This is a genomic window from Bacillota bacterium (genome assembly GCA_040755295.1).
Lineage (GTDB): Bacteria > Bacillota > Desulfotomaculia > Desulfotomaculales > Ammonificaceae > SURF-55.
Genome location: JBFMBK010000012.1, coordinates 1 through 57671, shown reverse-complemented (window position 1 = coordinate 57671; position 57671 = coordinate 1). Strand labels below are relative to the sequence as shown.

Genomic DNA, 57671 nt, shown 5'->3' with positions numbered 1-57671 from the left:
GACCAGTGGTCCTGCGCCTCCGCAACACGATTCTGCCTTTCAAGAAAATTGCCGTATTCGAGACAACAGCGCCCGAATAAGAGCCTGCGACCGATCTTCTCGGTCTGTTCCAATGCCTTCTTAAAATATGCTTCCGCCTTGCGATTCCTACCGACCAGAGTACAATACCGGGCCGTAACCATCAGCGCGTCGCCGTAATGGTTCACCCACGGCCTTGTCTTCTTGCGGGCGCAGGCGCATGCATGTTTTATCCGCCTTATTTCAACTTTCCTTTCCCTGGATCCCAGGGTTTCGTCGCTTACACCCTGAATGTAACTCCCGATGTACGCCTGGGCCAAATACGGGTAAAGACATGACGTATAGTCTTTTAAGAAGGCGTATCTATCGTTTAGTATCTTCGCCCGCTCCAAATATCGTACGGCCTCGGCCCACTTTCCTCTTCTTATTTGGATAAACCCAAGGTATATGTTTGTGCTGCAGTGAATAAACCATATCTTCCTATGCAAACTCAACCGCAGGCTTCTGCCGCCCCATTCTTCCGCGCTGTGCAGCTCACCCTTTTCGGCGTGCAATATCGCCAGTTCCCCGCCGCAGGAACAGAGTCCGTAATCGTTGTTTGTTCGGCGGCTTATCTCCGCATATTCGGCGAAATACTCGTTGGCGAGAGCCAGGTCGCCTTTATAACGATGGGCTATCCCTAGACCCATCAGTGACATACCCAACTCCCACATATCCCCCAGCCTTTCGTGTTTTTCTTTCGCCTGCCGGAATACGGTGATGCTTCTTTCATACTCGCCTTTCCACGAATAACAGTACCCTAACTGCTGGAGGCTTTGCGCCAACCCCAATTCGTCCTGGAGGTCCCTCATCATGGCTATCGCTTCGTTATGATGGTTTATGGCCCGGTCGAACATGGGGATCGCCATGCACATGCTGGCATAGCCGCCGATACACATACCCAGCTCTTTAGACTTACCGATCCTCTTCTCCGCTATATTCAGCATACGCAGGACCGAATGCGTAAACTTATGGATATCGCTTAGAATGTACATCCAGTTCAAAACCCGGTACGACCGGATTATTTCCAAGTCTTTAGGCCAGGGAGATCTGTCTTTCCGCAGAAAACGCCTGGACAATAACGAGTTAGTTACATGAACAATCAGCTCGGCCGCCAAGGAGAGTAACACGTGAATCTTTTTGCGCGGTATCCTTTCCCCCAGTAAGGCCAGCCCTTTGGCGATATTCTCCTCGCAACCTTCCCAGTCGCCTTTTTTAAAATAGGCGTTACCTATTAGGCGATATATTTTAGCCTTCTCGAGAGGCGTTTCTTTCAATGACAATATCTGACGAGCGATTTCGACAGCTTCGTCGTTACGCCCTGTGGTAACGAAAACCGCCGTCAGGCCTTCCTGCGCCCTTATCCATTCCCGGTTCTTTCTCTGCCCCTTTCGCTCCAGGTTTTTTAGGGCCGCGGTGTAGTACTTGACTGCTTCATCGTTAGCATATCTGTCTTTGGCTTTCTCCGCCGCGGGCAAGAGATACTCCAGCGCTTTTTCATCGTCTTCACCTTCCGTATAATGGTGGGCAAGATCATAAAAAACCGGCTCCAGGTTGTCCCGGTTCAAACGCTCAATCGCCCCGGCCACCCTCAGGTGCAGGTCCTTCTTCTCCTCAGGGGCAAGTTTCCCGTAAACGGCGTCCCTTATCTTATCATGCGAGAACAGCAGCCGGCCTTTTTCTTTGCTCTCCTGCAGGAACTGCATCACCAGGGCTTCATCCAATAATCGCACTATCTCTTCTTGTTTTGCGTCAAGGACTTCGTACAACAACATTGTCTCGAACTCTCTGCCCATTACGGCGCCTGTACAAAGTAGGGCCTTAAGCCCATGCGGCAGATCGACCATTCTTCGCAGTATTATGTCAACTACATTCTTCGGCACCGGCATTCGTTTTATCTTGTACCAGTCCTCATGCCACTGCCCTTCCGCCCACGTAATCGCCTTTTCTTCCACCAACCCCCTGAGCATCTCAATTGTATGAAAACTATTGCCGCCTGTCCTTTCATAAAGGTAGCGCGCGAGTCCTTCTGTCTTCTCCTCGGATGATCCGAGTATCAACGCAACCATTCTATTCAAATCATCTATGTCCAACCGGTGAAGTTTTATTTCCTCAAAGGCAAAACCCTTGTTCGCCGCCTCCCGTCTGATTCGATTCAAGCTGTTCTGTCCGTTGTATTCGTTACCTCGATAGGTTCCCAATACCAGTAAATTGGAGCCCCCGATTCTTCCGGCGATCTCTTCCAGCAGGTTCAAGCTGCCTTCATCCGCCCAGTGCAGATCGTCTAAGAACAGCACGCATGGACCTTCTCTTCCCGCCAGATTGCAGAAAAACTTTGCTGCAACCATCAGAAACCGCTTGTTTTCACGCTCAGGGTCGAGTGGTACCAAGGCCGGGGTTTCCCTGAGAAGTTTTCCGAACCGCGGGTTCATTTTGACAATGATTTCTCCGAGGTCTCCCAGTACTTCCTGTATCCTGCCTATTTCTTTCGAGCGCTCATTCTCTGTGGTGTTCTCCAGCCTTATGATGTAATCGTTGATAGAGTCGCGGAACGGCCTGTAGGGAACCTTCCCGCCCTGATCCAAACACCGGCCGCACAGGAAAAGCCCTCCCTGTTCATAAACGTGAACCCTCATCTCTTCGACCAACCTGCTCTTGCCTACTCCCTCCTCACCCTTAATGAAACACATACACCCTTTTGATTCCGCGGCCTTACGGTTGAGTTCCATAAGCTTTTCAATTTCTTGTTCCCTTCCTATCAGTCTTGTCTGGTACGTTAGTTTAACCTTATGGTCTTTTTCACCGATAATGTAGTCGCTTTCTCCTTTAAGCCAGCGCTCCAAATCATACAACAATCCTCGAGCATCCTGGTACCTTAACTCCGGTTCCTTGGCCAGCAGTTTCATTATTATTTCTTCGAGTACCCCGGGTATTTCAGGGTTCTTCTTCCCCGGCGGCACCGGAACCACCGCCACCTGCTGGTGCAACATCTTGCGTATTTCTGTAGCCGTAAACGGCAGCACGCCGGTCAGCAACCGGTAAAATATCACCCCCAGGGAATACAGGTCGCTTCTTTCGTCTACCCTCCGGTTCATCATCCCTGTCGCCTCGGGAGACATATACCCGAATGTTCCGACAACCTCCCGCTCCCGCTTTATTTCACCTAGTTCGATCGCCAGTGAAACCCCAAAATCAAGAATCTTTGCTGAATACCGGCCGGTTGTCTGAAGCACTATTATGTTTCCGGGTTTAATGTCCCTGTGGATTACTCCCTTTGAATGCACGTAACTCAGCGCGTCCGCTATTTGCCTTATAATATCGACAACATCCGCCAACTTAAGGTTCACATTGTTGCCGAGGTATTTCGACAGTGTATCCCCCTCAAGCAGTTCCATAACGATATACGGCCGGTCCTCGTATTCACCGGCAGCGTATGACCTTACAATGTTCTGATGCTCAAACCCACACGCCAGCTCTATTTCTTTCTTGAACCTGATTATGTCTTCAACATGCCTGGATGTTACCTCGCGTTTCAGAAGTTTCACCGCAACCCGCCGGTTGTCTATAAGATCCTCGGCGGCAAAAACAACACTCATTCCGCCTTCTCCAAGTAGGCCGACCAACTTGTACCTGCCGTCGATGATTGTTCCCGGTTTTATCCGTGCCGCGTCAGACATCGCTATTCTCCGCTTTCAGGCCAGCACCGGCCTCCCACTCGGCGACCCGGCACTGACTTGCTTTATAAACTTGTTATCGGACTTTTGTTAAATAAAATTTATTAAACAACCGGTTAGCGCTTTATAAAGGCTCCTATGCTTTTGATCAGGAGTAATAATCATTGCATAGTACGCCCAATGGACATAAGGTAATAAATTACGACAAAATAGTCAAGTCTCGGTATCGTTTGTTTATCCGTTTTCTGATATGTTGTTATATATAAACACACACATCAACTCTTTGTTTGCTTTTTTCGTCATAATACTGTTTACTGCGCCGCCAAATCCGCAAAGCCGCCGGCTGAAACACTACTTTTAAAGCATTGCCGGTCGGGAATCGGACAGCCTTGCCTGTTTCCTGTTTTTGTTTTAAAATTAATTAAATACCTTAAGGGGAGGTTTGATATGAAAAGGTTTTTAGCTTTTTGGCTGGCGGCGGTTTTGGTCCTTGCTCTCTTAAGCCTTGCAGGTTGCGGCGGCGGTAGTAAGAGCGAAACCGAAAAACCGACAGCAGGCACGGCGGGAGGCTCAAGCAGCTCTAATGAAGAAATATCCGCCGCAGACCTATTTTCAAAGGGAAAACAGATTAAGGGCATGTCCTACGACTACATCTACACTATGCCGCAAGAAACGATGTCCGGGAAGATTTGGATCGAGGGAAAGAGTATGAAATCCGAGAGCACCGTTAGCGGACAAAAAGTGGTCACGATCATCAACGGCGATACAAACACTATGTATACATACTATCCAGACCAAAACACGGCGATGAAGTTTACCTCACCGGAACAGTCCCAGGAGGTCAAGACTCCGACGGAGTATACCGATACCGTCGATCCGAACGTCGTTAAATATACTAAAACTGAGGTTTACGACGGGGCCAGGTGCAGGGTGTATCTGGTAGAAAACCAGACGACCAAGGAACAGGTTAAGATGTGGGTGCGGGAAGACTGCGGCATCCCGGTCCGCGTGGAAACCACCTTGTCAGACGGCACGAAGATGACGATGGAGTATAAGAATCTTGAAATCGGGTCGTTACCTTCCGGAACCTTCGATCTTCCCGCGGGAGTAAAAGTGACCGACATGAACGATATGATGAACACGATGCCCAAGATGCCTGATGTGCCGGGGCAGTAGGTCCCAGTTGTCTGATTAGTCGTTGAACTTCGATAAGCCTTCCGGCGGAATAAGTCGGAAGGCTTTATTTTATTGTAAACATCAGTCCTCAGTGTTTTCACCAACGGAACCTCTTATCATCCCGCATAACCGAAAGCCGCGCGCCGAAAAATAATCCCGGATGCAGTTTTCTCTTTGCGAATAAATTCGATTGCCGAGGGATTTAAATGCCTTTTGAAACGAAACCTGAAGGCGGTCTCGCAACCACGTCCCGCCAAATTGAACCAGAACCCGACAGCGGTCTCCTCGGCGCCGTTTATATCGGAAACAAGCGCTGCCGTTTCCGCGTTTGGGCTCCTTTCGCGGAACGGGTTTCTGTCAGGATTACCACGCCTCAGGAACGTTTGATAACGCTCAAGCGAACAAGCGCGGGTTATCATTACGGTCTGGCGACAGAGGTGGAACCGGACAGTCTTTACTTTTACATTTTGGACGGGGAGAAGAAACGGGCGGATCCCGCCTCAAGGTCGCAGCCTCGCGGTGTCCACGGCCCGTCTAGGGTGGTGGATCCCGCCGCCTTTACCTGGTCGCATGACCGCTGGGTCACCCCGTCCCGCAAGGAGCTCGTGATTTATGAACTTCACGTGGGAACTTATACGCCTCATGGCACTTTCGAGGACATCGTTTCCCGTCTGGGCTACCTGAAGGATTTAGGAATCACCGCCGTGGAATTGATGCCGGTCGCCCAGTTTCCGGGAGAACGCAACTGGGGGTACGACGGTGTCTTCCCTTACGCGGTGCAAAACTCATACGGCGGGCCCGAGGGTCTGAAACGTCTGGTGGATGCCTGCCACAACAACGGGCTTGCCGTCATCCTCGACGTGGTATACAACCACCTGGGACCGGAAGGCAGTTATCTTTCGGATTTCGGACCTTATTTCACCGACCGCTACCGGACCCCCTGGGGTCTCGCACTCAACTTCGACGGGCCGGACAGCGATAATGTCCGGCGGTTCTTTATCGAAAACGCGCTGTACTGGGTCAGCGAGTTTCGAATAGACGGCCTCAGACTTGATGCCGTTCATGCCATTATCGACACATCGGCGACCACCTTCATTGAAGAGTTGGCCGAAGCGGTGCACCGCCTGGCGGAAAGGCTTGCCCGGCGGGTATATGTTATCGCTGAGAGCGACCTGAACAACGCCCGGATGATCCAGCCCCGCGTGGTGGGAGGCTACGGGCTTGACGCCATGTGGAGCGACGACTTCCACCACGCCCTTCACGCCCTGCTCACGGGCGAGAGAACAGGGTACTACCAGGACTTCGGGCCGCTCCGCCTTCTTGGCACCGCCCTGCGTGACGGGTATGTGTATTCCGGACGTTATTCCATGTACCGCCGCCGGAAGCACGGAAACCCGCCCCGCATGTTTACCCCGGACCAGTTGGTGGTTTTTGCTCAAAACCATGACCAGGTCGGGAACCGCTCCCGCGGCGAAAGGTTAAGCGCTCTGGTTTCCTTTTCAGACCTCAAGCTTGCCGCCGGGATGGTGTTTCTCTCCCCCTTTCTCCCCTTAGTATTTATGGGTGAGGAATACGGCGAAACCGCACCCTTTCAATACTTTACAAGCCATTCCGACCCGGCGCTCATTAAGGCGGTCCGAAAGGGACGGCGGGAAGAATTCGCCTCATTCAACTGGGCAGGCGAGGTGCCCGACCCACAGGACGAATCGACCTTCCGCAATTCCTGCCTGAACTTTGAATTAAGATTGCACGGACGGCATAAGGTTCTCCTTGAACTATACCGGCTGCTGATCGCGTTCTACCGGCAACTGCCGGCCCTTTCTGCCCCCGACATGGGAAATATAGATGTGTTTATCCTGGAAAACAAAAAGGTTTTAGCTATTCAGCGCCATTACGCAGACAGTGCGGCTTTTGCTGTATTCTCATTCAGCAGCGCGGCTGAAACCGTTACGCTTCCTACCGTACCTGGAAAATGGCGCAAACTTCTCGACTCTTCGGAAGAGCGTTGGCTCGGTGAAGGCGAGACTGTCCCATCATTAATCGAATCATCCGAAGACGCCGGAATAACTCTCGGCCCAAAGATGTTCGCTGTGTTTGAGCGAGTGAAGGAGGACTAATTACAGTGGACCGCTATCTGTGCATCCACGGCCATTTTTACCAGCCGCCGCGGGAAAACCCGTGGCTGGAAGACATCGAACTCCAGGATTCCGCATACCCTTACCACGACTGGGACGAACGAATCACCGCGGAGTGTTACGCCCCGAATACGGCGGCGCGCATCCTTGACGGCGATTGGATCGTTAAAATCCTTAACAACTACGCCAACATGAGCTTTAATTTCGGTCCGACTGTTCTAGACTGGATGGAGCAGAACAAACCGGAGGTCTACCGGGCGATAATCGAATCGGACCGGGAAAGCCGTCAGAACTTTTCCGGGCATGGTTCGGCGCTCGCCCAGACCTATAACCATATGATCATGCCTCTGGCCTGCAAAGAGGATAAATATACTCAGGTGTTCTGGGGGATTCGGGATTTTGAGCACCGCTTCGGCCGGAAGCCGGAAGCCATATGGCTGCCGGAAACGGCGGTCGACCTGGAAACGCTGGACATCGCTGCTGAACAAGGTATTTCATTTGTAATCCTCGCCCAGCACCAGGCCCGGAAGTACCGTGCAATCGGCTCGTCCGCCTGGGAACAGGCGGGCGACAAGGGGATCGACCCTTCGATGTGCTACCTGCTTAATCTCCCGTCCGGAAGAAAGATAAATATATTTTTTTACGATGGTCCCGTCTCCCGCGCGGTGGCCTTCGAGAAGCTTCTGGCCAACGGCGAACGCTTCGCGAACCGCTTGCTCGGCGGCTTCAGCGATACACGGACCAGGCCCCAGCTTATGCACATAGCCACCGACGGTGAGACTTACGGCCATCATCATTTTCATGGTGACATGGCGCTGGCGTACGCGCTTAATTTTATTCGAGCCAACAAGTCCGCTGTCCTCACCAATTATGCGGAGTTCCTTGAACTACATCCGCCCACCCACGAGGTTGAAATAATCGAAAACTCCTCCTGGAGCTGCCTTCACGGCATTGAGCGCTGGCGCAATGACTGCGGCTGCAATGCCGGGGGACATCCGGGCTGGAACCAGGCTTGGCGTACACCCCTGCGAAACGCCATGAACTGGCTCAGAAATGCGCTGCGCCCAAAGTACGAGGAACTTGCCCGCCGGTACATCCGCGATCCCTGGGTGGCGCGGAACGATTACATTTCGGTTATCCTTGACCGTTCCACCGAAAACGTGGACCGGTTTCTGGGAAAACACGCCGTGCACCCCCTCAACCCTGCGGAAGAGGTCAATGTCCTTAAACTGCTCGAGATGCAGCGACATGCGATGCTGATGTTCACGAGCTGCGGCTGGTTTTTTGATGAGCTGTCGGGGATCGAAACGGTTCAGGTCATCCAATACGCCGGCCGCGCGATTCAACTGGCGCAGGAATTGTTCGATAAGTCATACGAGCCGGAATTTCTTGAGCTGCTATCCAAGGCTAAAAGCAACATTGAAGAATACCGGGACGGCGAAAATATTTATCAGAAGTTTGTCAAGCCGGCGATGCTGGACCTGCCTAAGGTGGGCGCCCACTACGCAATCAGTTCCCTCTTTAAGGATTACGGCGCGAAATCGCAGATATACTGCTATAACGTCGAACAAAAGGACCGTCACGACCTTTCGCAGGACGGAACGAAAGCGACCATCGGACAGGTGGAGATTAGTTCCGTTATTACGCGGGAATCAACGTCCCTGAGCTATGGGGTGCTTTACTCCGGGGCACACAACATCAAAGGCGGTGTCCGGATGTATCGGGGGGAAGAAGACTACCGGCGGATGCTCGTAGACGTAAATGCCGCCTTTAACCGTTCCGAAATCCCGGAAGTGCTCCGGCTTTTGGACCAGCACTTCAAAGGCATGACCTACTCGCTGGGACAGCTTTTCCGTGACGAGCAACGTGCGATAATCAATAAGATTCTTGACTCCACGCTCGAAGAAGCCGAAGCGGATTACCGGAGGATTTTCGACAGACAGGTTGAACTAATGCACGTTTTGAAGGAACTTAACATCCCGCAGCCCAAGGCTTTTCATACGGCAGCCGCGTTCGTGGTTTCTTCGGGACTGCGCCGGGCGTTTAAAGACGAAATGCCCGACTTGGAAAAGATATATTCCCTGCTGAACGAGGCCAAGTTGTGGGAGATTAAACTCGATGAAGCGCGTATTGCTTTTGCCCTTGAAGACAGCCTGGGACGACTCGCGGGAAAGCTGAGCGAGAATCCTTACGATACCGAAATAATCGGGCGACTGGATGCCGTGATTGAAATGGTACGCACACTTCCTTTTGAGGTAAACCTCTGGAAGCTCCAAAACAGCTTTCACGGTCTGCTGCATACGCTCTATCCGGACATGCAGCAGAACTCCGAGCATGGAGAGAAGGGTGCCCGGCACTGGCTCAGCCGTTTTACTTCTTTAGGAGAAAAGCTTCGGATGAAAGGAACGGCCTGAGAAAGTGGGACATAGTACCGTAACGGACAGCGAAAACCCATACCTTCTCAAGAAACCACAATTGCAGGGCGCGGTTCTGCAACAACCGTCCTCTGAGACAATGTGCTGCCGTATACCCATTGCCACTTACCGCCTCCAGTTCAACCAGCGGTTCGGCTTCTCGGACGCCCGTACGCTGGTGCCGTACCTCGAATCTTTAGGCATTACCGACATTTACACTTCCCCTCTCTTTCAGGCCCGTCGAGGAAGCGGTCACGGCTATGACGTGACCGATCCCACCCGTTTCAACCGGGAATTAGGAGGCGAAGAAGGCTTTGCCGCACTGGCCGTAACGCTCCGGCAAAAGGCCATGGGACTGTTGCTTGATATCGTACCGAACCATATGGCTGCCGATAGTCAGAACCCATGGTGGTGCGATGTGCTCCGGTACGGACTGGATTCACCGTACGCGACCTACTTCGATATCAACTGGTATCCGCCGAGGCCCGGCCTTGCAGGAAAGGTGCTGCTTCCCATCCTCGGCGCGCCTTACCATGCAGTCCTGGAAAATCAGGAGCTTTCCCTGATCCTGTTTCAAGACGGCTTCTGGGTGGCGTATCACCAGGAATCCCTGCCGCTCAATCCGAAAGCACACGCCCGCATCCTGGGACACCGTTTGGATGAACGCGAGACAACCCTGCAGGAGGATGAGCCCGCTTTCGTGCAATTGGTTCAATTGCGCGATGATTTCAAACGATTCCCGGAGCGCGCCACGGAAAGCGGCCTTGATGAAGCGTTCCGCGAAAGCACTAGAAGGCTCTGGCGTTTATACAACACTTCCGGCGTTATTAAGAGCTTTATTGACGAAAACCTGAAGATTCTTAACGGGATGAAGGGGGATCCGCGCAGCTTCGACAACCTGGACCAAATATTGGCCGGACAGAATTACCGCCTTGCCTTCTGGAAGGTAGCAAACCGCGAGATTAACTACCGCCGTTTTTTCGACGTGAGCGGTTTGGCATCTATAAGGATTGAGGAAGAAGATGTTTTTGAGGCCACCCATGCGAAGGTTATTGAAACGGCCCGGTCAGGACAGGTTACGGGGCTGCGTATAGACCATATCGACGGCCTGCACGACCCCGTCGGTTACCTTGACCGGCTTCAGAACCGCCTTTGCGGGAACGACCCGCACCCCGGTTTCTTTGTGCTGGTCGAGAAGATTTTAGGCGCCGACGAGGACCTTCCTTCGGACTGGCCGGTTGACGGCACCACCGGTTATATCTTTCAAAATGCGGTAAACGGTGTTTTTATCGACCGGCGCGGGGCGGATAAACTCGATGAAATATACGCCCGTTTGAGCAGTTATGAAACGGAATTTCCCGACGTAGTCTACGTTCAGAAGCGCCGGGTAATGTTCCAACTGTTTGCCGGGGACGTATATACGCTGTCGCGACAACTGGGCAGACTTGCGGAAGCCGACCGCTACGGACGCGACCTTACCCTTTCCGATATCGAGGAGGCGCTTGTCAAAGTCACGGCATGCCTTCCCGTTTACCGGACCTATATCCGCGACTTCAATGTTTCACCGCGCGACCAGGCGTATATCAACGGTGCGATCCAGGAAGCCCTCGCGCGTCAGCCCGCGCACACCCCGGCATGCGAATTCCTGCGAAGGGTGCTGCTGCTGGATTTTCCGGCGGACCTACCGGCGCGGCAAAAAAAAGACTGGCTGCAGTTTGTGATGCGCTGGCAGCAGTTCACCGGACCGATCATGGCCAAGGGCTTTGAAGACACGGCGCTTTACGTATACAACCGTTTAATCTCGCTGAATACGGTTGGAGGCGACCCTGAAACCGTAGGGCTTTCCGTCCCGGAATTCCACCGCTTCAACCGTTCGAGGAATGACCGGTGGCCTCATTCCATGAACACAACGTCGACTCACGACGCCAAACGAAGTGAGGACGTTCAGGCAAGGATCAACGTGCTGTCGGAGGTTCCCGGCATCTGGGAAGTTTTCTTGGACAGATGGCGTTCCTGGAATTTGAAGTCGGTGGTAAACGGCATCACGGTGCCTGACGGAAATACAGAACTATTGATTTACCAGACGCTGATCGGCGCATGGCCGATCGATGAAGAGGAAATCCAGGCCTTTAAGGAACGAATTCAGAGCTATCTGGTGAAGTCGTCCAGAGAGGCCAAGATATATACAAACTGGCTGAACCCGGATGTAGAGTACGAAACGGCCCTTGCCTCATTTTTAGATGCAATCATCGAACCCTCCGCCGACAACCGGTTCCTGCCCGATTTTATGCGGCTGCAGACCGTTACCGCCTATTACGGCGCCTTGAACTCGTTGTCCCAGGTGCTGCTTAAGGTTACCTCACCGGGAATACCGGATTTTTACCAGGGAACGGAACTTTGGGACTTCAGCCTCGTAGACCCCGACAACCGGCGTCCCGTGGATTTCAAGAAACGTACGGCGTTTCTGGCGGAACTGAAGGAGCAGGAAGCCGCAACCCCCCCTGATTTCACCGGAAGACTCCTGTCCACCTGGAAGGACGGTAAGATCAAGCTTTACCTTACCTCCAAGGCCTTGTATTTTCGTAAAAATCACCAGGATTTATTCTCCTCCGGCGAGTACATCCCCGTGAAAGCAGCCGGACCTTTAAACGAACACGTTTGTGCCTTTTGCCGCCGTCTCGGCGACGGTTGGTCTTTGACAGCGGTCCCCAGGTTACTGGCCCGACTGCAGAAAGCAGCCCGCTTATTGGAGGCCGAGGGAACACCGGCTGATCTGACTCCTCCCCTTAATGAATCCGTATGGGGGCAAAGCGCGCTTGTTCTTCCGGAAGGAGCGCCTCTGCGCTGGCAGAACGTCCTTACAGGTGAGGAACTCAGCGTTGTGTCCCCAGGCATAACCGGCGCGAACCCGGCAGATGACAAGGTGCTTCTACTCGCCGACCTGTTCTGCAGTTTTCCGGTTGCGCTTCTCGAAGGATTGGATGCTTGAAGGATTAACATTGCCTTCGGTTCTCAACGATGCCCTTAATCATCGTTAATTCGTCCCATATACCCCGGGTTATCAAGAACCTTTCGCGCACGCTTTCACGCGCCCTGCTTCCGATAGTCTGCGCCATAGCGGGATTCTTCAAAAGATACATTATACGCTCAATCAGTTCGCAAACACCTTTATTCCCGGGCGTTATCAAGAAACCGTTATAACCGTCCGCAATCTGCGCGGGAATACCACCCACATTGCCACCAATGACCGGTTTTCCTTTCCACATACCTTCCGTTACCGTCAGACCGAATCCTTCCTTCAGCGAAGGCTGTAAAATGACACTTGACGCCCGCTGAAAGGCATTAATTTCGCGGTGACAGTCCGGGGGAAGATTAAGTAGATGAACGTCCGGTAAACCCCTCGTCTTTTTCTGCAATTCTTCAAAAATGATTTGATTTTCCGGGTCGTCGCTGGCGGTTCCCCCCACCAGAAGCAACTGGCAGCATATTTCTTTATGAACCTCTGTAAATGCATCCAGAACCACACTATGCCCCTTGAAAGGGTCAAAACGGGAAACTATTGTGATCAGGGGCTTTTCTACGGGATCTTCCACCCCGTGCTCTTCTAGAACTTCATTTATTTCGCTTGCAGTCATATCCCGGTTTTTTTCGGAAAACGGGTCGATGTACGGTAGTATCACATAAGGGTTGACGCGCCAACGTGGAATGAACCTGCTCGCGGAATATATGTTTCCATCATAAAGCTCAATAAGCGGCCTGAGATAATCCATCATCATCAGCAGTTCCGTATCCAGCTGTATATGACACCGCCACAACCACTTCTGTCTTTCCCGCACCTTTTCGGGAACATAAGCTATAAGGCCTGCGGGTTGAGGGTCGTGGATGATTACAACGTCCGCATTCTCGTTAATTAGATTATAGTTTTGCCTATTATTGTCCCAGTAGATCTTGGTTCCGAGAATGTCGACCGCCCCGGGCCGTCCCTGTAAAAAGTTGTGCAGCGTCTTTGTAAAAGCAAAAAAGGCGTTGTCGCCCCCGATGACCTCCCAACTTACATCGAGTCCGAGTTCCTGCTCGATAGGGATAACAGATTTGAGCATCTCGGCCACCCCGCCTCCGACACGAGCCGAATTCACCTGCTGAAGCTTGATTCCTTTCAGTTCTTCTCCAAGTTTGACAATTTCCACGATCTTTTCTTCACCGATGAATCCGGCATAACGCCCCAAGTCTCTTTGCTGCGACCTTTTCCCGGAATAACGTCTTCCGTTGATCTTAGCAACCTGCGCCAAACAGCACTCCCCCTATCCTCTTTTCCGCTTCCGACAGTGTACGGGACATGCATCCTATTCCGGTTACAATACAAGGTTATTAACTGGTTTACTCCTCAAACATCGCCTTCTTCCGGCACGATACAGAGGAAGACAAATTCGGTGTCCGACACGCTTGTAAACTGGTGTTCCGCGTTCGATGGGACGTAAGCGATAGAACCCGTCTTCAGGGGATATTCCCGGCCTTCAAAAAAACACGTTCCCTTCCCCTGAAGCACATACATAATATGCGGCCACGGGTGGCTGTGACGCGGCGTACATCCCTTATCCCTTATGGTAAAGCGTCGCATTACCCAGCCCTGCCAGCCGTCTCCGGGTCCGATTACCGTTTGCTTAATCACGTTTTGCGCGCCGGGCGCGGCGATTGCTTTCTTTTCCCTTTCATCGATATGACCGATGAACATAAAAAAACCCCTCCTTATAGGCTTATCGGTAGGAATAAGACAGTACTTCATCTCCGGACCCGAATTGTCCTGCCTTTTATGTGAATGCGCCTATTCAGGCGTTCCTCCTTCGGACGCGGCGATAAGCTGACGGTGAAAAATAAAATGGCGAAGTACATACGTACTCCGCACTTATACCAGCCAGGTTGCCGCCGACGCGGTTACTCTTCGGCCATTTCCTTTATCTTCTGCGCATAAAACTCCGTCAGCGACTCCGCAATTTCCATTGATGCCCCTTCGCTGAACACCCGGCAAACCGGCTCTTCAGGATCGGGGAGAATAAGCGCCCATCCGTCAGGGTGATAAACCTTAACCCCGTCGAGTAGTTCAAGCTGCTGCGCCGGTTTTTCTTCGATCAGCCTCCGGATTACCGTTCCCTTTGCCTCCCAGGATACCGGCACCTCCCGGCGCGTAAGGAAAAACGCCGGGACTTCATCCACCAGATCACCCAGACCGATTCCCTGCTCGTACACGAAAGAAAAGATACGAACAAGCGCGGCAAGAGCGTCAAATTGTAGCAGTATCTCGTGCGCTTCGGCCGATGAAGCCCTCTTCCAGAGATCCTGGCGCGCGGATTTCGTCCGGATAACCTCTGCGCTGTAACGCGCCGCCAGGATATCGATCACCTGCGGCGCGGTGACCGGCACAACCACGGGGCCGCCGCGTTTTTTCAAGGCTACCAGCGCAAGGATTGCCGTAAAAAGGTCATCCTGGATTATACGGCCCCGCTCATCGATCAAAACGATGTGGTCGGCATTCGCGTCAAGCACCGCCCCGCCGTCCGCCCCGTTTTCGACCACAGCCTGACAGACGCCTGGAAGCATTTTCTGGTATTCTTGCCAGGGTTTCGGGTTACTCCCGGACACTTCTTTTTCAAAGCTGTACAGCACGAATCCAAGCCTCTGCGCTATCGGCCCCAGAAGCCGCCCGAGATTCGCTTCCTCGTACAGCAGAACTAGTTTCAGCCCCGCGTTTTTCAAACCTTCGGCACCGTAACCGCACAAATGGTCTATGTAGGCCCCCGACACACCCGGGACGAACTCCGGTGTATATATTGCGGAGGCGGTCTCGCGTGCGAAATCCTCCCGGTAGTACACCTGTTCTATGTTTCTTTCTATACCCCTGGAGATGCTCCCGCCTTCAGCGTCGGTGAAAACCATTCTCAACCTTTCCGGGTCCTGTATTGAAAGAAGCACGTGCACACCGCCGCTGCACCCTAGAGCCCTGGTCGCAAAGCGGTGTACCGGGGTGGTTCCTTCCCCAAAGTCCTTGACCTTTATCCCGACTGATTGCAAGCCGGCGATCAGGGCGGATTTCACCATCCTGGAAACCGGATAAACGTCGCTAGAAACCCCTACCGTCGCCCTTTTTCCGGAAACGGCCCCGAAACAACCTCCCAGACGAACGGCAAGCTCCGGCGTAATCTCCAGGTTGGCCAGTCCGATGATTCCCTCGTTTCCGAAAAGGTGCTGGGGAGTGCCGTTACCCCACACCAGGCTTTCGTGAACCGTGGCGCCTGTTTCCACCAGCTTGTGCGGCCAGAGTTTTACCCCCGGTTTCAGCATCCCCCGTTCTCTAACAATTGAATGATCCCCCACGACCGCGCCCTCGTAGACCCCCGCATCAGCCTGTATCTGAACCTTGTTAGCCAGAATGGCGCCTCTTAAGGCCGCCCCCCGCCCGAGGAAACAGTGGTCCCACGCCACACTTCGTTTTATGCTGGCACCCGGCTGAACGGTACATCCCCTTCCAAGCACCGTAAACGCTCCTACGCACGCGCCCGCTTTGACTTCCGTGTTTTTCCCGATTACCAGCGGTCCCTTAAGCCGGGCCTCCGTATCAACCGCCACCCCGTCTTCCATCCATACACCGGGTGAAACCTCCCGTCCCGGAAGGCCGGCTCCGACCATCCCGGACAACAGGTCCCGGTGCGCCTTCAGGTAGGCGTCCAGTCCGCCGATATCACACCAGTAACCGTCCATTACATAGCCGTACAACGGTCTTTTATCTCTCATCAACAGCGGAAAGAGGTCCTTACTGAAATCGAAACTTTTTCCGTTTGGGAAATAGTTGAATATTTCCGGTTCCAGGATGTAAATCCCGGTATTCACGGTGTCGCTGAAAACCTCCCCCCACCCCGGTTTCTCAAGAAAACACCGGATGCGCCCGCCCTCGCCGGTGATAACCACACCGTATTCTAGGGGACAACTCGCTCTGGCAAGAACTATGGTGGCAATGGCGCCCCGTTTCCGGTGAAAGTCTATGGCCATGGAAAGGTTGGCGTCAGTCAGGGCGTCACCGCTTACCACCACAAATGTCCGGTCGAGGAAGGCGGCGGCGTTTCTTACGCTGCCCGCCGTGCCGAGGGGATTCTCTTCGACAAAATAGGAAATGTGAACACCAAACCCGCTTCCATCACCAAAATGCTGCATAATCACATCCGGAAGGTAGCGTAGTGTGCACCCGATCTCCCTGATCCCGTTTCCCTTTAACAGGTCGACACAGTACTCCATCATAGGCCGGTTGGCCACCGGCACCATCGGTTTTGGCCGGTTACAGGTCAACGGCCGCAGTCGCGACCCCTCTCCTCCGGCCATTATAATCGCTTTCAATGTATCCCTCCCTTGGTAAATAAGTGTTCTTTTGAAGGGCGCGACGATAAGCTGCGTATAGCTTTGTCAGTCTAGCAGGGCCGGGTCCTCTCGTACCCCCTCAGTACGTTCCGGCCCGTCCCAGCGACGCTTTCGCGCTCTACTTGCTTCTCCCCGCGCGCCGTATATGTTTCAATATCGCCTCGAAGCTTGAAGCTTACGGGGCCTACATTTTCATCATTCATCATTCATCATTCATCATTTACCTGCTACGCGCGCCCCAGCAGTTGGTACACCTTGCCGCTTAAACGCGGCCGTACTTCAGTAAGTTCAGGCCACCGGACCCTCCGGCGGTTCTGCCAGACCTCGTCGTAAACCATCCTTGTCTGTCGGGCGACATCGTCCCAGTTGCATTCCTTCAATACCTTGCGGTAAGCCCTTTCACGCAACGCGCCCGCCAGTCCGGGGTCGTTCAGGAGTCGGGAAACCCTCTCGGCGAGTGCCGCCGCATTATCCGGAGGGCACTTAAGCCCTTCAATACCGTCGTGCACGATCTCGCTTAAACCACCCGTATCGGCCACTACAACGGGGGTTTTTGCCGCCATCGCCTCCAACGCCACCAGCCCGAAGGGTTCATAAAGACTCGGAAACACCGCCACAGCCGCCCAGCTGTAAAGCGCGTTTCGCGTTGAATCGTCCACATATCCGGTAAAATACACCCGGTGCGCGATGCCCAGACGGTCCGCATAATGCCGCAGCTCGCTCTCATACGGCCCCTTGCCGGCAATCACAAATTTCGTCCTGGGGTGTCGCGCCAGTATTTCGGGAGCAGCCGCAAGCAGCACCTGTACCCCTTTTTCACGAACCAGACGTCCTATGTAAAAGACGATCTGCTCGTCGGTCGCCGCATACCATTCGCGGGTCACCCGGTTATCGTTCATCGTAAAGTTATCTGGTTCAACGCCGTTCTGGATGGTGATTAATTTATCAGACGGCACCTGGAAGACGTATTTCAACTCACCTTCCATATACCGGCTGCAGACAATAATCCGCCACGCCTCGTACGCAAGCCACCACTCCACACCGCTGATAAACCTTTGCGTTTGATTATGAAGCCCATTATTGCGCCCGAATTCGGTGGAGTGAACGGTGGCTACTAAAGGAAGGCGGTGCGCATGCTTCAGCGCTCTGGCCGCCCAGGCTACCAGCCAATCGTGAGCGTGGATCACATTCACATCGCGTACCCGCTCAATCGTAGGAAAGGCACGCTCGAGCAGTGCGACATTAAACTGCATCACCCAGGTTGTAAAGTCGGGAGTCCCGGTAGTATAAGGATGGACCCGGTACACCCGGACCCCGTTAATGTCTTCGACCTCCGGCGCGCCCGCGGTTCCGCATGTAAAAACCAGGACTTCCGTCCCCTGCCTGACCAGCGCATTGGACAAATCATACACATGCCGAGCCAAGCCCCCCACGTTATTCGGCGGATACTCCCAGGAGAGCATCGCAACCCGCATCAAGCATCCTCCTCTTAAAATAGTACTTCTTTTGCTTGGCGCCGCGATAAGCTTCCCATAGCTGCCAATTGCGAGGTGGGAGGTGAGAGGTTAGAGGTTAGAGGTTAGAGGTTAGATGCTTGTGGGAATTCGCTTATATGGGCGAATTCCTTTGAGAATCTCACTTCCAACTTCTCACTTCCCACTTCCCAATTGTCCGGCCCTTCCTTGCCAATCTTCCTTGCTCTGCTTGCTTCTCACGGCGTTCCGTTTTTATTACACTAATGCAGCTAAGCAACACGCTTACGGGTCTGTATTCTCATCATCGTGCCCAGCACTTATTCCAACATTTGTAATCGTTAACGGATAACACCGAAGCACCAAAGCCGTGGTATCGTACTATCAGTACCAAATACCTTCTGAGTGCTGGGCATGGGTGACTCCTTCATAAGTTTTTCCGACTTTGGGACTTCCAAAGGGGCAGGTATTCTTTTCATTGACGCTGTTTCAACCGCGGCGCGTACTGGATGCAACCTTCCGGTTCGTTATACAACCTGAAAGTGCAGCCGTTTAAAATCATATTCACACCCGCAGATACACTATTCATGTCTTGTTTTGTCGCAGTGAAGAATCGCAGCCGCCGCGTGCTGTCGGTATTATTCCCTTAAATAAAGGGCTCAATCCGCGCTTATCTAAACGCTTTGCCGTTTATGAAATGAACAGGATGACTCTGAGGTAATCTGAATATACAAAATCCTTGCCAAAGTGAAGGTTTTAAGAGAACCGGACGCAGTTGTTCACCGTTATTCCCGGCACTCAGCCGAACAAACGCGGTAACTATTCAGGTGCTCCCGAGGGCGCGGCAATAAGCGGCGCATAACTTCGTCAGGCTTGCCGGCATTTGAGAGGTGAGAGGTGAGATGCTTGTGGGAATCCGCTTAAGCCAATTCCTTCGAGAATCCCACTTCCGACTTCCCACATCTCACTCCCAATTGGCTGCGCCTTCCTCGTTTTACTTGCTTCTCGCCGCGTTCGGTATGTGTTAGGTGACGGCTGAACAGTTACCAAACGCACCCGTTTATTGCGAGTCGGCCGGTCTTCTTCGCTGAGCGCCGGGGGGTTGAACCGGCGAACGTGATTCAGTTTGCTATACCATCCTGCCCGCGTGAACGGCGTAACTCCAGTTCAAACCGCCGTTATTGTCCCACCTGTTCGCGTTGCAGCGGAAACAAAAATTCATGCGATCCTCGTCGTAAGGGACTTCAAAAGTCTTAATCCATCCCCACCCGGTCCGGGACATCCTAAAGTCCTGAACCCTGTGCCAATCCCCCCCGGTACCGTAGCCGACACGAAGGTAGATCTGATCGGCGCCGTCCTGCGCCAGTATCCCGTTATAAAAAACGGTGATTTCTTCTCCGGCCGTAATCGGTGTAGGATCAACCACTACCCCACCGGGTATATTTGCGGGATGAACCTCCTGGTACTGTTCGACACCGACGCCATAGTGTTGCTGGTAATTCACGATTTTTTTCCTCCTTAAAAATTAAGTTTCCAACAGAAACAGCAGTAGTATTATACCCCTGAATTCTTTCAATAAACCCAAAGCAGGGAAAACACGATACTGCTGCGGCTGGTCTTCTTTCGAACGATTACCTGTAGGAAATCGGAGGTTAAGATTAGATGAGTGACAATCGGTAGCATGTAAAAGAAAAGCCCGGTCATTAAAAGATTAATGGGTCATCTCATTCTACATTCCTGCATTCTATATTCTATATTCTTCACTATTTTCCGGTCATTTTTGTCTTAACGAGTTTTATTAACGCGTCGACCGCCCGGCCCACGTTTTTTACAAGGAGTTCAATCTCTTCGGTCCTTGCCGCGTCGATGTGCACGCCGGCAACCACCACCACCGGCTGGTTAAAGTATACCGCCAACCGCTCCGCAACGGGACGGGCCACCTCTTCGTCGCGATGGCCGTAAAGCGGTACCACCGTCGAGGTGGCGCGCAGCTTCCCCGGTTCGGACATCGACGGCCTCGGGAGGGAGAGAACAACGGCGCCGACATGGGGCTTTTCACCGCCGAGCACCTGTACAATAAGCCCGTCTTTTGTCAGCGTGGCCTGCGCTTCGATCTCATACCTCCCATCTCCCGCTTTTGCCGTACAATTTTGCATCGCCCTTCCCCCTATAACAACAAAAGTCCGGTATTACCGGACATCCTGCCTTTTAAGCAAAACCCGCTTGTCTCCCAATCGTTTGGTGACTCTCTTGAGGTCAAAGTATTCTAAAATCGGCAAAGCGTACTTGCGCGAGGTATTGAATAAATCCCGCACCTCGCCAAGTGAAATCTCGCCTTTTGATTGAAGCGCTGTTACGAGCTTCGCCTGGATCTCCCGCAGGGCTTCATTGTGATAAAACAGATCCTCGGAGACCTTCACCAAGGTTCCCGTACGCAGGAGGTACGAGGCGTACTCTCCCGCCTCTTCCGGCATAAGTCCGGCCTGTGATGCCGCATCATCCCAGTTTGGAGGCTGGAGTTTACCCCGGTAAACCTCTTCTATCCTCTTCAAAACCGCTGTCGCGGCTCCTGACGGCTTGCCGGTAAAATCCGCCGCCGTGACCGCCTGCGGTAGAATCCCGATCATCCCGTCATCCGCCATCACCTGCAGCAGCGCCTGGAAAACACGGTTATTGACATCCGGAAATACCCGCGAACGAAGCTCTTCCTTGGCATACCCCTCGCGCAGGGGGAACTCCCTGTGGTAGGCTCGAATCAGTTCCTGTATCCGGCGCGCCAAATCCGAGTAACGCTCTGCGTGGAAAAGATAAATCTGGCTGTCGACCGTGACTAACTTTATGCTTCCTTCTCCCGCAAGCTCGTCCGCAACCGCCGCAACAACATCCTGTTCAAGACCGGTCGCCTCCGCAAGTCTCCCGGTTTCCACCGTTGTGCCGGCGGTCCCGAGGTACGTTAGTACCTTTTCGGCAGGAGTGCCGGTTTCCAAGGTGTCGAGGTATTCGATCACGTCTTTGCGAAATCTCTTCTTTCGCTTCGCTGCAGGCTCCAGCACGGTTCCTCCCCCTATGGTGGTAACCGGGGAGATCGAACGTAAAACAAAGCGTTCGTGTCGTCCGGCCACGACCGGCTCCTCAAGTATGAACTGCGCGTAACAGGACTCTCCCGGCGCAAGCTCGTCCCGTTCAAGCAGTACGACTCGTCCTGTTACTTCAGCCGTTCCCATATGGAAACGCACGCGGGAACGGTTCTTAACGGCCTTGACTTTCGGCAGGAGGAAAACACGGGCGTCCACCAAAACCGAAGGGGTAAAAACATCCGGTGAGGCCAAAACGTTCCCCCGAACTACGGCCTGTCTGTCGAGCCCGGCCAGATTTACAGCCACGCGTTGGCCGGCTCGCGCCGTCTGAGTCCTGGTGTTATGCACCTGGATCGAACGCGCTCGCGCCGCCGCTTTCTGGGGCAACACGTCCAGGGTGTCGCCCTCCTTTACCGTGCCGGAAATCAGTGTTCCGGTGACCACCGTACCGAAACCCGAAATCGTAAACACCCGGTCAATCGGCAGCCTGACCGGGCCGTCGGACACTCTTTCCTGAGTAGACCGGACAAGCGCGCTGATGGCAACAATCAGTTCCTTCAGCCCCTCGCCGGTAACGGCGGATACCGGAATAACCGGCGCCCCGGCCAGCGCTGTACCGTTGACATAATCGCGGACCTCCTCGGTCACCAGTTCAAGCCATTCCGCGTCAACCAGGTCTACCTTGCTCAGCGCTACCACACCGCGGTTTATGCCCAGGATTCTAATGATATCGAGGTGCTCCCTGGTCTGCGGCATTACACCTTCGTCGGCCGCCACCACGAGGAGAACTATATCGATACCGCCCACCCCGGCTACCATGTTTTTGATGAAACGTTCGTGCCCCGGAACATCAACAATTCCGGCCCTCACGCCGCCGGGGAGATCGAGGTATGCAAAACCAAGTTCAATCGATATGCCCCGTTCCTTCTCCTCTTTGAGCCGGTCCGTATCCACACCGGTCAGGGCTTTGATAAGCGCCGTCTTCCCATGGTCCACATGCCCCGCCGTGCCGATGGTAACATACTTCACCTAACCACCTCGTACATATTTCAGCAAGCCCCGCACAACTACCCTCGCACCGCGCTTTGCAAAACTTTTACAACTTCGGGTATTTCCGGAGGACAAACGGTTCGGACGTCGAACACCAGGGCACCCTTTTCCGCCCTGGCAATGACCGGCGGGTCGGCCAGCCTTAGCCGCCGCTGCAGCTCATTGACGCTCAGGCCGGAAAACTCGACGCAAACCAGTGCCGTGATCGGCGTGGCGGTCGGCATCGCGCCGCCGCCGACCTGGGAAACCCCCTCCTCCACCCAGACGCTGGCCTTCCGCCCGAAAGCTTCACAAACACCTGCAGCCAGTTCATCCGCAGCCGCCTTCAGCTCTTCAACGGGCCTTAAAAGCATCTGCAAGGTCGGTATTTCCCGCAATGCGTCATCTGGGTCAAGATATTCCCGCAGAGTGGCCTCCAGCGCCGCAAGGCTTAGCTTGTCTGCACGAACCGCCCTGGTAAGCGGGTTTTTCTTCATCAGCTCTACGTATTCCCGCCTTCCTACGATGATTCCCGCCTGCGGGCCTCCGAGAAGCTTATCTCCACTGAAGGTGACCACGTCCACCCCCGCTCTCACAACCTCCTGGACCATCGGCTCATACGGAATCCCGCAGCGGCTCAAATCGACCAGCACGCCGCTGCCCAAATCGCACATCACAGGAAGGTTGCGCTCGCGCCCTACGGCGACCAGTTCCGCCACCGGTACCTCTTGCGAAAAACCGATTATCCGGTAGTTCGACATATGAACGTTCAACAGCGCGGCCGTTTTCTCGTTTATCGCCTCACGGTAATCCCGGCGATGAGTTTTGTTGGTACACCCGACCTCAACCAGGACGGCACCGCTTTGGTGCATCACGTCCGGTACCCGGAAAGAGCCGCCGATTTCCACCAGTTGCCCGCGGGATACAATCACCTCGCGCCCTTTGGCCAGTGTATTCAGCGCCAGAAGGACCGCTGCGGCGTTATTGTTCACGACCAGCGCCGCCTCGGCCCCCGTCAGGCGGCACAACAGTTCTTCAACCAGGAAGTACCGCTGCCCGCGTTTTCCTGAAACAAGATTAAACTCAAGGTTGGAAGAGCCGGACGCGGCCTGCGCGACAGCCTCTTGCGCCCTCTTGCAAAGCACCGCCCGCCCGAGATTGGTATGAAGGATTACTCCGGTGGCGTTTATAACACGTCTCAGGTTTGGGCGCACCGCCGTCGCCACCAGCCGGGCTATGACCTCCCGCCCCGTCTCTACCGGTTCATCACTCAGGATCTCCTCGCGCAAACGGTTTATAACCGCGCGGACCGCTTCCACGACCACGCCCCGGGGATGTTCTTCCAGGAGCAGGAATACCTCCGGCCAGCGTATCACCTCGTCTACCGCAGGAAGTTTTCGTAATGTCCCGCTTTTATCATCGGGCGGCATTTTTTCACCTCCATCGGTTATTTATCGTTAACCGTCTACGTATCCGGGATTCCTCTTGCGATTCCCGCTCTTATTAAAACGTTTCTATGATTTTATAGTCGGTTGTGCGCTGTACCGGCGTATAGCCGGCATCGCGGATCGCCCTGAGGATGTCGTCCCGCAGGACGCGGTGGCTGGCTCCCGCAGCCCGGACCACGTTTTCTTCCAGCATCGTCCCGCCGAAATCATTCGCTCCGAAGGCAAGCGCTACCTGGCCGACTTTTGCGCCCTGTGTCACCCACGAGGCCTGAATGTTCACTATGTTATCGAGAAAAATGCGGGAAACCGCGAGAACGCGAAGATAATCCACCACCGGCGCCTGTTTTCCTCCAAGCGCGTTGTTCCCCGGCTGGTACGTCCAGGGGATAAAGGCGGTGAATCCGCCGGTCCTGTCCTGAACCTCACGGATACGCCGCATGTGCTCCACCCGTTCCTCGGGCGTGTCAACCGATCCGAACATCATCGTCGCAGTCCCGAACAAACCGATTTCAAACGCCGCGATCATTACGTCCAGCCATTCCTGCGCGTTTATCTTCCGCGGGCTGATCACCCGCCTGACCCTGTCTACCAGGATCTCCGCCCCGCCGCCCGGCAGGGAATCAAGACCGGCTTTTTTAAGCCGGCGTAAAACATCTCTCACCGTTAGCCCCTCGAGCCGGGCAAGGTGAACCACCTCCGGCGGTGAGAGTGAATGAATGTGCACACCGAACCGCCGCCTGATTTCCCGGAAGAGGGTTTCGAAATAGCCCAGGCCGAGGCGGGGGTGAAGCCCTCCCTGAATCAAAACCTGCGTTCCGCCGGCGGCCACTAATTCTTCGATCTTATCCATTATTTCCTTATTACTCAGAACGTAAGCGTCATCGTCCCCCTCGCTGCGGTAGAATGCGCAGAAGAGGCATGCGGACTGACATACATTAGTATAATTAATATTGCGGTCAACCACGAAGGAGACGATACCTTCCGGGTGCAGCCGGTTCCGGATCAGACCCGCGGTCCGCCCGACATCCAGAAGCCTCGCTTTTTTATAGATCTCGACCGCTTCCGCCGCCGAAAGGCGCTCCCCTCCCGCCGCGCGGTCCAGAATCGCATCTGCGCCCGGGCATGACTGCAAAACTCCGCCAGGTTCCGTGAGACTCACCCCCGTCTTACGCCCGTAGGATTCATGATATCTCCAGGGTTCTCGTACATATCTTAAACACTCGTGTTCAGTCGCCGTATAACTTCTCCGGATAAATCGACAGCGATTGAACGCGGTCCTCGATCAACCCGGACTTATAAGCGTAATCATAGTAAAGAAGGAGCGCCCGCTGATAGCCCGTATCAAAATCATGCCGGATCAGATCAAAATACTCTTCAAGCACGGACCCCGGCAGCCTCGTCCGGCGGCGGGCGCTGCGGATGATCTCACTAAGGTGGTCCATCCCCTCCACCTTCGCCGCTGTTATCGCTTCCGACAGTGCGTTGGTTTCGCCGGGAAACCGGTCTGCGAATTCCTTTCTCACTACCCACAAGGCATAGACCATCTTCTCCCCGGTAAAATCTTTCCAGACCTCTCCCAGATCAGTGACCCTTATGGGAAGCCCTTCGTCCAATACGCGATGGTGCGCAATCAAGGCGTCATCTCCGATCAGCAGGGCGGCTTCCGCTCCCCGCAGCATCGTATCCAGGTCCGGCTGCTGCACCGAAAATGCGGCATTCACATGATAATAGTGCTCAAACAAGATGTGCAACAGGTCAGCCGAGGTAGAGGACGAGCTTGTCAGCGCGATCCTGCAGCCCTCGAGTTCGGTAACAGGGATACGGCTGAACAGCAGGATACTGCCGACACGGCCGTCAGCGCTTATTGAGATGTTGGGGAGAATCAGACATTCCCGGGAATGTCTGGCGTATTCAATCGATGAAAGAGGGGTAACATCGAGTTTCCCCTCGAAAAACATCTGGTTCAGCGCCGTGGGCACACCCTTAATGATCCTTAAGGGACAACCCGCGGAGACCAGCTTTTTCGCAAAAGCATAATAAACGGGAAGGCAATTAAGGTAATCAACCCGCCCTAAACGGAGTTTCAAATTCAGAACCCCTCCCTGACCACATTGTAAAGCGCATCGCGTTCCACCGGAGCATAACCCGCCGTTTTAATCAGTTCAACCATTTCCATACGCGCAAATTCCTGCGCGGTATCCGCACCGGCGCTGTGCGTGATTTTTTCCTCGACAATCGTTCCGTCGATGTCGTCCGCCCCCATGGAAAGTGAGATCTGTGCAAGCTTTGGGCCGATCATGATCCAGTAAGCCTTTATGTGTTCAAAGTTATCGAGCATAAGCCTTGCTACGGCAAGGGTTTTAAGGTCGTCGTAACCGGTGGTCTGTTTTAATCCCCACTTTTCCATTTCGGTATTCGCCGGATGAAAAGCCAGCGGGACAAAGGTAATAAAACCGCCCGTTTCGTCCTGCAGTTCTCGCAATTTGAGGAGGTGCTCAACCCTTTCTTCGACTGTCTCTACATGGCCGTAGAGCATCGTGGCATTCGTTTTAATACCGAGCCGGTGAGCCGTAGCGTGTACCTCAAGCCAGCGTTCGCCGCTGATCTTCCGCGGGCAGGTCAGCCGCCGCACGCGGGGTGCGAATATCTCCGCCCCGCCGCCCGGAAGGCAGTTCAATCCGGCAGCCTTTAACCTGTTCAAAACCTCGTCCACCGGCAGTTCGTGGCGCCCGGCCAGATAGTCCACCTCTACCGCCGTAAGGGCCTTGACCGTCACCCCCGGCACAGCGGCGCAGACGCGGCGGAGCATTTCCTCAAAATACGGCAGTGTCAATTCCGGGTTCAACCCGCCGACGATGTGCACCTCGCGGACACCCATCGGCCCGGCCGTCCTTGCCTTTTCCTCGATCTCCTCCAGCGTCAGGGTGTAGGTGTCCTTGTGCCCTGGAAGTTTGCCGAAAGCGCAGAACAGGCAGCGGTTGATACAAACGTTGGTGTGGTTGATGTGACGGTTTACCGTAAAACACACCCTGTCACCGTGCCGCCGCCGACGAACGACATCGGCCAGGTATCCTGTATTCAGCAGATCAGTGGATTTATAGAGCGCAATACCGTCTTCCCTGCCGAGTCTTTCGCCGTTGTTCACCTTTTCCGCTATTCGCAGAAACGGTGTATTAAATCCCTGAATCTTTCCCAACCCGGATCCTCCGTTTTACCCCAGTAATATATCGAGCATGGTGAATATGAACATCCCCACGCTTAGAATGCCGTTCATATTAAAAAAGGCTACACCCACCCGGGAAAGGTCTCCCGGGCGCACCAACCGGTGTTCATAAAAAAGAATGATCACCGCAAAAGCCACGCCCGCTAAATACATCGGCCCCAGGCGTAAAATCACCCCCGTCGTTATAAAGAAAACAGGCGCCAGTACATGGCACAACCGTGCGACCCACAGTGCAGGACCGATCCCGAACCGCGCGGGCAGAGAAAAAATCTTCTCTTCCCGGTCAAAGTCATAGTCCATACAGGCATAAACTATATCGAAACCCGCGACCCATAAAAGCACCCCGCAGCCGAGAAGCACGGGCGCCAACGCAAACCTGTCCGTAATCGCCACCCAGGTCGCCACCGGGGCAAGTCCCAGCGTAAGTCCCAGGTAGAAGTGGCACGCCCATGTGAACCGTTTGCTGTAGGAGTAGGTCCATAGTATGACTACCGCCGGAAGGAAAAGCTTCAACGCCAGGGGACTGAGCTGCCACGCCGAAACCATGAGCAGTGCGAAGGACAGGAAGACATATATCCATACCTCCCTTACGGAAATCAACCCCTGCGGGAGCGCCCTGCCCGTGGTTCTGGGGTTCCTGGCATCGATTGAACGGTCGATCAACCGGTTGAGCGACATGGCGGCCGTCCGCGCACCCGCCATCGCCAGTGTGACCCACAGGATGTCGTGTCCCGAAGGAAGCCGCTGCTGCGTCAGCAGGGCGGCGATATAAGCGAACGGGAGGGCGAACACCGTGTGCTCGAACCTGATCATCGACAGAAACGTCTTCAGCTTGTCAAAGAATCTCACCAAGGCTCACCTTGCTTTGTATCCGACGCCCTGTTTAATCACCGCCGGTATGTTTGTTAAAAGCCATATTCCTTCCATTTTTCTTCAACCAGCGCTTTTATCTCCGGGTCCATCACAATATCTTCCGGCCACTCTCGTTCGTGCCCCTCACCCGGCCACTTCCTGGTGGCGTCGATTCCGATCTTCGATCCGTAAGCGAACCGCGGAGAGGAATGGTCAAGAACATCAAGCGGCCCGTCGGTCAGTATTACGTCCCGGCGCGGGTCAATGTTGTTGAAAACCCGCCACCAGACCTCGCTCATATCCTGAACGTTGACGTCTTCATCCACCACGATCACCAGCTTGCTGAAAGAGAGCTGTCCCATTCCCCAGACTGCGTTAATGACCTTTCGGGCTTGTCCCGGATAAGACTTCCTTACCGAAACCACAACGCAGTTATGCACCACGCCTTCTACCGGGAAATTTATATCGACCACCTCCGGCAACTGCAGCCGGATCAGGGGAAAGAAAAGACGCTCACTGGCTTTGGCGATAAAGGCATCCTCCATCACCGGCCTGCCGACGATTGTTGCCGGGTAAACAGGATTTTTACGGTGGGTTATGCAGACGACATGAAAAACCGGATAATCGTCGGCGAGCGAATAATAACCCGTATGGTCGCCGAACGGGCCCTCAAGCCTTTTTTCACCGCAGTCGACGTAGCCCTCGAGGATTATTTCCGCGTGAGCCGGGACTTCAAGATCAACCGTCTCACAGCGTACCACTTCCACCGGTTCCTTACGCAGGAATCCGGCGAACAACAACTCGTCAATCCCTTGCGGCAGCGGCGCTGTGGCGGCGTATATCGTGGCCGGATCGCCGCCGAGGGCCACGGCCACCGGCAGTTTGTCGCCCTTGGCGCAGGCCTTCCTGTAGTGCGCGGCACCGTCCTTATGAATGTGCCAGTGCATGCCGGTCGTTTTAGCGTCAAACACCTGCATCCGGTACATCCCCGCATTCCTCTGGCCGGTTTCCGGGTCCTTAGTAAAAACCAGCGGCAGGGTGATAAACGGACCCCCGTCGTCCGGCCAGCATTTTAACACCGGCAGGCGTGTAAGATCCGGGTCCTTCACTATCACTTCCTTACACGGTCCGGAACGAACCACTTTGGGGATGAAGGAAGAAAGCTGTGCCAGCCGCGGCAGCGCTTTCAGCTTTCCAAGGAGACTCTGAGGCAGTTCCGGCTGGAGAAGCTGACCTATTTCCTCCCCCAGCAGGTCCAGGTCCGTGGTGTTAAGCGCCAGCCTCATCCGGTCAAGGGTACCGAATATATTGATTAGAACGGGGATATCATACCCCCGCACGTTTTCAAACAGAAGAGCCGGGCCGCCGGACTTTACAACACGGTCGGCGATCTCGGTGATTTCAAGCTCCGCGCCTACCACCGTCGAAATCCGTTTTAGTTCACCCTTCTGCTCCAGGGCTTTCATGAACTCCCGGAGGTCCCGGTAGCCCAAAACAACCACTCCTCGGGAAATAATTAAACCGCCAAGACGCCAAAAACACCATGGGGCAAGGAAAACATATGACAACAGTTAAACCGCTGTTTCCAAATCGATATTTTCATCCTTATAAACATGCCTTCGCTGCCCTTAGGGCACAAAACGTTATAATAATAGTGTTTTTCAGATTTTATGCGTTCCGCATTTTGGTTCCCTTGGCGTCCTGGCGGTTGATTAATCTCTGTGTCCTTTGTTGTGAATAACCCCTCTTTACCTTTTCGTACCGACGTGCACCGCAACAATCCCGCCCGTAAGCTCGTGACACCGGGCGTCTGCAAGCCCCACCGCCGCGAAAAGGTTTCTTATCTCTTTCTGGTGCGGAAAAGCCTTCATCGAGTTCGGCAGATAGCTGTAAGGGCCGTCTATTCCCGCACCGAGGCGCCCAATGAATGGTACCAGCCGATTACAATAAACATGATAGATCTGTTTAAAAACCGGGAAACTCGGTTTGGCAAATTCAAGTGACACCACGCGCCCTCCCGGACGAACAACGCGCATCATCTCCTCGATCGTACGCCGGATGCTGGGTACGTTTCTCAAGGCGAAGCCGATGGTGGCACAATCAAAGGTGTCGTCCGGAAACGGTAAATCCATAGCGTTTCCCCGAATTAATTCGATTATATCTTTATAGGCCGTTCCGGCGATGTTTTTCCGTCCTTTCGCCAGCATCTCTTCGCAGAAATCAACACCTACGATCCTCCCCCGGAGTCCCGTCGCTTTAGCCTGTTCCAGCGCAAGCATTCCCGTCCCGCAACAGACATCAAGCCCGTAACCCCCATCCTCAAGACCGCACTGGGCCACGGCAAAACGCCTCCAGTGCTTGTCCCGGTTCAGACTTAATAACGTGTTCAGAAGGTCATAACGGTGGGCAATGCTTGCGAAAAGTTTATGAACGTAAACTTCTTTCTTTCGGTATTCCTGAGGATAATCCATTACTTCTCCTTGCGTTGCGCGGGCCTGACGTACTTTACGAGTAAGGGTTCCGCGATCCTGATTCCCGAATATCGACTCCTATTCCCACTGTCCATTCCTGCCTCTTGCTTCCCGTTCTCCCGCATCTCGCTTCTATCTTCTACCTACTATCTTCTACTGGCTACCGCCTCCTACTTCGTTGCGGCGGCCTCCAAACCCGCAATGCTCACGGTAACCAGGTCCAACGCTTCTTTTAGCTGCTGCCGCGCGGGAGCAAGGGGTAATTTCAACAAGGCTTCCCGTGCTTCCTTAATGTAACCTGCGGCTTGAAACGAGGAAACCTTACGCTTCAGGCAACCGTATACCATTCCCAGGCTGATCCCGTAAGCGTAAATCCGGTCGACAAAATCAACCCCTGCCAGCATGCCTGGCAGCCGGCAGCATTCCCCGAACAAAAGAGCCGATTCCTTTTTCAGGACGCCTGGTTCAATCTCCCCGTTCTTTGCGGGCTCAACCGCCGCCTCGCACTCGGCGCACACAACCTTAGACAGCGGTACAAGCAACTGCTGCATTCCGGCCTCGGCGAGAACCCTGAAAGAAGCGCTGAAAAGATAATCACCGAGGAGTATCAACGCCTTGAGGTCGTCGCAGGCTATATCTTCTAACTTCACCGCCCGGTCATGAACAACGGTTGCAAAAAAAATAAACTGGACCGCCTTTGCCACAGGAACCACACTTGCAGAATCCAGCCCGCATAAATGCGCCGCTGCATATACCAGTGCCGGGCGAATATTATATTCAATGATATTGTCCTTCTGCAAAACGCTATAGTCGATGCCCCCGCTTCTTTTAACCGCTTCGGCCACCGCCTTATGCACTTCGTCAAGTTCTTCACGTATCGGCAGCAGCAACTCCGAACAGTCCAAACCGGTTCCTCCCTTGCGCCTTATGAAAACAATATATTCGCATGGAGCGCCTGTTTTTCCTGCATCTTTCAGAAGTTTCCTGAGTTAAGCCGAACGCAGGCCCCTTTTGCAAAGACCGGATAAAACAAATAGACCCTGCAAAACTCCCTTTCTGTTTGCAAGGCCTAAGTCGAAATCCTTTTCTTTTCTAAACCCGTACTAATAAAAACCCCCCCTAAATCGCTTGGGCTGACTGGTCATATTCCGGCGGGATAATCCCCCGCTCTTGCTCCGTGGCCACTATGTCCGTGGCGCAAAAATGACGCTTAAGATAATCGCACGCGTGCCACGGATCAACCCTCTCGCCGCAGGTGAACACGTCCACCGCCGCGTAACCGAGTTCCGGCCATGTATGAATCGCAAGGTGCGATTCTGAAATCACTACGACCCCACTAATCCCCTGGGGACTAAACTGATGAAACACACACTCCCGAACTTCTGCTCCTGCCTCGAGTGCGGCATCGACCATGATTTTCTCAACCAGCTTCATGTCGTTCAGCATATTAAAATCACAGCCGTAAATTTCGGCTAAGATATGCCGACCCAAAGGTTTCATTTCATTTATCTCCCCCTTTGCAAAATATTTCTTAAGTTACACCGCCTTTTAGCTGGGTTCCCCGGCAATTCAACAACTTGCAAGGTCCCGGTCAAGCAACATATAGTGGTTCGCGTAAAACAGTCAATCACAATTTTAACACATCCCCCCTTGTTGTCAACAAAATCTTAGCCTGGGATAAATTTATTATTCCATCGCCACCCTGTTTTCGAGTCTGCCGATCCCTTCAATATCGACAACCACGATATCACCCGTTTGAAGCGGTCCTACACCGCTCGGGGTACCCGTCAGGATGACGTCTTCGGGGTGGAGTGTCATAACATGAGACACAAAGCTTACCAGATAGTTTACATCGAAAATCAGGTTGCGGATATTGGAAAACTGTTTCCGAACCCCGTTTAAATAAAGAGAAATCTCCGAATGACACATGTCGGCGCCTGTTACAATATAAGGGCCCAACGGGCAAAATGTGTCAAAAGATTTCGCCCGCGTCCACTGTCCGTCCTTTTTCTGGAGGTCGCGCGCCGTAATGTCGTTCGCACATGTATAACCGAGGATGTGCTCCGGTGCGGCATCGCTGCTGACCCGCCGGGTGGTCGCACCGATCACCACCGCCAGCTCGGCCTCGTAGTCGACCTGTCCGGCCATCGGCGGGTAAACGATATCTTCACCGGGCCCGATTAAAGCGGTCGGCGGCTTCAAAAACAACACCGGCTCTTCGGGATAAGCAAAACCCAGTTCTGTGGCATGGTCGCGGTAATTAAGCCCTACGCACACGATCTTACCGGGACGGCAAGGGGCAAGAACCCCGAGACCTTCAAGGGGAATACCTTCCACCGACGGCTTCCCGGAAAAGCCTTCGGACATAGGGTATACCATTCCCTCTTCGAGCATCCCCGCAAACGCTCCCCGCGGGCCGTTAAAATAGCCTAACCGCATTTTAATCAGTTTCCCTTAGGAAGATATACAACAGCGGTGGGATGCCGAATATGGTTGCCGTCGCCGCCGCCACGGTACCCGAGTCATTGAAAAGAAAAGCAGCCACAGTGGTTACCACCACTCCGATGAAACCCTTGAAAAGATACGGGTAGCGGCCGCGGAAAACCCTCATCACGCCTATCGGACGGTAGAACAGGAGTAACAGCCCTCCGATGCCCGCGGCCAGGACTCTTGACCAGATGGTGTAGCGGAACAGCTTAAAATTCATAGCCATTTTGCGTGAAATAATATCCAGGAGGGCCATCGGATCGCGCAGGACCAGCAGCAGATTCCGGCCGAAGTGCGATTGCGCTCCCGAACCCCGTAACAAATCAAGACCGACGATCAGCGCAGGTATTAAAGCCAGCAACGCAACCGACACTATTGCCACGCGCCACCTGAACCTTATCCCGGCAAATGCGATGAAGGTGACCGTAAAAGCAACCACCGATGTGAGGAGCCCGCCGAAATTTGCCCCGAGACCCGGCGCGCCTAAAACAAAGGTGACTATCAGCCAGAAGACCGCTATTCCAAGGAGAGTTAAACGCCCTGAACGGATGCTCAAGATACCGGCGCTCCCCATAACGGCTGCGCTGGTCAACACTCCCATGTACTCGTTGCCTATACCGTAAAACCGCGCCCCTCCCAGAGGATCGTAACTGAAGATAGACTGCCTCAGAAGCACGTTTCCGGTACACGCGTCAGACAGCAGCAACCCCACGGTAATCAGCGAAAGGAATATTAAACCGGCAAGGGGCTTCCGTTTTTCAAATACCATAGTCAGAAAGGTCATTACGGCGGTGACGGCTATGATACCGGCGGTATAAGAAACAATTTCCAATGTTCCGAGAAGAGGAACGAGCAGACAAGCGGTGGGAACACACATGATGCTCAGCAGCAACGGGTGAAGCCCCAATCGTTCCGCCCAGGTCCGTTCCCGTAAAACTATAAGCAGCACGGCGGCTATCAGCAACGCGAGAACGTAGATAAGGTAAGCCTTAATCAGCCGGGTCCTGTAATTGTGAACAAATAGAGTCTGCCGGCGCAGATCAAATATCTCCCGTGACTGTGCGACACCTCCGACAAAGTTAACCGGCCGCCCCGTCATTGTTCCCCGGGGTTGAACGTCAAGAAACCCCAGAACCGACGGCGCCAGGTCAATGTTCATGATTATACCCTGACGCCTGGTCGAAGGTGAAGAAAGGACGGTCCCCGGGGGTACGCCGCCGCCCGCAATAATCACCGGTGTGAACCAGTCGCCGCCCTGCTGCGCCGCGGTTGAAGGGGTGGGAGAAACAATGATAAGGCGGTCTTCGCCGCCAAGATCAAGATCGTCCGCCAACTTCCCCGCAAAGGCATCCGCCCGCCTGAGCGTTTCTTCCCAACGACCGGGAAAAACCTCTTCCTTTATCTCCCTGCGCGCTTCATCAAGGCGGGAGGTATCGCCGAGATCTATGACGATAAAGTTCGCTTTATCTTTCAAGTAAAGCCAATTATTCCACAGAACGTTGTAATCCGTGCGGGTACCGCCCGGAAAAAGCGGATCGCGAACAAGGAGTCCCCGCCCGACTTCACCCGAATCCACAAGGCCGCCGTTATCCATGGCGATAGTGGCGATCTGACGTCTGGGACGGTCGCGCCAGTCGGCGTTTCCCAGACAGGCGGCACTAATCCCGGCCGTGTTTAATGTTTCCCCGATCCCCCCCGGTGTCACCGGATGAGGCAGGGCATCGTTATCCTTCAACAGCCGGGCGATTTCCAACACCACCACATTCTCCGGGGCAGGGACGAGGCCGGTGCGCTGGGTGAACTCTTCACTGGCCTTAGTGCCGCCGGTAATTTGCTCCGCGGCGTTATAGGAATAGGAGCCGGTGTTGGTCGCCACGGCATGCGCTCCCGCCCCTATGGTGGCATAGGCGCTTTCGGGGTTGCGTGTACTCCCCGTACTGGTGTTCAGAAGTCCAAGGCCGCCCGCTCGCGCAAGGCGCGGGATATTAACCAGAACCGGGTTCTGTAAATCATCAACACTCAGACGGTCGATGACCAGCATCACCACCCGGCCCTTTTGTTCCGCTGCCAGCGCATTCCCGCCGACTAACAAACTAAACGCAAGACACAAACTCAGGCAGGAAAGCAGACTTATAAGCAATAACCCTCTTTGGCGCCGCACGGAATACCCCCGGGTTCGATTTAGGCTGTTTTGTTTAAAGAAAGAAACCCAAGGCAGACCTTACCTACTCAGACAATTTTATGACGGTGTCTCTTTAATTGCAAGACCAACGGTCACACCACATACCTTTATTGGTCAAAGCCTCCCGGTATAGGTTCATAACACGGCCGGCCATTTTTTCAACCGTAAACAGCTCAGAAACCCTTTTCTCCCCCGCCGCACCCATTCTCCGGGCCAGGTCTGGCTCTTCAAGGATTTGGGTTATGCCCCACGCAAGGCCTGCCGGGTCGGCGGAGCGGACCATAACCCCCGTCTTACCGTCAACCACCACTTCGGGGACGCCGCCTACCGCCGTCGCCACCACCGGCAGCGACGCGGCCATCGCTTCCAATAGTATGAGGGGGAGCCCTTCGGTCACCGAAGGCAGTGCGAGCAAATCGAGCGCTCCTAGTACCCGGGGTATGTCCGTACGCGCTCCCGTGAAGATAAACCGGTCCGCGACACCGAAGTCCCCGGCCGCTTCTTCCAGTTCTCGCCTTAACGGACCGTCGCCGACAATTAGAAAAAAGGGGCGTTTCTCCGGAGGGATAAGCGCCGCGGCCTGAATCAGTAATCTTACCCCCTTCTGCGGCGCCAGCCGGGCAACCGTTCCCACCACCGCGGCATCCGCAGGCAGATTAAGACGCAGCCGGAGCGCGGCACGTTCCTCTGCGACGCGGAACGCCGCCGGATCGATCCCGTTGTAAACCGTTACCACCCGGTCCGGTTGAAGTCCCTCCCGGTCAAGCAGTTCCTGCCTCAACGCATTCGAAACGGCGATTATCTTAAAGGTTCCTCGCGCAAGCATGTTTTCGGCAATGGCGAATGCTTTCCTTTTGTACTCCGGCCATTGTTCGTAAAAGATGGAATTATGAGCGGTAAAAAAGACGACCGGCGTGCGTGCCAACCGCGCGGCAAGCCTTCCCACCAGACCCGCCTTGGAACCGTGCGCGTGCAGTATTACCGCCTTTTCCTTCCGGAGCACGCCGGCAATACGCAAAACCGCAGCGGTGTCGCGCGCCGTCTTTATCTCACCGGGCAGGGATACGGTAAAAACCCTTGCGCCTGATTCGGCCGCCTCAAAGAGCTTTTCTTCGTATGGACAGGCAACCACCGGCTCAAAAAGATCCCTGTCCGTATGCTCCAACAAATTCAGCAGGTGACGCTTCATCCCGCCCGCCGCGGGCCGAATGACGTGAACTACCTTAAAACGGTTCAAACATCATACTCCTATAGGTTTTTCGCCGCAGGACTAAAACTTCCTTTATAAAAGGAAAACTCCCCGCCGCCGGCGGGGACGTCTTTACTTTCTTAATACTGGGCCATTATCGCGTCGGTCGGACAGCTTTCCGACGCCTCCTGGCAGATATTTTCCAGGTCATCGGGGACCTCGTCCTCCACCGCCTTGGCCTTTTCTTCAGCCTCCATCCATTCAAAAACCTCGGGGCACAAATCAACACAGGTACCGCAGCCTATACACAAATCCTGATCAACTTCCATACGCACTAAACGCATCCCCTTCCGGCAGGTTTTCAACGGTTTAAGTTTGCTCCGCCGTCATAAAAATATACACCTGCCCCCCGGCACAAATCGTTTAACCGGCGGGGTACGAACTTATCCCGGCCTTTTCCGGTCGGCAAGAACCACAGAGGTTTCCACCTGGCGCTCGGGAATCTTCCAGTACCTTTTTAACAGACGGTTTTTTTCCTCTGGAGAAACCATCCGGAAACCGTGTTTTTCGTAAAATCGGACCGCCCATACTGCGTCCGCCCACGTGCCGATTAGTATCGGCCGAATTGTCTGCTCCCTCAGGTGGGACAGCAGTTTCCCGCCCACACCCCGGTTGCGCCTGGCCGTCCGGACATAGGCGTGGCGGATAAGCGTCACATCCTGCACGTCCTGAATGCCCATCACGCCGACCAGCCCGCTTTCATCCTCATAGCCCCAGAACACGACACCTTCACCTATCTCATGCCGGAGTTCATCCCGTGACATGTACGGCTCCTTCCACCGGTCCGCCGGGATAATGCCCTTGTAAGCCTGTGCGGCATCGTTGACTATCGTGTAGATTCTCTCAAAATCGTCTTCAACGCACTTACGAATCATCGTTTATCCCTCCGGCGAAATTATTCTATTTATTCTGAAAGTTAAAAATAATCATAGCCGATAACATAACGGAAAACGTTACTTCCTACTCACAATGATAATGCCTTTTCCCTCCGAATCGTTTTTAAAATGTAGCAATAAATATACCAATATATTAGAATTGTTTGTCATTACCTTTTAAAAAAATAAACCGCCGCAGAAATACGGCGGTTATAACCAGACCTTTTAGAACAAGACGATACGCAAATTATTTTCTACATGCAAAACAATTCCTTTTACTTAATCCAGTTCGTTGGCCACACACTGCATTTGATCTCTCACGCCGCCACCTAAAAGGGTTAAAGCCGCGATTACCACTACGGCCACCAACGCCAGAATCAATCCGTATTCCGCCATTCCCTGACCTTCCTCTTCTTTCCAAAGCCGCCGCATAAGTTTCTTCATCATCGTTTCCCCCCGTTAGATTTATTGCGAGTATTATCTCAATACCCAAATTCTATTTTAAGGAATAAAGAGCGATTGTACATGCTACGGAGGAATAGACTAAAAATAACCGGAGGTATACTTTTTGAATGGTGCTTTGGCGGAGGGGCACGGTAGACTTTGGTTTAACATCCCGACGCCCCGGTATTATGGACAACCTGACAACAAAAACCGTTTCCTCTATCTACCCCTGGGAACGCTCCTGCACCAGTCCCCGGGAAAAGGCGTAAAGAGCCGCCTGGGTTCTGTCGTCAAGGCCTAATTTGTCGAGTATTTGACTGACATGTTTCTTAACGGTAAATTCGGTTACAAAAAGCATTTGCGCAATATCACGGTTTGACATTCCTCGGGCCAAGGCTAAAAGAACCTCCTTTTCCCGGGGAGTGAGCTGCTCCAAGGGGTCTTTTTCGTCATGGGTCACCAACGCCTGAACGATTACCGGATCGATATAGGTCCGCCCTTTCGCCACAAGGCGAATAGCGTTTATTATTTCTTCGGGAAGAGCTTCTTTAAGGATATAACCTTCCACCTTTTCTTCCATGGCCCGCCGGACATCGGCGCGTTCGCTGTACGCGGTAAGGATGATAAAACGGCACCCGGGCGCGACGGCTCGTCCGCGCCGGATGATATCGAGCCCGTATTCCCCCGGTAGTCTGAGGTCTACCACCGCAACATCCGGCTGCTTTTCCGCCAGCAGTCTGACCCCTTCCTCACCGGAACTCGCCGTGCCCGCTAGTTCGATATCCTCATACAACCGGGCGATGGAACCTATCCCCTGAAGCACCAGCGGATGGTCGTCGATCACCACCATTTTCAATGACTGATTCCTCCTTCAAAAATAAATCAACCGCCAATCCAGCACTCAGGCTCTGAGTGCTGGACAAGAACGCCATGTATCAAGAAAAGGATTATGTGATAAACAGTTAATTCGCTGGTTCCACGTAAATTTTTATTCGACGTGGCGTCGCCTAAGGCGGCACGGGGCACTCCTTAAAAAAGACCAAACTTATCATCAAAAATCGATATCGCTGAATGCATAAACGGTTTCGGGGCGGATTGGCTCTGCATGGCTCAGGCTTTATCTCCCTCAGTCGCTTGTCCCGGCCTCCTGGGAACAATACACCTTACCAGGGTGCCCCGGCCCGTATTGGTAATCTCGAGTTCACCGTTAAAACAAGCCGCCAGTTGCTTCATGTTATGGACCCCGAGTCCCAATCCTTCACCCGGCATACCGTTTGATCCGGGTTGGTAGCCGCTGCCGTCGTCCTCAACCTCAAGGACGGAACCGGCAGGCGACATCGAAACCCGCACCTCCAGGGACCTGCATCTTCCGTGCCTCAAGGCGTTGCCGGTCGCTTCCCTGACTATCCGGTAAAAAGCGTTGCGCAGCGCCGGGCTCAGTGTTTCCTCGCTTCCTTCCGCCTTAAGATCCACCCTGATGGCGTTCATCCTGGCAACACCGTTCAGGTAGGAAGCCAGACCCGCTACGAATATGCTTTCACCGCGCTTACGCGGGCTGATTCGGTAAATTGAAGCCCGCAATTCCCTTGCGGCCTGATTTGCGGTATTCTTAACCAACTGTAACTGACGCTGAACCTCTTCATCCTGCAGACCGGCCTTCTGCCGGGATAATGAGTGAAGCGCGCATGAGATACTGAATAGATGTTGAGAAACGCCGTCGTGTATTTCATTGGCGATCCTGTTTTGTTCCTCGCTTACCAGCAGCCGGCCCCCCAATTTTTCGGTCTTTAACCTTTCGAGAACGATGGCGCCCAGTTCGGCAAGGAAATTGACGGCCCTGTCACGGTCTTCCGCCTCTCGGGTATTTGCAGGTTCAAGGTAACCCAACATGCCGAAACATTCGCTCTGAGATATTATCGGAACGCACGTCAACCGGATCCCTGCTTCATCGAAAAAAGCGGAAACCTTTGTTTCCGGCTCTTCGCGCTCCCATATCCTGCTTATTTCCCCTTCAAGGTTGATGCGGGAGTATTCATCTTCGCCGTTACAGACCCTTACGACCGGTTTCTGCTTTTCCTGCGTCTCCCCGCGCATGAGCAGGCACGCCGCCGGACAGCGGGAAAGAGTCTTCGCGTATTTGGCAAGCAGCAGGGCAAACTGAGCGGTGTCTTCCTGCGTGGAAAAGGCTTCTAATGCCTGATAAAGCGAGGAAATATGCTGCAGCGATTGCTCGCTGGCGGACAGGGCCTCCGCAAGACGCGCATAGGCCGCGGACAACTGGTTGACGAGGCGGGTAAAAAGCTGTACCGCCGAGGTCAAAAGAATAAAGACCAGCAGCAGCCAGGATTTCTCGGCGGCGATATCCAGGAGTGATTCCTGACTGCCGGCACATATGGCGCTTGTTTCGGTCGCGGCCGCCAAAAACACGACCACGGTTGTCCAGCAGTGCCCGGTGGGAAGATAACACGCCGCCGCAAATATCGGATTGAAGGCGTACCAGATAAAGGGGCTTTCCAGCCCTCCGGTCGGCAGCAACAGCGCCACAATCACTATCGTCTCCATGCCGATGAGCTTCAACCGGTGAACGAGAGAGTCATCGGCGGCATAAAGGCGCTGCGTGAGCCACGCCACCCCCAGCATCGGCAGGATCACCCCGATCTTAAAAAAAGCGGGGGACGCGGGTGGGCCCAAAAGGTAGAAAAGAGAGGTCAGAGCAAGGGATAAGTAACGGTAAAACACCAGGGCCTGACTGAGCGATACCCTGGGCTGGGCAGTGAAACCCCGGGAGCCCTGAATTCCCAATCTGCCGAACAACCACTGGAGTCTTTTAATGGATTGTCGCAAAACCGCGGTCGTCATGCGTATCCTTTCTTCGAGCATATCGGGGATGGACCGGCCGCACGTATTAATCGGGACCGGCAAACATTAGCCGCCTTTTAGCAGAAAGTCCGGGTGGAGCAGTAAAGAAGAAAGATTTTTGCGCGATCTTATAGATCACTGCAAAACGCGTGGGGCCAGAAAACCTGCGGCGGACTCGGGGAAAAAGCATACCCGGTCCCGGCAGATAAGCTTTAATACCTGCAAAACCTGCGCAGACGAAAGGTTTTCGCCTAAAATAAAGCTGTCCGCGCCGGCGTTAATTGCGTCCGCAACGTCTTCCGGATGCTCCGACAAAGCGTACGCTACAATGGTTGTCGACGGGCAGGCTCTTTTCAACCGCTCAACCAACACTGCGGTCCGGCTGAATTCCTTCACCCGGTAAACGATAACATCCGGCTGCAGCCTTCGGGCTTGTTCCAGAAAACTCGCGTCCCCGTTAATCAGAATATCGAGCAAATCGAAGGTGTCCCGGCCTTGTGTGCCGATTACCGATGCCAGGGTTTGAGAGTTTACGATTATTTTAAACCGCTCCATAAGTGTTCACCTTAACCGCGTCTTTGTACAAATCTCAACCGGTTCCCGCGTATTTCAAAGCTAACTTACCACGAACATTCTTTTGTGTTCAATCGACCTTGTGGTGGAAAAACGGTCGATTGTCCGACGGGCAGGCTTAATCCTGAGTGACTCCCTCTAGAATAGTCAACCGCCAAGACGCCAAGAACGCGATGAACTAAAAAATGAATACATGACAATAGTTAAATCGCTATTTCCAGCGTCGATTTCCGTTCTTCGTTGTGCCGCGGCAAATCATGGACAACCTTTTTTCAATCAGTCTCCATTAAAATAAGAAACCGGGCAGGCGCAAACCCGACCCGGCTCTCTGTTTTAAGGCTTTTATTGAAGAATTTTTAAACCGTATCTGTAAATTCTGACTTCTGACTACTGGCTTCTGGCTTCTGAATTCTGATCCCGAACTTGGCGTCTTGGCGGTTAAAAATTAAATCATTTCGCTTCCACCAGCCCCATCCGCATGGCCGTAACCATCGCCTCGGAACGGTTCCTCACCTCGAGCTTGCGGAAGATGCTCCGCAGGTGCGTTTTCACCGTGGATTCCGAAAGAAACAAGGCCTGGCCGATCTCCTGGTTCGAAAGGTTTTTACCCAGAAGACAAAGTATCTCGCGTTCCCTCCCTGTCAAGAAGCTGGGGACAACCGGTTCGGACGCTTTCCTGTTCCGGTCGAAAAACTCGGAACCCAACCGGGGAAGGCAGAGCATACCCGCCTTGACGATCAGTTCCACCGCCTGCACTATCTGGCGGGGAAGGAGGCGAAGCGGCAGGCAGCCGCGCACCCCGGCCCTGATCAACTCGATAACATCGAAATGATTGGGGTCTTCCACCATTACCACCACAAGGCTGAAGGGGCACTCAAGTTTCAGTTCGGCGGTGACCGGAACGGGATCTTCATCTTCGAGTTTCCAGACGACCACATCCGGACGGAGACGCACCGCCGTCTCTACCAGTTCCTCGTCGGTCGCGCTCCCGACCACTTCGAAAACCGCGTTCTCCGAGAATGCCGCCGCGAGGCTCTCACGCCACCTGGGCGACCGGCCGCCCACAAGCACCTGGAATTCTCCCATGTTCCTACCCCCCCCCGTCCAAGTTCCGCAAAGAGTTCTTTACTTCCTAATACACAAGGTGTAAAGGATATGGGAAATAACTCATCCGGACAACCCGTTTATTCTCCGAAAGGCTGATACAAAAGTATACTTTCGTATACTTTTAGGACATATTTCACCCTTAAGTATTAATTCGGCTTAATCCTTATAAATCCTTTAATCTTTTTCAATAAATTTCAATTCAATAAAGAAACCCTCAGGTTCGCCACTGCCGGCCAACTTTGCGCCAAGTTCCCTCATTCTCCTGTTTTAAGCAGGGGTTTAAGGTGATTAATCCTTAAGATGGGGGCAACTCATTGCCAGATACAGGACGACTCAATATTCGGCGGGCGGTGGACCCGCAGGACTAAGCCGGAGCGCCGCAGGTCAACCTATTTTCCTCCTTGAGAGGGATGGAAGTTGAGGGTTGACATGTGTTAAGTTCTAATTGTTATTTTCATCCGCTTCCGCGAAGCGGGTGAGCGTCCAAAAGGCGACAACAAATCCACAATAGAAAGGAGGGAAAATGTGAGACATAATAGAGCGAAAACAACGGCCAAACTTCTGGTCCTTACCCTGGTCTTCGCGCTCTCCCTGGCTTTTGCCGGAATCGCGTATGCTTGTGAATGTATAGTTGAATACATGCCTAACGGGGATACTTCTGGTGGATGTAATATTCCAGGTCCAGTGGTTAAGTTCAACGTAAATGAACCGGGCAATTACGATACCAGCTGCCTTGATAACGATATCGTAGAAGGATGGGCTAATGCCTGGAACTGTGGCGGTCTAACCGGAATACAGGTCTATGTTAAAGGCGGACATTATTGCTCATTAGTTGATCTTATTAAAGATCCCAATACTGGGCTCGGCAGCGCTATTGTTCAAAATGGTGATTGCGAGTTTCTTATTACACTCACTAATGTATCACCAGACGGAGTGTGGTACTTCAACATCACCCAAACGGCTAGCGGCACAGGTTGCGGGTTGAGCCACTGGGGCTTCAGGCCCGCTGGCGATCCTGTTCCGTGTAAAGGCAGCATCTGCGGCATGAAGTTCAACGACGCGGACGGTGAAAGAGACAAGGATGAGACCGACTCCGGAATTGAAGGATGGACCATACTGCTCAAAGATGCGCTAGGAAATGTAATCGACAGCCAAGATACCGACGCCAACGGCGAGTACTGCTTTGAAGACTTGTCCGAGGGAACTTACACCGTTGAAGAAGTACCGCAGAAAGGCTGGGACCAGACTTATCCCGAAGGCGGCACCTACACAGTTACTATTCCTACCGATAATGTATGGAACATCACCGGCAGGGATTTCGGAAACTGTGAACAGGAAACGCCTGACTACTACATCTGCGGCGCCAAGTTCGACGCGGATACCGAGGACGGACTGGAAGGCTGGAAAATCATCCTTTGGTCGGTCGACGGCGACAACGCTACCGTGATGGCATGGACCTATACGGACGCAGACGGCAACTATTGTTTCGGTTTCGACGACGAACTGCAGCTCGTAGCGGGTACTTACCGGATCAGCGAAGAGCTTCAGCCGAACTGGAGCCAAGTCGTTCCGGAAGGCGATTACTATGAAGTGATCTTAAGCGAAGAAAACCCGAACGAGACCGGTAAAGACTTCGTCAACCGTTACGAGGAACCTGAAACGTACAGCATCTGCGGGTATAAGTGGAACGACCTGGACGGCGACGGCGAATGGGGAGAAGAGCCCGGTTTAAGCAGCTGGACCATCAACCTCTACGTTTACAATGATGAGACCAAGAGCTGGGACTTCGTTGAAGATGAGACCACCGGCGAGAATGGTAATTACTGCTTCACGGGCTTGGGCGAAGGCACTTACAAAGTCTGTGAGGTGAACCAGAGCGGCTGGAACCAGACTTATCCCACTGACCCTAACTGCTACATCGTTACCTTCCCGCAGCAATTTGTTTTGACGTCGTTATCCGATATTATCACGCCGGAAGTGCCGATCTACAACTTCGGCAACCATGAAACGCCGACCTACAGCATCTGCGGCGCCAAGTGGAACGACCAGAACGGGAACGGTATATGGGAGCAAACGGAGGAGTATGCCGAACCTGTTTTGAGCGGTTGGGAAATCAGGCTTGAAGGCGAAGGCGTCAGCAGGCACGTTTACACTGGTACTGATGGTCTGTACTGTTTCGACGGCCTCTTGCCCGGCACTTACACCGTCAGTGAAGTCCTCCAGTCCGGCTGGCAACAGACCTATCCCGCTTCGCCCGGAAAGCACCAAGTCGTGATAGTGGACGAAAGCCATGAATTTATCGACTTCGGTAACTACTATCCGCCCAACGGCGGTGACGAAGACGGCAGCATCTGCGGCACGAAGTTCAACGATGTCAACAATAACGGCGCAAGGTGTCCCGGAGAGCCGGGACTGCCCGGCTGGACCATCATCCTTTATAAGCTTGCGCAAACCGACTACTACACGACTTACGTGCCCGAACCGCAGTGGGTCGAGTATGCCAGGACGACCACGGACGGCAGCGGTAACTACTGCTTTAACGATCTGCCGGCCGGAACGTATAAGGTCGCGGAAGTGCAGCAGTCCGGTTGGACGCAGACCTATCCGGCTTCGCCGGGAACCCATACGGTCGAACTGGATGAGGGACAAAACGTGACCGGCAAGGACTTCGGCAACTATTATCCGCCCAACGACAGTTGTGACGGCAGCATCTCCGGCATGAAGTTCAACGACCTGAACAACAACGGACAGAAGGACGCCGGCGAGCCGGGACTGTCCGGCTGGAAGATCAAGCTTTCTGGAGCTAACGGCCTCATCAGGGAAGCCAACACAGGGTCTGACGGTACATATTTCTTTGGGAACCTGGGTTCTGGAACCTATACGGTAAGCGAAGAACAGCAGTCTGGGTGGACCCAGACCTGTCCCGCCGCGCCGGGTACCTACGAGGTCATCATCCGTAGTTGCGAGGATGTGCGCGACAAGGACTTCGGCAACTACCAGCCTGGCGGCGACGGTCCGGATTACGGCAGCATCTCCGGCATGAAGTTCAACGACGCTGACAATAACGGCGCCAAGGACAGCGACGAATCAGGGCTGGACGGTTGGACCATAATCCTCCGTAACAGTCAGGGAACCGAGGTTGCCAGGACCACCACCTCCGGCGGCGGTTATTACAGCTTCACCAACCTTAATGCAGGTACTTACACCGTCGAGGAAGTGCAACAGTCTGGGTGGACCCAGACCTATCCTGCCGCCCCGGGGACCCATGGGGTCGTCATCCGCACCTCTGAGAGCGTGCGCGATCAGGACTTCGGCAACTACCAGGCTCCTCCGTTGGTGCCGACAATCGTTCCCGAACCTGCGGCGCCGACAGTTGAAACTCCGTTACCCGCTCCGGTGCCCGAGCTGCCGTTTACCGGCGGCAACGCGTTATTCTTCGTGTATACGGGTCTGGCCCTTATCGGCCTGGGGGTCGCGGGCAGACACCGGTTCTAACTGATTGACTTGAATCTGTTACAGAAGAGATGGAACCCGAATGAACCTTAAGCCACTTAAAAAGTCAAGTCTGATTCTGATATTTTTGGGGGTAACGCTGGTGCTTTACCCCCTCTTCTCTTCTTTTTACGCGCACTACCAGCAGGCACGGCTTAAGGCGTCGCTTGCCGCCCAGGAAAAAAGTTCCCCCTCAAAATACAATAAGGCTGACAAAAACGACCAGAACCCCGCCTTATCCGACACTCCCTCCGATAATATCCCCACGGGTGAAGGGTTTATGGGCGCCGTTATTGAAATCCCGGCCATCAACCTGTCCGCAGCCGTGGTGAAGGGAACCGCGCGGTCCGGCCTGAACAAAGGTCCCGGTTGGTACGAGCAGTCCGCCCTGCCGGGTCAGGGCAACACCGCCATCGCGGGGCACCGCACCATGTACGGCGCCTGGTTCCGCCACGTCGACCGCCTGAAGGCCGGTGATCCGATAATCCTGAGGTACGAAGGGAAGGTTTACCGTTACGAGGTGGAAAGGGTTTTCCCGGTCGCGAACAACGACTGGAGCGTCATCAAGCCGTGCGGCTACCCCGTCCTGACTTTGACCACCTGCCACCCGGTCGGAAGCGCCCGCCAGCGTCTTGTGGTCCGCGCCGCCCTTGAGGAAACCACTTCAGCGGACTGAATCGTCAATAATATAAAAAGGCGGTTCAAGACAACCGCCAAGACGCCAAGATTCCGAAATTATTAACTTTAAAGAGACGAAACAAAATATTTTTACTGCAAAAACGCGGAATTCTCAAAGAATAAAAATATCTTTTCAAGGCCCAAAGCCTTATGTTCCAAGTCAAGAATCAGAAGCACACGAGCTCAGGACAACAGCCCTACTCGTGACTTTCTATTAATTCATCTCTGTGTTCTCTGTGCCTCTGTGGTGAAGCTTTGATTCTCTTGTGATTTGGTGTGGAACATGGCGTCAAAGGCCCTACGACCTCTCAGATATACCGGTTAAACGGCTGGACGTTTCCTTCCCTCCTGACGACTCGGAAGCCTTTGCTTCGGGGCAGTCAAATTCAAACTCATATCCCCTGACCTTAAAACGGTCGCCGTGAGCGATCTGCTTCCGGCTTCGCGGGTTGCCGCTGAAAACGCCCGGCGCCTCCTGAAAAATAATAAAGGTGCCCGGAAAGCTGATCGCCATGTAGGTACCTTTCCTGGTGATTTCGGTTTCCGTGCCTTCTTCAACCTTTTTAACCCTCTGGGTTCTCGTCATCTTTTTTATCTTGAAAGAAAATGAGCCGTTTTTTACCGGCAGGACAAAATCCGCCCCTGAGCCGTTTTCCGTGGCGATAACAACCTCGTTCTTTTTGGTTATTGTCAGGTCGAGTTCGCCTCCGGCGCCGCCCTCACCCTCAACCCGATACTTCAGGGCGCCCTTGATCCTTGCGGCCAAACGGTTTCGCCATATGTAAAGCACAACGGCCAACAGACATAACAGTATTACTCCGCCGCCGGCAGGCAGAACCACGACTCCCGCCAAGCCGGGATATGTGCGGCCGGCTGTATGTGCCGGGAGCACATTAACCTGCCCCAGGGTCACCTTCTCCGAAACCTTTTGTCCCCGGTATACCCCCTCCATTGTCAGGCTCAGGGTAACCCGACCCTCTTTCCGGCATTCCAGCCATCCCGAAAAAACACCGTCACCCTTAACCTTATCTGCGGAAGCTTCCCTGCCGTTATCCTCAAGATTGACCGACGCCAGTGTCCGACCTTCTATGGTTGCCGCCAGCGCCAGTTCTTCAACCGTTAGATGGGGTCCCGGTATCAACCTGTCCCGACCCAGTCTCAACCACGCCTCAACAGGCAGCCGACCGCCCGCCTGGCAGCTTTGCGGCGCGTATGACCCGTCAAGTCTCAGCTTCTCGACCGGGTCGTGCTTCTGCACCAGAAATATCGACTGAAAAAAGCTTTCCAGCGCCGCCGCTTCCGGCACGAAGAAATACTCTCCTCCCGTTTGCTGAGCGATCTTGCGCAGCAGTGGGCCGGCTTCCTTCCGGTGCAGGGCGATGCTGTGCACCGCCCAGCCGCGCGTTTTGTATGCGTCGCAGATCCCGCTTACTTCGTTCAGATAAGTATTCATCCTGCGCTGGTCCTGCACCAATGGCGGCAGGTCCGGCTCGCCGTCGGAGAGCAAAAGCGCAAAGCGCTTCCCCTCTCCCCCGTTCAACTCCGCAAATGCAGCTTCCAGCGCGCCTTTGATATCGGTGTTGCCGGAGGCGCCGATGGCGGTTACGAGCGTCAGATACTTCCCCCGGAATTGTTTTGCGCCGGCTTTTGTGAGCGGGATAAGCACCGAGGGCCTGTCGGCAAACTGGACGACGGTTATTCCATCGTCATCACCGAGCATTTCCACGACTTTCTGGGCCGCCGATATCCTTACCTTGTCGGGATCGTTGGATTTCATGCTCCCCGAACCGTCTATGATCAGAGCGACCGTTACCCTGTCCGGGATGTCTTCAGGCTGTTGTCCGTACGCACAGGCCGGCGGAAAAAGAAAAGAAGTAAACAATACGAATAGCACAAGAAATCGATTCTTGTCCATGGCGGCGTGCATTGCCTCAAAACACCTTCATGATTTGGAGGATTGCGGAGCCCATAATAATAATCATAAGCGCCGGGAAGATGCAAAATACCAGGGGGAAAACCATTTTGACCGGCAGCTTCATTATCATTGCTTCCAACCTCTGACGGCGCAGCGTCCGCATCGCTTCGGCCTGGCTGCGCAGTATCTGACCGATGGTTATTCCCATCTGTGTTCCCTGTATCACCATGGAAATAAAGCCGCTAAGATGGGTTGAGCCTACCCTGCGGGAAAGATCCCGCAGCGCAGTCTGCCGCGGTTTGCCCATCCTCATCTCCTGCAACGTCTTGCGAAACTCATCCGTCAGTGAGCCCTGAAGCTTTTCGGTCACCTTGGCGAGGGCAAGATCAAAACCTAAGCCGGCTTCAACGCTTACGACCAGGAGGTCAATAGCGTCCGGCAGGGTCTGTTCGATTTCGCCCACCCTCCGGCTGACTGCGGAAATCAACCATAAAAAGGCGGCGATAACGGTACAGATTGCCGCAGCTACAGAATAAAGCAACGCTATAACCAGGTTCACCCTCAGTAAAAAAGCCGCCGCGAACACGGCAAGCGCAAGCAGGATGCCGCTTACCATAACAACCGTCATAAAGGTACCCGCCCGCATTCCCCGCGGATTTCCGGCCTGCGTGAGTTTTCGCTCGACCCCGTTCTTAACGTTCGCCGGTAAAAAACCCGTAAAAATTATGACCATTCTTTTCCCCAGCGGCCTTAAAATACGCCAGCGGAAGGGGAGGCTTATGGGTTCCTGCACCTCATCCCCGGTCCTGGTTTCCTCAATGACGTTTAATCTCGCCCTGATGTCCGCCCGCTGTTTGGACTGCGCCCAATAAACAAGCTCTACAAAACAAAAAACGCCGATAAAGACAACCCCGGTTGCAATTAAAACCACACCCTACCGCCCCCTAAACCTCGACGTCGATTATTCTCCGTATGACTATAATTCCTACGATCTCCGCCGCTACAGCCATCAAAAGCATTACGCGTCCTTCAACAGTTGTAAAAAGTACACGGATAAGGGTCGGCTGCATCATGAATATAACAATGCCGACGGCCACGGGCAGCGCGCCTATTATCACGGCGGTAAGGCGTCCCTGAGCCGTGAGTGTCCTGGCCTCTCCCCTCAAACGTATCCTTTCCCTTATGGTTCCGAATATGTTATCCAAAACCTCGGCTAAATTTCCTCCCACCTCGTGCTGGATGCGGATTGCCGTTATAACCATCGACAGGTCCTTGTCGCCCGTTCTTTTCTCCAGAGCGGTCAGAGCCTCCTCCGTACCCCTTCCGAGAACGGTGTCCCTGGTAAACCTCCTCAGCTCGTCCGCCAGCGGGGAAGGAGCTTCCCGGCTGATAAACTCCATGGCTTTGGTGAACGCGTGTCCGGCCCGGAGATAATTAGCCAGCAGCATAACCATGTCCCCGATCTGGCCGTTTAGAAGATGTCGCTGCCGGCTTTCCCTGAAGGAAAGATATGAATGGGGGAACGCGAAGCCCGCCACCATTCCCAACAGCAGTAAAACAACAAACTCTTTATTACCCCATCCCATCACCCCGAAGCTGTATCGTACAGCGCAAAACAGGAGCAACGCGGCCATGAGGGCCGTCCCCAGGGAAAGCAAGAAGAACTCGTAAGGACGGTACAGCAGACGGGCGTTCTCCAATTTCCGCTCCAGCCAGGCCATGTACGCAGCCAGGTACGGGACGGCCTTCGGCGCCCTTCTGATCAGAACGCCCGCCGCCTCTTCCCCTTCGTCCCTGCGGACCATGGTTTCTTCCAGTGTGCGCAGTCTTTCGGCAACCATGATTCGTTTGCGCACGGCCAGGCTTAACACGGCCAGGGCGAGCGCGAATGTGGTGGTGAAGATAAGAACCAGCAGCAGGATAACACTCATTCAATACACCTCCATCAAGAACGGCGGAAGATTTGGGGCGGGAGGTTAATACCTGCCGCTTCGATCTTATCTATGAACCTCGGCACAACACGCGACGCGACATGGCGCCCGGTAATCCGTCCCTTTTCATCCACGCCTCTCGATTCGAACACAAAGATATCCTGCAGGCTGACGGTGTCGCCTTCCATCCCGGTGATTTCAGTAATATTGGTAATCTTGCGGGTGCCGTCCCGGAAACGCTCCTGGTGAACGATAAGGTTTACGGCGCTCGCGATTTGCTCCCTGACAGCCTTTACGGGAAACTCGATACCCGCCATCAGCACCATCGTCTCAATCCGGAAAAGCATGTCCCGCGGGCTGTTGGCATGGCCGGTGGTCAGCGAACCGTCGTGTCCGGTGTTCATAGCCTGCAGCATGTCGAGCGCCTCGCCGCCGCGCACCTCTCCCACAACGATCCGGTCGGGGCGCATCCGCAGCGAGTTGATAACAAGATCCCTGATCGCAACCCGGCCCTTTCCCTCGATGTTGGAAGGTCTCGATTCCAAAGAAACGACATGTTCCTGCTGGAGCTGCAGTTCCGCGGCATCCTCAATGGTGATAATCCTTTCGTTCTCGGGGATAAATGAAGAGAGCACATTCAGCGTGGTCGTCTTGCCGGAACTGGTGCCGCCCGACACCAGGATATTCAACCGTCCCTGCACACACGCCTTGAGGAACATGGCCATCTCGGTTGTAAGCGAACCGAAGGAAATCAAGTCTTCTATCGTATAGGGATCCCTGGAGAATTTCCGGATCGTCAGCGTGGGACCTTTTACGGATAACGGGGGAATAATGGCGTTCACCCGCGAACCGTCCGGCAAACGGGCGTCGACCATGGGCGACGTCTCGTCGAGCCGCCTGCCCAGCGGGCTGATAATTTTCTCGATGGTGTGGCGTATATGCGCGTCATCCTTAAAGCTGATGTTGGTCCTGATCATTTGCCCGCGTCTTTCTATATATACCTTTTTCGGGCCGTTCACCATTATTTCAATAACGCTGGGATCGTGCACCAGGGAGTCTATCGGGCCATACCCGGTTATTTCGTCCGTCACGCTGTTGATGATGCTTTCCCGGTCGGTCCGGCTGATCAGCTTTCCCTCGTCCGCCATAAGCTGTTGCAGTATTTCCCCGACGGCCCCCCTGACACGGGTTTTGTCTTTTTCGGAAAAACGGTCGATAACCGCATTCTCTTCCATCTGGTCGATGGTCACCTGGAACGTTCTGTCCCGCAGATGTTCGATATAGTCCTGTTTCTCGATAACCTGTTGATTAATTTCGGAAGCGGCCTTATTGTTAACCAGGTTTTTCCCCAGTTCGTACAAAGGGCCCGCTTTTATCCTCATATTTTTATTGTTCATCGCTTGTTACCTCCGGTTGAAAAGAGATTCTTTCAGACCCTTTTTCCCCGCAGGTTTTTCCGCCTTGTCTTCCCTGACGATAGCCTCGGCCATTATTTGAATACTGCGTCCGAATTCGGATTCGGGAAAACGGAAAGCCGCAGGAATCCCAAGGTTCAAACCGGTGAGAACATTCTTCGCGTCCGACGGAATGGTGGCAAATACCGGCAGTCTTAAGGTCGATTCTATGTCCTTGAGGTACACGCCGAAATCCACCCCTACCCGGTTCACGACGAGCCTCATCCGGGCGCGGGAAAAATTCAGTTTATCCATTACCATCATACAGGCCTTGAGGTTCTTTATCGCGCCGAGGTCCAGGGAACCGACAAGCAGGATAAGGTCGGACTGCTTCAGCACCTCCACCACCGGTTCCAGGAAAACGGAAGGCGCGTCGACGATTATGTAATCCCACCTTTTCCTGGCCACCGACAGTATTTTTTCCGCGTGCTCGGCGGTAAGAAACTCGGCGAATTCGGGGGTAAACGGCGCGGGAAGGACCATCAGGCCGGACTCGTGCTGTTCGAGATAGCTTTCCCAGAGGTCCTCATCGAGGTACTGGATATCGTTAAGAAGGTCGGTAAAGTGCCGCCGCTGGACGATGTTCGTCGCCACCGCAACCACACCGTGATGCAGGTCGAGGTCCCACAATACGGTCCTCTTTTCAAACTGCTTTGCCAGTGTGACCGCCAGGTTTACCGCAACGGTTGTTTTACCGACTCCTCCTTTGGTGCTGAACACGGTTATCACTTTTGCCTTGTGCCTGCCCGGTTCATCCCCTGCCCAGGGCGCGGGCATGGCAACGTTCCGTTTTTTCTGGTAGTCGTAGGCGGCATAAATCGCCTCGGCCAGCGCCGCCGCCTCGACCGGCTTGCCGAGCACATCCCTGGCGCCCACCTTGAGCGCCTTTCGCAGCGACTCCTGAAGCGGTTCGCCGCTCATTACAACGACGCTCATATTCACAAACCGCTGGGTGATTTCTTCCGTAAGAGTATAAGGCCCCTCCTGAATTTGATCGTCAATCAGGACCACGTTCGGCAGCAGTTCTGCCAGCATGTAGAAGGCGCTTTCCTTGTTGTTGGCGTCACCGACGATTTCGATGTCCTCTATGTTGGAAAGCATCTCCACAACGGCGTTCGTAGCCTCAACGTCCGGATATATTAGAAATACCTTAATGGGATACATATAACCCCTCCAGTGGTTGCTTTATTTTGAAGACACCGGCGCAAGAGTCACAATTTCCTTATCCACCGGTGAACGCAGGGTGAACTTCATTTTTCCGGTCGATTCCGCAAGCGTCAGGTTCTCGGCCTCCAACGGCGTCGCCATAAGGGTAACGCTCGGAACCAGCCGCTGCGTCCCGTCTTCCTGCGAGATGGATACGGCGCCCGTAGCCAGGACCTCCTTATTCTGCAGCATGGTCGAGGTCTGCGTGCCGTTATCATTCTCTTTAGTCAGAAGGATGTCAAGCCTGTCCCCCACAGTCGGGAAACCGGCCACGCCGGTTATCTCACTGACCGCCAGGGTTATGGCCCGCTGCTTGGGCGGGACCTTGTATGAGAAACGGTTCGGCTGTTCTTTGACCGCTATCTTATTACTGAGGATTATTTCGTCCTTGAGCAGCACCACCTTGGTGATCTTCCCCGCCGCATCTGCCGGCGCGCGCAGGGCCTGGGGGTGGGCGTACTGCTGCGGGATCCGGATCACGGTGACCATCTCCGGGGTTACCACCGTGTTGTAAGGTATCTCCTTAACCACGGTCAGAACCGGAACCATGGTTTCCTGTTTCGGTTGCGAATGGGAGATGTAGTAGTACGTGTAGCCCGCCGCCCCGGCGGCAAGAAGCAGCGCAATGATGAAGATCGTCCAGTTGTTCAGCTTCAACGCGTGTTACCTCCTGTTTTCGTAATGCCGAATCAGTTGACTTGTAAAAACCCGATACTACGTTATAAAACTTATTCAATAAGGTTAACGGCCCAGGTACCGAAGTCGGGAGTGCCCGGGCCACCGACCTGCCCAACCGCCAAGGAATTCATGAATGAGGCATATATGCTGCATTGACCCGAAGCATGACCATGACCTGACGGCGGCGTATAACTATCAATAAAAAAGGTTGCAAATCCTACCACATATACTTTTTTATCATTAGGCTGATAACAGCTTATGTCGCATACCGGCACAATGACTACCCGAGGACAACCCGATTCGTGATTGTCCCATTTACAATTGCTGCCTCCCGTACAGCGTTCAAAACGTGCATTATGCCCATCCTGTGGGTCCGTTTTTATAGCATCGGTGGTTTGATTAGTGTTATTTCCGTTAAGCGTAGCTATATACGTTCCAGCGCATACGGTACCGTCATAACCAAATTTAAGCCGTGTTTCATACTCGTCTTTATCCTGATTACCAGAGAAGGTTAAGCAACCGAATGACCCCGAACCAAATTGAGGACTCGGAGCAGCATCTTTAAGTACAAACGTGTCTCCCGGCTTGGGAACGTTTCCAGGGCCAGGGTCCTCGATAAAGACCGGCGTTGCACCCGGAGATGAACCAACCGGGCCTGTTATGGCCTCAGCATGTGCCGCACGCGTTCCTTTATCCACACCGAGCACCGGCGCGAAATGAAGGTCGTATTCCCCAGATAAATCCACAGTAATCTTATAGTTATATTCGTCAACCGCAATTTCGATTTTATTAGGGTCGGCTCCGTTATTGATTGCATAGTTACGAGCAAAATCATAAACTGAATTTACTAATGTAGTGTCATGCGGATCGGTACCGCTTAAAATACCGTTCGCGTATGTCTGAGCGCCGGCGAGCGCGGCCGCGTCCGCCGCCGCCACCAGCTTGCGCTTATTCGCCGAAAGCGCGCCCATGTCCACTACCAGGGCCATGAAACCAATGAGGACCACCAGCATTAGGGCTACAAGCACCAGTGTCGTGCCTTTATCCCCAGGACCCAGTTTTCGAAAAAGTCCCATATCAATTCCCCTTTCGGCTTATACCGGTCTAATATTCCACCATCATCTCTGCCTGGGACGACAGCGGTTTCGGTGTGCCGATAAGGTTGCTGATAATCGGCACCATTACATCAACCCTGCCTCTTATGTAAACCTCGACAGGATGGCTTATTTGTCGGGAACCGTCAGGATAAACAATATAATAAAATAGTTGTCCAGAAGATGGACAAACCGTAGGGTAAGTCGTAATACTACTGTTACTTGTAACGGTCGTGATATTCAATGTGGCAGCGGCATTCTCAATTGCCGTCTCTATTTCGTTTGTGTCGCTTGTCACCGCCGCTTTTCTGGCGCCTTCCCGCGCGGCGCTGGCGACTGTAAGCTGCGCATGGTAGATCCGCCCAAACTCGATGGTCCCAAATATGACCAACAAAAGCAACGGGACCACAAGGGCGAACTCAACCAGGGCCTGACCGCTGTCCTTTTTGTTTTTTACCATTAGAGCCTCACTGTCCCGTTTCGTCTATTTGCCTTGTTTCGTTTACTATTCCGATAACAGACCAAGCGCTCTGAGTTCAGGCTTTTATAAGTCGTTACCTCAGTCAACCAACGACCGATAAAATTAATACAGACCTTTTCCCTATCACCCGGACAAGCCGGAACCAAAAATATTTCACCACAGAGACACAGAGTTCACAGAGAACAGAAATATTAAGATGAAAAAAAAGCGTTTGTCGGTCGACCCGGAGCGAACGTTCATATTTTTATCTCGGCTTGAAACCTTAAATTCTTAACTTTCCGCGACCTTTGCATCCAAATAAAATCTTCGGTCCGGTAAAACTTGTGACTAATACTTGAGGACATGTAATACTCAAGTATTAGTCTTCGGAAGCCTCTTAACCCGTTTGGCGGCATTGGACAATTAAATAAAATCAATATTCACTCGCCAACCTCGATATTGTTCTGGAGGTCTTAGTTCTACTTCTACAATTAATACTTTTTTCCTGCTGAACCTGAATATATAACTGGAATCTAAGATTGTATTCCATTATGTAACGTTTTCATATGAAACTACAGGAAGGAGTGTAATAACCGCCCATCTTTCCAATCCAACGCCAACCCGGTTGGATCTATTCTAAAACCCCGTTTACACCTTTCCTTTAAATATTATTTACACCTTTATATCCCGTTTTTGAGCGGTTATATATGACAATTTTCTTTACTCATAGACAAATAGCGATTTTGAACCCTGTGTGGTTTGTGAGGCGCCGAGCGCCAATATTATTCGACGCTGCTGTTTTTAATTCCTGCGTTTTCACAGGTATATATTTGCGAAATCGAGTATGTTTGACGTATTCAGGAAATAAATGCTTGTTTTGTTGGCTAAGCGGGCGGAAGGTGAAATTATGGGTCAGGAGCGTTGTTACCGGCGCGCCCGGACCTGATAAAAGGCCCGGGCGCTGAGAAGGTCGCTGCAAGACCCCGCCGTCAACGGATGGTTCACCTTTTTTCATTAGAGGACCTAAGGGCCTTGCACCGTACCATGAGGTCCGCTATTTGTTCCTACGCTTCCGTCAACAGGTCGAGGATATACTCTCTCTCTCTTTCTCCGGGAGGTTTGTTGCGGCACATATACTGGATGTACCGGGCCTTTTCACTCCCGAAAAGCCAGCGGAAGTCTTCGGCGAAAACCTCCTCCGGGTTGGTGGCCCACCCGGAGCCATCGGTCTTGATGCCGCGGAACTTGATGTATTCCTGCAGTTGTTGGTCGCTGACCGACTGAAAACGAAGAATATGTCCGTACTCGTGGGCTATGGTATACGACGCCAGGTACGGCGCAAAACGCTCCACACGGGAAACGCCCTTTTCCACCCGCACCGTCTTGCTGGTATAGCGGGAGGAAGCGAAGAGGTATATCGATTTCTCCCCCGGAAGGGTGCAACCTGCCAACATCCCGAGCCCCGGGAGGTTACAGCGTTTTTCCACGGTATACACCGGTATTGTCATTCCCGCCAAAACCGGCAGTTTCTTTTCAAGATACTTAATCTCGGAAACCACGACGTCGTCAGGAGGGAGTTCCGCCTTACCGTAGGCGCAGTTTTCGGGTTGCACGCCGCTTATGATTGCGGGCATGATATTCAGATGCGCCGGGCTCGTCGCCGCCGTCGCGGCGCCGTTTCCGTATACGAGCGCCAGCGTTAACGCCAGCGAGATTACCAGAACCGCTTTCTTTTTCCTTGCCCTCTGATTCAACACCCCGTCTCCCTCCCCCATTGCGACGTACTACGACAACGCTCGACAATATTGTCGCATGGGGGTAAGGAGCGCACATGAAGCTGAGGTTTTATCTTTTTCAGGGCCTGAAGGGCGATTTTTTCCCGGGACTGTGGTCCTATCGCCCCTGGGACTTAAAGCATTACATCCGTACACCAGGTGCATATTGATATTCAAATACGTAAATGTTAAAATTAATCAGGAGGTGATCTTATGCGGACGACAATTGAACTTCCCAATGAAAAAAGAGCAAAGCTGCTGGCCATTGCGGCACGTCGAGGGCTGAGGGGTTACTCACAATTGATAAACGAGGCGCTTGATCTTTACCTTGTCCGGGAAGAAGAAAAGAAAGCCGGCGAGTTAAAAGAAATCCTTTCGCTGGCCGGCACGATCACTGAGAACGAAGTGGCTGCCGTCGAAGAGAGTATCACGGAAGTGTGGCGTAAATGGCGGTTGTCATAGACACTTGCGTGGTCATCGGTTTCCTGCGAGGGGCCGAACCTGAGAAAAGCTGCCTGGCCAACGTTCTTAAAAACGGGGAAGGACTGTTAACTTCCATAACTGTTTTCGAACTGATGCTCGGCTTGGAGCAGTACAGCAAGCGGAAAAATATCGCCCAGCAATTAGTTGATTTTTTATCAGTTGTCCCGTTCAATAAAGAGGCTGCCTGCATGGCCGCGAATATAGAAAGAGGACTCCGGCAGCAAGGTATGGTTATTGGGACGCGCGACGTTTTTATCGCCGGCACTTGCTTAGCTCACGGGTTAACCATTGTAACCG

The 57671-nt window shown here is 53.5% G+C and carries 44 protein-coding genes (1 of these 44 running past the window's edge); 8 read left to right on the top strand and 36 right to left on the bottom strand.

What is annotated here, in order from left to right:
• Positions 1-3734, bottom strand: partial view of a diguanylate cyclase gene (locus tag AB1500_09690; protein ID MEW6183428.1) — the 5' portion only. The gene continues 1126 nt to the left of window position 1, outside the view; only the first 3734 of its 4860 coding nucleotides appear in the window; it begins with the start codon at positions 3732-3734; its stop codon lies beyond the left edge, outside the window.
• A 444-nt stretch (positions 3735-4178) separates the two neighbouring features.
• Between AB1500_09690 and AB1500_09685 the strand changes: the two genes are divergently transcribed.
• The 4 genes from AB1500_09685 (at position 4179) to treY (ending at position 12445) form a co-directional block, all read left to right on the top strand.
• On the top strand, positions 4179-4907 hold the full coding sequence (locus AB1500_09685; protein ID MEW6183427.1) for a hypothetical protein: 729 nt from the start codon (positions 4179-4181) through the stop codon (positions 4905-4907).
• 206 nt (positions 4908-5113) lie between these two features.
• Positions 5114-7024 (top strand): malto-oligosyltrehalose trehalohydrolase, encoded by a 1911-nt coding sequence (treZ, locus tag AB1500_09680; GenBank protein MEW6183426.1) that lies wholly within the window; start codon positions 5114-5116, stop codon positions 7022-7024.
• Positions 7025-7029: 5 nt separating this feature from the next.
• Positions 7030-9456, top strand: coding sequence for a DUF3536 domain-containing protein (locus AB1500_09675; protein MEW6183425.1), 2427 nt, complete (start codon positions 7030-7032; stop codon positions 9454-9456).
• 4 nt (positions 9457-9460) lie between these two features.
• Positions 9461-12445: a malto-oligosyltrehalose synthase gene (gene treY, locus AB1500_09670; protein MEW6183424.1), complete on the top strand. Its 2985-nt coding sequence runs from the start codon at positions 9461-9463 to the stop codon at positions 12443-12445.
• Positions 12446-12449: 4 nt separating this feature from the next.
• Here the strand turns inward: treY and AB1500_09665 are convergent, their stop codons facing one another.
• From AB1500_09665 to AB1500_09540, 26 genes are all read right to left on the bottom strand, one after another.
• A complete protein-coding gene (locus AB1500_09665) occupies positions 12450-13745 on the bottom strand; it encodes a glycosyltransferase (protein MEW6183423.1) in 1296 nt (431 codons plus the stop codon).
• A 95-nt stretch (positions 13746-13840) separates the two neighbouring features.
• On the bottom strand, positions 13841-14188 hold the full coding sequence (locus AB1500_09660; GenBank protein ID MEW6183422.1) for a cupin domain-containing protein: 348 nt from the start codon (positions 14186-14188) through the stop codon (positions 13841-13843).
• Positions 14189-14388: 200 nt separating this feature from the next.
• The gene (locus AB1500_09655) at positions 14389-16839 is read right to left on the bottom strand and encodes a sugar phosphate nucleotidyltransferase (GenBank protein MEW6183421.1); all 2451 of its coding nucleotides are present in this window, start codon (positions 16837-16839) and stop codon (positions 14389-14391) included.
• A gap of 248 nt (positions 16840-17087) precedes the next feature.
• Entirely contained in the window at positions 17088-18335 is a 1248-nt protein-coding gene (locus tag AB1500_09650) for a glycosyltransferase family 4 protein (protein MEW6183420.1), read from the bottom strand.
• A 1126-nt stretch (positions 18336-19461) separates the two neighbouring features.
• Complete coding sequence (locus AB1500_09645; GenBank protein ID MEW6183419.1) at positions 19462-19836, bottom strand: carbohydrate-binding protein; 375 nt, start codon at positions 19834-19836, stop codon at positions 19462-19464.
• Positions 19837-20095: 259 nt separating this feature from the next.
• On the bottom strand, positions 20096-20488 hold the full coding sequence (locus AB1500_09640; protein MEW6183418.1) for a hypothetical protein: 393 nt from the start codon (positions 20486-20488) through the stop codon (positions 20096-20098).
• Positions 20489-20521: 33 nt separating this feature from the next.
• Positions 20522-22438, bottom strand: a complete 1917-nt coding sequence (gene selB / locus AB1500_09635; GenBank protein ID MEW6183417.1) for a selenocysteine-specific translation elongation factor — start codon at positions 22436-22438, stop codon at positions 20522-20524.
• Between the two features lie 38 nt (positions 22439-22476).
• The gene (selA, locus tag AB1500_09630) at positions 22477-23868 is read right to left on the bottom strand and encodes an L-seryl-tRNA(Sec) selenium transferase (protein ID MEW6183416.1); all 1392 of its coding nucleotides are present in this window, start codon (positions 23866-23868) and stop codon (positions 22477-22479) included.
• A gap of 73 nt (positions 23869-23941) precedes the next feature.
• A complete protein-coding gene (mqnC, locus tag AB1500_09625) occupies positions 23942-25045 on the bottom strand; it encodes a cyclic dehypoxanthinyl futalosine synthase (GenBank protein MEW6183415.1) in 1104 nt (367 codons plus the stop codon).
• A 67-nt stretch (positions 25046-25112) separates the two neighbouring features.
• Complete coding sequence (locus tag AB1500_09620) at positions 25113-25973, bottom strand: menaquinone biosynthesis protein (GenBank protein MEW6183414.1); 861 nt, start codon at positions 25971-25973, stop codon at positions 25113-25115.
• A gap of 2 nt (positions 25974-25975) precedes the next feature.
• On the bottom strand, positions 25976-27073 hold the full coding sequence (mqnE, locus tag AB1500_09615) for an aminofutalosine synthase MqnE (GenBank protein ID MEW6183413.1): 1098 nt from the start codon (positions 27071-27073) through the stop codon (positions 25976-25978).
• A gap of 24 nt (positions 27074-27097) precedes the next feature.
• Positions 27098-27958, bottom strand: coding sequence for a UbiA-like polyprenyltransferase (locus AB1500_09610; protein ID MEW6183412.1), 861 nt, complete (start codon positions 27956-27958; stop codon positions 27098-27100).
• 56 nt (positions 27959-28014) lie between these two features.
• Entirely contained in the window at positions 28015-29454 is a 1440-nt protein-coding gene (locus AB1500_09605; protein ID MEW6183411.1) for a menaquinone biosynthesis decarboxylase, read from the bottom strand.
• A 255-nt stretch (positions 29455-29709) separates the two neighbouring features.
• Positions 29710-30432 carry a bifunctional demethylmenaquinone methyltransferase/2-methoxy-6-polyprenyl-1,4-benzoquinol methylase UbiE gene (gene ubiE / locus AB1500_09600; protein MEW6183410.1) on the bottom strand — a complete coding sequence of 241 codons (723 nt, stop codon included), beginning with the start codon at positions 30430-30432 and terminating at the stop codon, positions 29710-29712.
• A 170-nt stretch (positions 30433-30602) separates the two neighbouring features.
• The gene (locus AB1500_09595; protein MEW6183409.1) at positions 30603-31337 is read right to left on the bottom strand and encodes a hypothetical protein; all 735 of its coding nucleotides are present in this window, start codon (positions 31335-31337) and stop codon (positions 30603-30605) included.
• 214 nt (positions 31338-31551) lie between these two features.
• The gene (gene speD / locus AB1500_09590) at positions 31552-31932 is read right to left on the bottom strand and encodes an adenosylmethionine decarboxylase (GenBank protein MEW6183408.1); all 381 of its coding nucleotides are present in this window, start codon (positions 31930-31932) and stop codon (positions 31552-31554) included.
• A gap of 186 nt (positions 31933-32118) precedes the next feature.
• Positions 32119-32799 (bottom strand): fumarylacetoacetate hydrolase family protein, encoded by a 681-nt coding sequence (locus AB1500_09585; GenBank protein ID MEW6183407.1) that lies wholly within the window; start codon positions 32797-32799, stop codon positions 32119-32121.
• Positions 32800-32872: 73 nt separating this feature from the next.
• Positions 32873-35080 carry a hypothetical protein gene (locus tag AB1500_09580; GenBank protein ID MEW6183406.1) on the bottom strand — a complete coding sequence of 736 codons (2208 nt, stop codon included), beginning with the start codon at positions 35078-35080 and terminating at the stop codon, positions 32873-32875.
• A gap of 94 nt (positions 35081-35174) precedes the next feature.
• Positions 35175-36338 (bottom strand): glycosyltransferase, encoded by a 1164-nt coding sequence (locus AB1500_09575; GenBank protein ID MEW6183405.1) that lies wholly within the window; start codon positions 36336-36338, stop codon positions 35175-35177.
• Positions 36339-36430: 92 nt separating this feature from the next.
• Complete coding sequence (locus AB1500_09570; protein ID MEW6183404.1) at positions 36431-36625, bottom strand: ferredoxin; 195 nt, start codon at positions 36623-36625, stop codon at positions 36431-36433.
• A gap of 108 nt (positions 36626-36733) precedes the next feature.
• Positions 36734-37225: a GNAT family N-acetyltransferase gene (locus AB1500_09565; protein MEW6183403.1), complete on the bottom strand. Its 492-nt coding sequence runs from the start codon at positions 37223-37225 to the stop codon at positions 36734-36736.
• Positions 37226-37504: 279 nt separating this feature from the next.
• Complete coding sequence (locus AB1500_09560; GenBank protein ID MEW6183402.1) at positions 37505-37669, bottom strand: Flp family type IVb pilin; 165 nt, start codon at positions 37667-37669, stop codon at positions 37505-37507.
• Positions 37670-37892: 223 nt separating this feature from the next.
• Positions 37893-38519: a response regulator transcription factor gene (locus tag AB1500_09555; protein MEW6183401.1), complete on the bottom strand. Its 627-nt coding sequence runs from the start codon at positions 38517-38519 to the stop codon at positions 37893-37895.
• 260 nt (positions 38520-38779) lie between these two features.
• Positions 38780-40591, bottom strand: a complete 1812-nt coding sequence (locus AB1500_09550) for a histidine kinase (protein MEW6183400.1) — start codon at positions 40589-40591, stop codon at positions 38780-38782.
• 72 nt (positions 40592-40663) lie between these two features.
• On the bottom strand, positions 40664-41083 hold the full coding sequence (locus tag AB1500_09545; GenBank protein MEW6183399.1) for a hypothetical protein: 420 nt from the start codon (positions 41081-41083) through the stop codon (positions 40664-40666).
• Positions 41084-41551: 468 nt separating this feature from the next.
• Positions 41552-42187 (bottom strand): response regulator transcription factor, encoded by a 636-nt coding sequence (locus AB1500_09540; GenBank protein ID MEW6183398.1) that lies wholly within the window; start codon positions 42185-42187, stop codon positions 41552-41554.
• A gap of 546 nt (positions 42188-42733) precedes the next feature.
• On the opposite strand from AB1500_09540, the gene AB1500_09535 reads away from it, so the two are divergent.
• Both AB1500_09535 and AB1500_09530 read left to right on the top strand, forming a co-directional pair.
• Complete coding sequence (locus AB1500_09535) at positions 42734-45703, top strand: SdrD B-like domain-containing protein (GenBank protein MEW6183397.1); 2970 nt, start codon at positions 42734-42736, stop codon at positions 45701-45703.
• Positions 45704-45743: 40 nt separating this feature from the next.
• Positions 45744-46376, top strand: a complete 633-nt coding sequence (locus AB1500_09530; protein MEW6183396.1) for a class E sortase — start codon at positions 45744-45746, stop codon at positions 46374-46376.
• 300 nt (positions 46377-46676) lie between these two features.
• Here AB1500_09530 and AB1500_09525 read toward each other — a convergent pair whose 3' ends face one another.
• The 9 genes from AB1500_09525 to AB1500_09485 form a co-directional block, all read right to left on the bottom strand.
• Positions 46677-48305, bottom strand: coding sequence for a vWA domain-containing protein (locus AB1500_09525; GenBank protein ID MEW6183395.1), 1629 nt, complete (start codon positions 48303-48305; stop codon positions 46677-46679).
• 4 nt (positions 48306-48309) lie between these two features.
• Entirely contained in the window at positions 48310-49224 is a 915-nt protein-coding gene (locus AB1500_09520) for a type II secretion system F family protein (GenBank protein ID MEW6183394.1), read from the bottom strand.
• 13 nt (positions 49225-49237) lie between these two features.
• Positions 49238-50224 (bottom strand): type II secretion system F family protein, encoded by a 987-nt coding sequence (locus AB1500_09515; protein MEW6183393.1) that lies wholly within the window; start codon positions 50222-50224, stop codon positions 49238-49240.
• A 14-nt stretch (positions 50225-50238) separates the two neighbouring features.
• On the bottom strand, positions 50239-51621 hold the full coding sequence (locus AB1500_09510; protein ID MEW6183392.1) for a CpaF family protein: 1383 nt from the start codon (positions 51619-51621) through the stop codon (positions 50239-50241).
• Positions 51622-51627: 6 nt separating this feature from the next.
• Entirely contained in the window at positions 51628-52842 is a 1215-nt protein-coding gene (locus AB1500_09505; GenBank protein MEW6183391.1) for an AAA family ATPase, read from the bottom strand.
• A gap of 21 nt (positions 52843-52863) precedes the next feature.
• On the bottom strand, positions 52864-53541 hold the full coding sequence (gene cpaB / locus AB1500_09500; GenBank protein MEW6183390.1) for a Flp pilus assembly protein CpaB: 678 nt from the start codon (positions 53539-53541) through the stop codon (positions 52864-52866).
• 71 nt (positions 53542-53612) lie between these two features.
• Complete coding sequence (locus AB1500_09495; GenBank protein ID MEW6183389.1) at positions 53613-54638, bottom strand: pilus assembly protein TadG-related protein; 1026 nt, start codon at positions 54636-54638, stop codon at positions 53613-53615.
• A gap of 28 nt (positions 54639-54666) precedes the next feature.
• Entirely contained in the window at positions 54667-55116 is a 450-nt protein-coding gene (locus AB1500_09490; GenBank protein ID MEW6183388.1) for a TadE/TadG family type IV pilus assembly protein, read from the bottom strand.
• A gap of 1064 nt (positions 55117-56180) precedes the next feature.
• On the bottom strand, positions 56181-56873 hold the full coding sequence (locus tag AB1500_09485; protein MEW6183387.1) for a hypothetical protein: 693 nt from the start codon (positions 56871-56873) through the stop codon (positions 56181-56183).
• A gap of 231 nt (positions 56874-57104) precedes the next feature.
• On the opposite strand from AB1500_09485, the gene AB1500_09480 reads away from it, so the two are divergent.
• Together AB1500_09480 and AB1500_09475 are read left to right on the top strand one after the other, a co-directional pair.
• Positions 57105-57353, top strand: a complete 249-nt coding sequence (locus tag AB1500_09480) for a hypothetical protein (protein MEW6183386.1) — start codon at positions 57105-57107, stop codon at positions 57351-57353.
• A partial coding sequence (locus AB1500_09475) for a type II toxin-antitoxin system VapC family toxin (GenBank protein ID MEW6183385.1) occupies positions 57338-57671 on the top strand: 334 nt, incomplete at its 3' end. The genes AB1500_09480 and AB1500_09475, both read left to right, overlap by 16 nt.

Bases quoted from the DNA above. Each gene is read 5' to 3' on its own strand.
- treZ (MEW6183426.1), top strand. From the start codon at position 5,114: ATGCCTTTTGAAACGAAACCTGAAGGCGGTCTCGCAACCACGTCCCGC.
- AB1500_09515 (MEW6183393.1), bottom strand. From the start codon at position 50,224: ATGAGTGTTATCCTGCTGCTGGTTCTTATCTTCACCACCACATTCGCG.
- AB1500_09490 (MEW6183388.1), bottom strand. From the start codon at position 55,116: ATGGTAAAAAACAAAAAGGACAGCGGTCAGGCCCTGGTTGAGTTCGCC.
- speD (MEW6183408.1), bottom strand. From the start codon at position 31,932: ATGAAACCTTTGGGTCGGCATATCTTAGCCGAAATTTACGGCTGTGAT.
- AB1500_09480 (MEW6183386.1), top strand. From the start codon at position 57,105: ATGCGGACGACAATTGAACTTCCCAATGAAAAAAGAGCAAAGCTGCTG.
- AB1500_09565 (MEW6183403.1), bottom strand. From the start codon at position 37,225: ATGATTCGTAAGTGCGTTGAAGACGATTTTGAGAGAATCTACACGATA.
- AB1500_09525 (MEW6183395.1), bottom strand. From the start codon at position 48,305: ATGCACGCCGCCATGGACAAGAATCGATTTCTTGTGCTATTCGTATTG.
- ubiE (MEW6183410.1), bottom strand. From the start codon at position 30,432: ATGGATTATCCTCAGGAATACCGAAAGAAAGAAGTTTACGTTCATAAA.
- AB1500_09640 (MEW6183418.1), bottom strand. From the start codon at position 20,488: ATGCAAAATTGTACGGCAAAAGCGGGAGATGGGAGGTATGAGATCGAA.
- AB1500_09555 (MEW6183401.1), bottom strand. From the start codon at position 38,519: ATGGTGGTGATCGACGACCATCCGCTGGTGCTTCAGGGGATAGGTTCC.
- AB1500_09685 (MEW6183427.1), top strand. From the start codon at position 4,179: ATGAAAAGGTTTTTAGCTTTTTGGCTGGCGGCGGTTTTGGTCCTTGCT.
- selA (MEW6183416.1), bottom strand. From the start codon at position 23,868: ATGCCGCCCGATGATAAAAGCGGGACATTACGAAAACTTCCTGCGGTA.
- AB1500_09545 (MEW6183399.1), bottom strand. From the start codon at position 41,083: ATGGAGCGGTTTAAAATAATCGTAAACTCTCAAACCCTGGCATCGGTA.
- AB1500_09495 (MEW6183389.1), bottom strand. From the start codon at position 54,638: ATGGGACTTTTTCGAAAACTGGGTCCTGGGGATAAAGGCACGACACTG.
- AB1500_09585 (MEW6183407.1), bottom strand. From the start codon at position 32,799: ATGTCCGAAGGCTTTTCCGGGAAGCCGTCGGTGGAAGGTATTCCCCTT.
- AB1500_09505 (MEW6183391.1), bottom strand. From the start codon at position 52,842: ATGTATCCCATTAAGGTATTTCTAATATATCCGGACGTTGAGGCTACG.
- AB1500_09510 (MEW6183392.1), bottom strand. From the start codon at position 51,621: ATGAACAATAAAAATATGAGGATAAAAGCGGGCCCTTTGTACGAACTG.
- AB1500_09530 (MEW6183396.1), top strand. From the start codon at position 45,744: ATGAACCTTAAGCCACTTAAAAAGTCAAGTCTGATTCTGATATTTTTG.
- AB1500_09560 (MEW6183402.1), bottom strand. From the start codon at position 37,669: ATGAAGAAACTTATGCGGCGGCTTTGGAAAGAAGAGGAAGGTCAGGGA.
- AB1500_09540 (MEW6183398.1), bottom strand. From the start codon at position 42,187: ATGGGAGAATTCCAGGTGCTTGTGGGCGGCCGGTCGCCCAGGTGGCGT.
- AB1500_09660 (MEW6183422.1), bottom strand. From the start codon at position 14,188: ATGTTCATCGGTCATATCGATGAAAGGGAAAAGAAAGCAATCGCCGCG.
- AB1500_09650 (MEW6183420.1), bottom strand. From the start codon at position 18,335: ATGCGGGTTGCGATGCTCTCCTGGGAGTATCCGCCGAATAACGTGGGG.